Source organism: Methylobacterium sp. ME121 (genome assembly GCF_000974725.1).
GTDB lineage: Bacteria > Pseudomonadota > Alphaproteobacteria > Rhizobiales > Beijerinckiaceae > Methylobacterium > Methylobacterium radiotolerans.
In genome coordinates, this window is sequence record NZ_BBUX01000054.1 from 1 (window position 1) to 43564 (window position 43564).

At 70.7% G+C, this 43564-nt stretch carries 43 protein-coding genes and 1 pseudogene; 17 read left to right on the forward strand and 27 right to left on the reverse strand.

What is annotated here, in order from left to right:
- Positions 1-889 (reverse strand): CHASE3 domain-containing protein (locus ME121_RS24420; RefSeq protein WP_491892883.1); only part of this gene is annotated, 889 nt, incomplete at its 3' end.
- 247 nt (positions 890-1136) lie between these two features.
- Here ME121_RS24420 and ME121_RS24425 point away from each other — a divergent pair.
- Complete coding sequence (locus ME121_RS24425) at positions 1137-3470, forward strand: putative bifunctional diguanylate cyclase/phosphodiesterase (protein WP_012319966.1); 2334 nt, start codon at positions 1137-1139, stop codon at positions 3468-3470.
- Positions 3471-3477: 7 nt separating this feature from the next.
- Here ME121_RS24425 and ME121_RS24430 read toward each other — a convergent pair whose 3' ends face one another.
- Together ME121_RS24430 and ME121_RS24435 are read right to left on the reverse strand one after the other, a co-directional pair.
- Positions 3478-5292 (reverse strand): acyl-CoA thioesterase, encoded by a 1815-nt coding sequence (locus tag ME121_RS24430; protein WP_059409764.1) that lies wholly within the window; start codon positions 5290-5292, stop codon positions 3478-3480.
- Positions 5293-5486: 194 nt separating this feature from the next.
- Positions 5487-6368 carry a LysR family transcriptional regulator gene (locus tag ME121_RS24435; protein ID WP_043073991.1) on the reverse strand — a complete coding sequence of 294 codons (882 nt, stop codon included), beginning with the start codon at positions 6366-6368 and terminating at the stop codon, positions 5487-5489.
- A gap of 207 nt (positions 6369-6575) precedes the next feature.
- Here ME121_RS24435 and ME121_RS24440 point away from each other — a divergent pair, with 207 nt between their 5' ends.
- From ME121_RS24440 to ME121_RS24460, 5 genes are all read left to right on the forward strand, one after another.
- Entirely contained in the window at positions 6576-7886 is a 1311-nt protein-coding gene (locus tag ME121_RS24440) for a dicarboxylate/amino acid:cation symporter (protein ID WP_059409765.1), read from the forward strand.
- Between the two features lie 52 nt (positions 7887-7938).
- Positions 7939-8778: a bifunctional allantoicase/(S)-ureidoglycine aminohydrolase gene (locus ME121_RS24445; protein ID WP_059409766.1), complete on the forward strand. Its 840-nt coding sequence runs from the start codon at positions 7939-7941 to the stop codon at positions 8776-8778.
- Positions 8775-9287: an ureidoglycolate lyase gene (locus ME121_RS24450; RefSeq protein ID WP_053622420.1), complete on the forward strand. Its 513-nt coding sequence runs from the start codon at positions 8775-8777 to the stop codon at positions 9285-9287. Before ME121_RS24445 ends, ME121_RS24450 begins: the two co-directional genes overlap by 4 nt.
- Before the next feature lie 244 nt (positions 9288-9531).
- Complete coding sequence (locus ME121_RS24455; RefSeq protein WP_012319960.1) at positions 9532-10566, forward strand: TRAP transporter substrate-binding protein; 1035 nt, start codon at positions 9532-9534, stop codon at positions 10564-10566.
- Entirely contained in the window at positions 10566-12203 is a 1638-nt protein-coding gene (locus tag ME121_RS24460; RefSeq protein WP_059409767.1) for an acyl-CoA synthetase, read from the forward strand. Before ME121_RS24455 ends, ME121_RS24460 begins: the two co-directional genes overlap by 1 nt.
- Positions 12204-12681: 478 nt before the next feature.
- On the opposite strand, the gene ME121_RS24465 is transcribed toward ME121_RS24460, so the two are convergent.
- The 8 genes from ME121_RS24465 to ME121_RS24500 form a co-directional block, all read right to left on the reverse strand.
- The gene (locus ME121_RS24465; protein WP_012319957.1) at positions 12682-14574 is read right to left on the reverse strand and encodes a TRAP transporter large permease; all 1893 of its coding nucleotides are present in this window, start codon (positions 14572-14574) and stop codon (positions 12682-12684) included.
- Positions 14575-14853: 279 nt separating this feature from the next.
- On the reverse strand, positions 14854-15093 hold the full coding sequence (locus tag ME121_RS24470) for a hypothetical protein (protein ID WP_012319956.1): 240 nt from the start codon (positions 15091-15093) through the stop codon (positions 14854-14856).
- A 13-nt stretch (positions 15094-15106) separates the two neighbouring features.
- A complete protein-coding gene (locus ME121_RS24475; RefSeq protein ID WP_059409768.1) occupies positions 15107-15994 on the reverse strand; it encodes an NAD(P)-dependent oxidoreductase in 888 nt (295 codons plus the stop codon).
- Entirely contained in the window at positions 15985-17007 is a 1023-nt protein-coding gene (locus ME121_RS24480) for a transketolase family protein (protein ID WP_024829596.1), read from the reverse strand. Before ME121_RS24480 ends, ME121_RS24475 begins: the two co-directional genes overlap by 10 nt.
- Entirely contained in the window at positions 17004-17867 is an 864-nt protein-coding gene (locus tag ME121_RS24485) for a transketolase (protein ID WP_179240075.1), read from the reverse strand. The genes ME121_RS24480 and ME121_RS24485 overlap by 4 nt, the downstream gene beginning before the upstream one ends.
- Positions 17868-17877: 10 nt before the next feature.
- Positions 17878-18627, reverse strand: a complete 750-nt coding sequence (locus ME121_RS24490; RefSeq protein WP_012319952.1) for an SDR family NAD(P)-dependent oxidoreductase — start codon at positions 18625-18627, stop codon at positions 17878-17880.
- A 226-nt stretch (positions 18628-18853) separates the two neighbouring features.
- Entirely contained in the window at positions 18854-19750 is an 897-nt protein-coding gene (locus ME121_RS24495; RefSeq protein WP_059409769.1) for a LysR substrate-binding domain-containing protein, read from the reverse strand.
- An 82-nt stretch (positions 19751-19832) separates the two neighbouring features.
- A complete protein-coding gene (locus ME121_RS24500) occupies positions 19833-20120 on the reverse strand; it encodes a hypothetical protein (protein WP_059409770.1) in 288 nt (95 codons plus the stop codon).
- Between the two features lie 567 nt (positions 20121-20687).
- Between ME121_RS24500 and ME121_RS24505 the strand changes: the two genes are divergently transcribed.
- Positions 20688-20918, forward strand: coding sequence for a hypothetical protein (locus ME121_RS24505; protein WP_012319949.1), 231 nt, complete (start codon positions 20688-20690; stop codon positions 20916-20918).
- A 61-nt stretch (positions 20919-20979) separates the two neighbouring features.
- On the opposite strand, the gene ME121_RS34255 is transcribed toward ME121_RS24505, so the two are convergent.
- The 3 genes from ME121_RS34255 to ME121_RS24515 all read right to left on the reverse strand — a co-directional run bounded on the left by ME121_RS34255 (position 20980) and on the right by ME121_RS24515 (position 22843).
- Positions 20980-21120, reverse strand: coding sequence for a hypothetical protein (locus ME121_RS34255; protein WP_012319948.1), 141 nt, complete (start codon positions 21118-21120; stop codon positions 20980-20982).
- Entirely contained in the window at positions 21120-21365 is a 246-nt protein-coding gene (locus tag ME121_RS24510; RefSeq protein WP_012319947.1) for a hypothetical protein, read from the reverse strand. The genes ME121_RS34255 and ME121_RS24510 overlap by 1 nt, the downstream gene beginning before the upstream one ends.
- 260 nt (positions 21366-21625) lie before the next feature.
- Positions 21626-22843, reverse strand: a complete 1218-nt coding sequence (locus ME121_RS24515; RefSeq protein WP_059409771.1) for a flagellin N-terminal helical domain-containing protein — start codon at positions 22841-22843, stop codon at positions 21626-21628.
- A gap of 361 nt (positions 22844-23204) precedes the next feature.
- Here ME121_RS24515 and ME121_RS24520 point away from each other — a divergent pair, with 361 nt between their 5' ends.
- Together ME121_RS24520 and ME121_RS24525 are read left to right on the forward strand one after the other, a co-directional pair.
- Positions 23205-23774 carry a glycosyltransferase family 2 protein gene (locus tag ME121_RS24520; protein ID WP_041372344.1) on the forward strand — a complete coding sequence of 190 codons (570 nt, stop codon included), beginning with the start codon at positions 23205-23207 and terminating at the stop codon, positions 23772-23774.
- A 49-nt stretch (positions 23775-23823) separates the two neighbouring features.
- Positions 23824-24621 (forward strand): glycosyltransferase family 2 protein, encoded by a 798-nt coding sequence (locus ME121_RS24525; RefSeq protein WP_059409772.1) that lies wholly within the window; start codon positions 23824-23826, stop codon positions 24619-24621.
- 54 nt (positions 24622-24675) lie between these two features.
- On the opposite strand, the gene ME121_RS24530 is transcribed toward ME121_RS24525, so the two are convergent.
- The 3 genes from ME121_RS24530 to ME121_RS24540 form a co-directional block, all read right to left on the reverse strand.
- The gene (locus tag ME121_RS24530) at positions 24676-25887 is read right to left on the reverse strand and encodes an ATP-grasp domain-containing protein (protein WP_059409773.1); all 1212 of its coding nucleotides are present in this window, start codon (positions 25885-25887) and stop codon (positions 24676-24678) included.
- Positions 25888-26037: 150 nt separating this feature from the next.
- Positions 26038-28356: a Tex family protein gene (locus ME121_RS24535; protein WP_059409774.1), complete on the reverse strand. Its 2319-nt coding sequence runs from the start codon at positions 28354-28356 to the stop codon at positions 26038-26040.
- 76 nt (positions 28357-28432) lie between these two features.
- Complete coding sequence (locus ME121_RS24540) at positions 28433-28741, reverse strand: hypothetical protein (RefSeq protein WP_012319941.1); 309 nt, start codon at positions 28739-28741, stop codon at positions 28433-28435.
- 359 nt (positions 28742-29100) lie between these two features.
- Here ME121_RS24540 and ME121_RS24545 point away from each other — a divergent pair, with 359 nt between their 5' ends.
- Positions 29101-29301, forward strand: a complete 201-nt coding sequence (locus ME121_RS24545; RefSeq protein WP_012319940.1) for a hypothetical protein — start codon at positions 29101-29103, stop codon at positions 29299-29301.
- Between the two features lie 20 nt (positions 29302-29321).
- Here the strand turns inward: ME121_RS24545 and ME121_RS34260 are convergent, their stop codons facing one another.
- From ME121_RS34260 to ME121_RS24555, 3 genes are all read right to left on the reverse strand, one after another.
- The gene (locus ME121_RS34260) at positions 29322-29489 is read right to left on the reverse strand and encodes a hypothetical protein (RefSeq protein ID WP_012319939.1); all 168 of its coding nucleotides are present in this window, start codon (positions 29487-29489) and stop codon (positions 29322-29324) included.
- A gap of 194 nt (positions 29490-29683) precedes the next feature.
- Positions 29684-31843, reverse strand: a complete 2160-nt coding sequence (gene mdoH / locus ME121_RS24550; protein WP_012319938.1) for a glucans biosynthesis glucosyltransferase MdoH — start codon at positions 31841-31843, stop codon at positions 29684-29686.
- Positions 31844-31896: 53 nt separating this feature from the next.
- The gene (locus tag ME121_RS24555) at positions 31897-33465 is read right to left on the reverse strand and encodes a glucan biosynthesis protein D (RefSeq protein ID WP_059409775.1); all 1569 of its coding nucleotides are present in this window, start codon (positions 33463-33465) and stop codon (positions 31897-31899) included.
- 167 nt (positions 33466-33632) lie between these two features.
- On the opposite strand from ME121_RS24555, the gene ME121_RS24560 reads away from it, so the two are divergent.
- The 3 genes from ME121_RS24560 to ME121_RS24570 all read left to right on the forward strand — a co-directional run bounded on the left by ME121_RS24560 (position 33633) and on the right by ME121_RS24570 (position 35161).
- Positions 33633-34226 carry a ribosome hibernation promotion factor gene (locus tag ME121_RS24560; RefSeq protein WP_012319936.1) on the forward strand — a complete coding sequence of 198 codons (594 nt, stop codon included), beginning with the start codon at positions 33633-33635 and terminating at the stop codon, positions 34224-34226.
- A 144-nt stretch (positions 34227-34370) separates the two neighbouring features.
- A complete protein-coding gene (gene ptsN, locus ME121_RS24565) occupies positions 34371-34838 on the forward strand; it encodes a PTS IIA-like nitrogen regulatory protein PtsN (protein WP_059409776.1) in 468 nt (155 codons plus the stop codon).
- Positions 34838-35161, forward strand: a complete 324-nt coding sequence (locus tag ME121_RS24570; RefSeq protein WP_012319934.1) for a hypothetical protein — start codon at positions 34838-34840, stop codon at positions 35159-35161. The genes ptsN and ME121_RS24570 overlap by 1 nt, the downstream gene beginning before the upstream one ends.
- 27 nt (positions 35162-35188) lie before the next feature.
- On the opposite strand, the gene ME121_RS24575 is transcribed toward ME121_RS24570, so the two are convergent.
- From ME121_RS24575 to ftsE, 3 genes are all read right to left on the reverse strand, one after another.
- Positions 35189-35965 (reverse strand): YdcF family protein, encoded by a 777-nt coding sequence (locus ME121_RS24575; protein ID WP_012319933.1) that lies wholly within the window; start codon positions 35963-35965, stop codon positions 35189-35191.
- 152 nt (positions 35966-36117) lie between these two features.
- Complete coding sequence (locus tag ME121_RS24580) at positions 36118-37086, reverse strand: cell division protein FtsX (protein ID WP_012319932.1); 969 nt, start codon at positions 37084-37086, stop codon at positions 36118-36120.
- The gene (ftsE, locus tag ME121_RS24585) at positions 37083-37775 is read right to left on the reverse strand and encodes a cell division ATP-binding protein FtsE (protein WP_020093599.1); all 693 of its coding nucleotides are present in this window, start codon (positions 37773-37775) and stop codon (positions 37083-37085) included. The genes ME121_RS24580 and ftsE overlap by 4 nt, the downstream gene beginning before the upstream one ends.
- Before the next feature lie 181 nt (positions 37776-37956).
- Between ftsE and ME121_RS24590 the strand changes: the two genes are divergently transcribed.
- Both ME121_RS24590 and ME121_RS24595 read left to right on the forward strand, forming a co-directional pair.
- Positions 37957-38724, forward strand: coding sequence for a zinc-ribbon domain-containing protein (locus ME121_RS24590; protein WP_059409780.1), 768 nt, complete (start codon positions 37957-37959; stop codon positions 38722-38724).
- Between the two features lie 121 nt (positions 38725-38845).
- Positions 38846-39787: a helix-turn-helix domain-containing protein gene (locus tag ME121_RS24595; protein ID WP_029359966.1), complete on the forward strand. Its 942-nt coding sequence runs from the start codon at positions 38846-38848 to the stop codon at positions 39785-39787.
- Between the two features lie 5 nt (positions 39788-39792).
- Here the strand turns inward: ME121_RS24595 and ME121_RS24600 are convergent, their stop codons facing one another.
- From ME121_RS24600 to ME121_RS24610, 3 genes are all read right to left on the reverse strand, one after another.
- Positions 39793-40974, reverse strand: coding sequence for a glycosyltransferase family 2 protein (locus ME121_RS24600; RefSeq protein WP_059409777.1), 1182 nt, complete (start codon positions 40972-40974; stop codon positions 39793-39795).
- A gap of 94 nt (positions 40975-41068) precedes the next feature.
- The gene (locus ME121_RS24605) at positions 41069-41470 is read right to left on the reverse strand and encodes a thioredoxin family protein (RefSeq protein ID WP_053622432.1); all 402 of its coding nucleotides are present in this window, start codon (positions 41468-41470) and stop codon (positions 41069-41071) included.
- A gap of 125 nt (positions 41471-41595) precedes the next feature.
- A complete protein-coding gene (locus ME121_RS24610) occupies positions 41596-41910 on the reverse strand; it encodes a hypothetical protein (RefSeq protein WP_012319926.1) in 315 nt (104 codons plus the stop codon).
- Positions 41911-42133: 223 nt separating this feature from the next.
- On the opposite strand from ME121_RS24610, the gene ME121_RS24615 reads away from it, so the two are divergent.
- On the forward strand, positions 42134-42811 hold the full coding sequence (locus tag ME121_RS24615) for a TetR/AcrR family transcriptional regulator (protein WP_059409778.1): 678 nt from the start codon (positions 42134-42136) through the stop codon (positions 42809-42811).
- Positions 42812-42868: 57 nt separating this feature from the next.
- Positions 42869-43330 carry a DUF2852 domain-containing protein gene (locus ME121_RS24620; protein WP_012319924.1) on the forward strand — a complete coding sequence of 154 codons (462 nt, stop codon included), beginning with the start codon at positions 42869-42871 and terminating at the stop codon, positions 43328-43330.
- Between the two features lie 67 nt (positions 43331-43397).
- On the opposite strand, the pseudogene ME121_RS34265 reads toward ME121_RS24620, so the two are convergent.
- A pseudogene (locus ME121_RS34265) lies at positions 43398-43564 on the reverse strand (methyl-accepting chemotaxis protein); the annotation flags it as partial.

Consider the following 43564-nt stretch of genomic DNA (forward strand, 5'->3'; position numbering starts at 1 on the left):
GAACCGCGGCGAACTGCTGCTCGACCGAGGCGGCCTGCTCCTGCGCCGAGGCCCGGATCTCCGCCGCCGCCGCGTTCAGGTCCGCCGTCGCCGCGCGGTTCGTCCGTGCCAGGTCCGACAGCCCCGCAACCATCGTGTTCAGCGTCGTGCTCAGACGGCCGACTTCGCCGCCAGCGCGGACATCGAGCTTGCTCGACAGGTCCCCCTCGCCGACCCGTCCCACGAAGCCCATCACCCCCACCAGCGGCCGGACGACGACGCGGTTGATGGCGACCCCGATGCCCAGGCAGATCAGCAGCGTGATCAGCGTGCCGCCCCAGAGGGCCAGGCCCTCGTTGCGCTCGCCGCGCGCGACGCGCTCGGCCAGCCCGGCCCGCACCGCCCCTTCGAGGCCCTCGATGGCCGCGAGCTTCTCGCGGAAGGTATCGAACAGCCGCTTGCCCTGACCGTCCGCCTCGATGTGGACAGCCTCGTCCCTCTTCGCCGGATCGGCCGCGATCCGGACGGCGACCTCGCCCACCTCGGTCTGCCAACTGCGCGCCGCCGCCACGGCGTCGGCCAGAAGGCGCGTCCGCTCGGGATCCTCGCCGATCAAAGTTCTGAGCCTGTCGATCGCCTCGTCGAGCGTCTGGCGACCCAGGCGATACGGCTCCAAGCTGCCGTCGCGGCCGGTGATCAGGTAGCCGCGCAGTCCGGTCTCCTGATTGAGCATGGCCGCGCGGAAGCCGTCGAGGGCGCGGATCAGCTGATTCGACCGGCTCCGGGCATCGGTCGCGTCCCGCAGCTGATCGGCCGTGATCAGGACCGCGCCGCTGGTGAGGACCGACACCAGGGCGATGACACCGATCGCACCGCCCAAGATGCGGTTTAGTCCCAGCGTTCGCGGCATGGTCTGCTTCATCCTGCTCGGCCCTGCGGACGGCTCTGGCTGGGCCGCGACCCGTACACGCTCGCCTCTTAGCGCCGCCGACCGGCCGACGCGAGCCGCATCGTCCGGCTCAGCCCCGATATTTACGAGTTATAAACCTACAAGCGACTTGTACTTGTGCAAGCGAGCGATCGTGTATGCATCTAAACAGCCGTAGCCCCAGTTTTCGATCGTAAAGGCTTTTCAGAAGGCGTTTGCGTCGCGCGAGATGTTGATTTCTTTCCTGATCGATACCGATCGCAAGGCGGATCCACTCGACGCGAACCTTCGCGCGCGCGCCCGCGTCGAGCAGCTGGACGTCGCGCTGCGCTTGGTACCCTTCACGATTCTTGTGAGTCTCAGCGTCGTACAGGTCATCGTCTACCTGTTCTGGAACCCGGCCAATCGCGCCTATCTCGCCGGTCTCGAAACGCTCATCCTGCCGCTGGCGGTGGTCTCGCTCCAGCAGTGCTGGCGCTGGCGCTCCCGTCCCAAGCCGCTCCAGGTGCCGTCGTCGTTCGTGCAGGGCGTCGTGCTGGCCGCGCAGGCCTACGGGTTTCTCCTGGCCTCCATCCCGGTCATGCTCTTCTCCGGCGCCGACGCGCACGGGCGGCTGCTGATCGCCTCCAGCATCGCGGGCCTGATCGCGACCGGCATGAGCGCGGCGGTGCTGCCGCGGGTCGCCATCGGCTATTCCGGCCTGATCATCCTCGGCTCGTTCATCGCCCTCGCGACGACCGGGGAGGCCTTCTACATCTACGTCGCGGTCCTGCTGTTCTTCTACGCGATCTTCATCTGCTTCACGATCCTGCATCTGAGCCGGCTCCTGACGATGCGGGTCATCGCGCAGATCGAGCTGGAACGGCAGCAGGAGTTCACCCACCTCCTGCTCAACGAGTTCGAGGAGAGCGCGAGCGACTGGCTCTGGGAGACCGATGCCGACCTGCGCCTCCAGCACGTCTCGCCGCGCCTGATCGAGGTCGCCGGATCCTCCGAGCGCCAGCTGATGGGCCTGCCGCTGGAGCGGCTGCTGCTGCCGCCGGTGGCGCCGCCCAGGAGCCACTCGAGCACCACCCTCTGGAGCTGCATCGCCGAGCGGCGGGCTTTCCGGAACCTGCACCTGCAGCTCGATATCGCCGGCGAGCGGCGGACCTGGTGCCTCAGCGGGAAGCCGACCTTCGACCGGGCCGGCGCCTTCTCGGGTTACCGCGGCGTCGGCTCGGACGTGACGGAGAAGCGGCGCTCCGAGGAGCGCCTGTCCTATCTCGCCCTGCACGATTCCCTGACGGATCTGCCCAACCGGGTCCTGTTCCACCAGCTCCAGGAAGCGGCGCGGGAACGGCTCGCGCAGGGCGATCGGTTCGCCGTGCTGGCCCTCGACCTCGACGAGTTCAAGAGCGTCAACGACACGTTCGGCCACGCGGCCGGCGACAAGCTCCTGAAGTCGGTCGCCGAGCGGCTCCGGAGCTTCGAGGCCTCCGATGTCCAGCTCGCCCGCCTCGCGGGCGACGAGTTCGCGGTCCTCGCCACCGGCCGGAGCGCCCGGGACCTGCACGCGATCGAGGCGCTCGCCAACGGCATCGTGGAGGCGCTCGCGTCGCCGTTCACCATCGACGGCATCCGGCTGACCGTCAGCGTCAGCATCGGGATCGCGATCGCTCCGCAGGACGGTTGCCAGGAGATCATGCGGCGCGCCGATCTCGCGCTCTACCGCATGAAGAGCGAGGGCCGGAACGGCTACCGCTTCTACGAGGCCGAGATGGACGAGCGGATCGAGGCCCGCCGCGCCCTGACGGCCGATCTGCGGGGCGCCCTCGATCGGGACGAGTTCGTCCTCTACTTCCAGCCGATCGTGGCGGCCAAGGAGTGCCGCGTGCGCGGCTTCGAGGCGCTGATCCGGTGGAAGCACCCGGTGCGCGGCTTCGTCTCGCCCGGCGAGTTCATCCCCCTCGCCGAGGAGACCGGGGTGATCATACCGCTGGGCGAGTGGATCCTGCGGGAGGCATGCCGGATCGCGGCCGGCTGGCCGGGGGATGTCCGCATCGCCGTCAACCTGTCCCCGCGGCAGTTCCGGCACTCGGACCTGACCCAGCTCGTCCGGTCCGCCCTGCGCACGAGCGGGCTGGCCGCCGCGCGCCTGGAGCTCGAGGTGACCGAGTCGGTGTTCCTGGAGGCCACGCCGGCGATCAACGCCACGCTCTCGAAGCTGCGCGAGATGGGCGTGCGGCTGTCGCTCGACGATTTCGGAACCGGCTATTCGAGCTTGAGCTACCTGCGCCGGATCGCCTTCGACAAGATCAAGATCGACCAGAGCTTCGTCCGGGACCTGCCGCAGGAGCGCGGCGCGGCGGCGATCGTGAGCGCGATCATCGACATGGCGACGAGCCTCGACATGACCATCACCGCCGAGGGCGTGGAGACGGACGCGCAGCGCGCCTGCCTGCTGGAGCAGGGCTGCCACGAATTCCAGGGCTACCTGTTCAGCAAGCCGCTGCCGGCCGAGCAGGCCGCGGCGCTGGCGCGCAGCCGTCAGCTCCTCCCGGCGGCGGTCCGGGCGGCGTGAGTCGGCCTCAGACGCCGAGGGGCGCGACCTCGGTCGGGCCGCCCCCACCCGCGACGGCGTGCGGAGACGTCTTCGGCCAGTACGGCAGGAAGCCCTCGATGATGGTCCGCGGGATATCGAGGGGCCGATAGTGGACGGTGTCCACGAACATCAGCGACTGTTCACCCCGCCCGAGCAGCCCGTTGACCTCGCTGTGGATCTCGTGCGCCAGGGTCACGAATTTCCGGTTGTGGCTCGCGATCGAGATCCGGACCGTGACAGGCTCGAACTCCATCGCCTCTCGGCGAAAATCGTGATGGAAGGACTTTGTCAGGATGTAGAAGTCCGTCGATTTCAGGTCGAAATTCGGCATGCAGATGTTGAAGAACAGCTCGCGCGCCTTGCCGACCCAGCGGACGTAGTTGGCGAAATAGACGTTCCCGACCGAATTGGTGTCGTCGTAGGTCGGGATCAGGCGCAGGACGAACCAGTGGCCGTCGAACCCGTGTGACGCCACGGCATCCGTCTGGTCCACCGCGACGGGTACCGGCGCCGCCCGCGGCGCCCGCTCCGCCGCCGGGATCAGCTCAGCGACCGGCGGCGCCGCGCGCCAGCCGAGGATCTCCGCGATCATCGGGAGGGCGCCGATCAGGCCGATCAGCGGCGCGATGGCGAGCAGCGCCCAACTCGGCGCCAGGTAGCCCGTCGCGAAGATCAGGCACGCCGTCGCTCCGATCATGGACGCGAGGACCGAGTCGTACCGGCGCGTCGCGCCGAGCGTCTCGCATACGAGACACGCCGCCGCCCCGACGAGGAGCGTGGCGAAGGGCATCATCAGGTAGAGGAGCGAGAGGTTCGCCCAGATCGCCGCCGCCGCGGTGGCGAGCGCGGCACCGAGGATCCAGACCGGCGACGCCACGAGTCCCGCCGGCACGAAAGCGAGGAGCGGCGAGTTGCTGCGCGCCGTGATCGATGTCCCGAGCCAGCGCGTGGCGGTGTAGAAACTGTCGATCGTGGTCGCGGCGGCGATAGCCGTCCAGATGACGAAGGCCGCAACAGCGCCGGCCGCGGGGTCGCGACCGATCGCCTGCGCCACGGCCGCGTAGGCTCCCGAAAGACCGTCCGACGAGATGATCGGCGTGCCGAGTCCCGCCCGCGCGGCGAGCAGCGCGTTGATCGTCAGGAGGCCGAGGAACAGGAGCGCGCCGGTGACGTAGGCCGCGCGCACCGATCCGCCCGACCGCCGGATCTCCACGGCGCGCTGCCACTGCTGGATGTCCATCCAGGGCCCGAGCAGGAAGCCGACGAGCGAGGGGATGACGAGCCCGTAGAAGCGCTCGTCGAAGGCCTGGAGCGGGACCTCCCAGCCGCTCCCGTCCCCGGGCAGCCCTCCGAGCAGGACCGCGCCCGCCGCGAGCCCCACAACCAGCGCCCCGCCGTGGATGACCCGGATGCCGCGCAGCGGGACCGCGTGGCCGATCGAGCAGGCGACGAGGACCAGCGCGACCACGCCGACGGCGGCCTCGTGGCCGAACAGCGGGATCCACGCGTAGGCGGCGAATCCGAAGATCGTGATCGCGACGGCGAAGAACTGTGCCCCCATGAACAGCAGGGCGTACGGCCCCTGAACGGCGGCCACGATCGTGTCGAGGTTCCGGCGGGGCGCGCCGAGGACCCAGCCGAACAGGCCGAGCCCCGTCGCGTTCGGCAGCGCGAAGGCAAGAAACCCGAGCCAGCCGTAGGTGAGCGTCACATGGATCGCGTAGAAGAACCCGAGCCCCCAGAACCACGACAAAGCAATCGTGGGCGCCCAGGCCGCGGAGCGGATGAACTGGGAAGGCATTGTGGCTGCAAGCGCTCCGAACCTAGAGCAGCAATAGCGTATCAGATTCGTTTCGGGAATATGGCGGTCAAAAAGAAGGCGGATATAAGATATCCATAAGCGGAAAAACATGGGGCTGCTGGCCTGCGGTGGGCGCTCCGAGGAGCCCGTATTCCCGCGGCTCTCGGCCTGTGTCGTAGGGTCCGGTGCTCCGCCTAGTCGGCGGTCTCCTGACTGTCGCGGACCAGATCGACGAAGTTGCCGACCAGAGCGGCTTTCGCAGGGGTCCACAGCGCGAAGACGTCTGCGCGGATGCGGGGCCCGTCCAGCGGCCTGTAGACCACGTCGGCGTGCGCCAGCCGGGCGACGTATTCCGGGATGATGGCGATGCCCAGGCCGGACGCGACGAGGCTCGTCAGCGAGGCGGCCTCGACGGCCTGATGGGTGATGGTGGGGACGAACCCGGCCTCGACGCAGCAATCCCAGAGGTATTTGGCGAACAGCGAGTCGGACATGCGCAGGAACACGAACCGCTCGTCGCGCAGGTCAGCGAGCCGCAGCCTGCCCCGCGCGAGGCGGTGCCCGTTCGGCAGGACGGCCTTCACGGTCTCGCTCCACGCGCGGACTCGGACCAGATCGGCATCCTGCGGTGGGGCCCGCAGGAAGCTCACGTCGGTCTGGCCGGCCTTCAGCATCGCGATCTGACGGTCCGGCGACATCTCGTGGATCCGCAGATCCACGGCCGGGTAGGCCTGCGCGAAGCTGCGGATCGCGTGACCGAGCGGCCCGGCCAGCATCGAGCCCGTCAACCCGACATTGATGATGCCGGCGGTGCCCGCGCCGATGGCCCGAGCCCGCTCGACGGCCTCGGCGGCCCGCTCCAACAGGTTGATGGCCTGTATGTGAAAGTCCTGACCGGCCCGTGTCAGCGCCACGCGCCGGGTCGTCCGCTCGAAGAGGGCCGTCCCGATCTCGTCCTCCAGATCGCGGATCTGCTGGCTGAGCGGCGGCTGCGCGACGCCGAGGCTCTCCGCCGCAGCGGTGAAGCTCAGGTGCTTGGCGACGGCGACGAAGTAGCGGAGATGGCGCAGTTCCATCGCGTCATTAGAACTCTCAAAGTTTCAATCTAAACGAAATAGATATTTGACGTCTAGATCGTCGGGCACGATTTTGCCGCCCGGAAGGCCGGCCCGGCACTGCGCCGCCTCAGGCCGCCGCGCGCCGCGATCGCGTCGATCGAACCCGCCCACGAGAGGCGGGGCGTTCGCGGCCGGGTCCGGGCTAGCCGTTCCAGGGAGGTTGCGTTGAAGCGCTTGTTCGGGTCCCTGTTCGGACAGGTTGTCGCCGCCCTGATGATCGGCATCCTCGTCGGCCGGCTCTGGCCCGACTTTGCCGTCACCCTGAAGCCGCTGGGCGACGTCTTCATCAAGCTCATCAAGATGGTTGTCGCGCCGCTGGTCTTCGGCGTCGTCGTGCACGGCATCGTCGGTGCGGGCGACCTTCGGAAAGTCGGCCGCGTCGGCCTCAAATCTCTGATCTATTTCGAGGTGGTGACGACCATCGCGCTCACGCTGGGCCTCGTCCTCGCCTACGTCGTCGCGCCCGGTCACGGGATGAACGTCGATCTGGCGACGCTGGATGCCAAGTCGCTCGCCAGCTACACCGACCGGGTCGGTCAGGTGACGGGCACCGTCGACTTCCTGATGAAGCTGGTGCCGACGACCTTCGTCGACGCCTTCGCCAAGGGCGACATCCTCCAGGTCCTCCTCCTCGCGCTCCTGTTCGGCTCCGGCCTCTCGCTCCTCGGCGAGCGCGGCAAGCCCCTGGCCGACAGCCTGGAGCGCATCACCGAGGTCCTGTTCCGGATCATCGGCTTCATCGTGCGGCTGGCGCCGCTCGGCGTGCTCGGCGCGGTCGCCTTCACGGTCGGCAAATACGGCGTCGGCTCCCTCAAGCAGCTCAGCATGCTGGTGGTGCTGTTCTACGCGGGGGTGGCGCTCTTCGTGGTCCTGGTGCTCGGCGGCATCATGCGGCTCGCCGGCTTCAGCCTGTTCAAGCTGCTCGTCTACCTGCGCGAGGAACTGACCGTCGTGGCCGGAACCGCCTCCTCCGACTGCGTGCTCCCGCAAGTCATGCGCAAGATGGAGCGGCTCGGCATCAAGGAATCGACCGTCGGCCTCGTGATCCCGACCGGCTACTCTTTCAACCTCGATGCCTTCTCCCTTTACCTGACCCTCGCCACGGTGTTCATCGCCCAGGCGACCAACACCGACCTGTCGTTCGGCCGCCTGATGCTGATCCTCGGCATCGCGCTCCTGACCTCGAAGGGCGCCCACGGCGTGCCAGGCTCGGCGATCGTCGTCCTCGCCGCGACGCTCTCGGCGGTTCCCGAGATCCCGGTGATCGGGCTGGTCCTCGTCCTGTCGGTCGACTGGTTCGTCGGCATCGCCCGCGCGCTCGGGAACCTGATCGGCAATTGCGTGGCGACCGTCGTCATCGCCGCCTGGGAAGGCGACATCGACCGGGCGCAGGCCAACCGCGTCCTGAACGGCGAGGACACCACCGACACGGCGGAGATCCTCGACGCACCGGTCGCGGAGCCGCACACCGCGTGACCGATCCCCTGCCCGACGTTTACAGCTTGAAGTCGAATCGCGGAGACCGACCATGAGCGCTGGAGCCTACAATCCCCCCTGCGGAGGCCTGCCCGGCCAGACGCGGCTGATGACGGGCCGGGCGGTGTTCACCGAGGCCTACGCGGTGATCCCCCACGGCGTGATGAGCGACATCGTCACCAGCCGCCTGCCGGGCTGGGACGATGCCCAGGCCTGGATCCTGGCCCGGCCGCTCTCGGGCTTCGCTGAGACCTTCGCCCAGTACCTCATGGAGGTCGCCCCCGGCGGCGGCAGCCGGGCCCCCGAGCCGGAGCCGCAGGCGCAGGGCGTCCTGTTCGTGGTCGCCGGCACGGCCAGCCTCACGCTGGACGGCGCGCGCCACCCCCTGCGGCCGGGCAGCTACGCCTACCTCGCCCCCGGCGCCGCCTGGGCCCTGCGAAACGACGGCCACGAACCCGTGCGCTTCCACTGGGTCCGCAAGGCCTACCAGCCCACCGCCGGCCTGGACGCGCCGAGCTCCTTCGTCACGCACGAGTCGGCGGTCGAGCCGGCCGGCATGGTCGGCACCGACGGCGCCTGGGCGACGACCCGCTTCGTCGCCTCCGACGACCTGCGACACGACATGCACGTCAACATCGTCAGCCTGCGCCCGGGCGCCTCGATCCCCTTCGAGGAGACCCACGTCATGGAGCACGGGCTGTTCGTGCTGGAAGGCAAGGCGGTCTACCGGCTCAACCGCGACTGGGTCGAGGTCGAGGCGGGCGACTTCATGTGGCTGCGCGCCTTCTGCCCGCAGGCCTGCTACGCGGGTGGCCCGGGCCCGTTCCGGTACCTGCTGTACAAGGACGTCAACCGGCACCCGGCGCTGGCGCCGCGCGGGCTCGGCCGGTGAGCGCGGACCCCCGCACGCTCGTCGCCCGGCCGCTCACGGCCGAGGCGTTCGCGCCATTCGGCACGGTGATCGACGCGGCCGCGGTGGCGCCGCGGCCGATGAACGGCGGGATGGCGCGCCGCTTCCACGACCTGGCGGCGGTCGAGGTCGTCGGCGAGGGCTCGCGCGTGGTGATCGGGCTCGTGGAGGCGCAGCCCTACCCGATGCCGCTGCGGCTCGACCTCGTTGAACGGCATCCGCTGGGCGCGCAGGCATTCCTGCCACTGAGCGCGGCGCCGTTCCTGGTGGTGGTCTGCCCGGACGCGAGCGGGCGTCCCGGGCCGCCGCGCGCCTTCGTGACGGCGCCGGGGCAGGGGATCTGCTACGCGCGCAACACGTGGCACGGCGTGCTGACGCCCTACGGCCAGCCGCAGGACTTCGTCGTGGTCGACCGCGGCGGCCCGGGCGCGAACCTCGAGGAACACACCTTCGCCGAGCCCTGGACGGTGCATCTGCCCGGCCAGGACTGAAGGCCGGCGCGGATCGCGCCATCCGCGCCGTCGCCGCGCGACCTCGGTCACGCGCGTGCGGGACCGCCACGCGCGGTGCAGAGCGTGTCAGGGGGCACCCGGATGCAATCATTCCCGGGGGCGAGGCTGCGAAAGTCCGTTGACTGGCACCGGTCAGCGGCTATCGAGGCCGCAACCAGAGAGTCCGCACCAACGCGGACCCGAGGAAACGCCGGGCCGGCAGGCCCGCACCGGAAAGGCCGCCATGTCACTGGACCGCACGCCCCTGTCCCGCCGCCGATTCCTGGTGACCGGCTCGACGGCCCTCGTCGCCGGCACGCTGGCGGCCCCGCACGTGGCGCGGGCGCAGAAGGCAGAGTTCACCTACAAATACGCCAACAACCTGCCCGACACGCACCCGATGAACATCCGCGCCCGCGAGATGGCGGAGGCGCTCCGCACTGAGACCGGCGGCCGGTTCGACCTCAAGATCTTCCCGACGAGTCAGCTCGGCTCCGACACCGACACGCTGAGCCAGCTGCGCTCGGGCAGCGTCGAGTTCTTCACGATGTCGCCGCTGATTCTCTCGACCCTGGTGCCCAACGCGTCGATCAACGGCATCGGCTACGCGTTCCCGAGCTACGATGCCGTCTGGCCGGCCATGGACGGCGAGCTCGGCGCCTGGGTCCGCCAGCAGATCGCCAAGGCCGGTCTCGTCGCCATGGAGAAGATCTGGGACAACGGCTACCGGCAGACCACCTCGTCCACCCGGCCGATCGCCACGCCCGACGACTTCAAGGGCTTCCGGATCCGCGTCCCGGTCTCGCCGCTCTGGACCTCGATGTTCAAGGCCTTCGACGCGGCACCCGCCTCGATCAACCTGAACGAGACCTACTCGGCCCTGCAGACCAAGATCGTCGAAGGCCAGGAGAACCCGCTCGCGGTCATCTCCACGACGAAGTTCTACGAGGTGCAGAAGTACTGCTCGCTCACGAACCACATGTGGGATGGGTACTGGTTCCTGGCGAACCGCCGCGCCTGGGAGCGCCTCCCGCCGGACCTGCGCGAGACGGTCGCCCGCCACATCAACGCCGCCGGGATGAAGGAGCGGGCCGATGTCGCCCAGCTCAACGCCAACCTGCAGGCGGAACTCTCGAAGAACGGCATGGTCTTCAACAAGCCCGACCCTGAGCCCTTCCGCGACAAGCTGCGGAAGGCCGGTTTCTACGCCGAGTGGAAGGGCCGGTACGGCGAGGAGGGCTGGTCGCTGCTCGAGAAGGCCTGCGGGAAGCTCACCTGATGGTCGCCGCGGGGGCGCCGCGCGGCGGGGTCGCGCCGTGCTCCCGGCGGGTGATGAATCTCGCCCATTTCCTGCGGAGGGCCGCGCGCCGGTTTCCGGACGCGATAGGGCTCGCCTGGGGTGCGCGGCACTGGACCTGGGCCGAGCTCGACGCCCGTGTCGACGCGATGGCGGCGGCGCTCGCCGCCCGCGGCGTGACCAAGGGTGACCGCGTGCTGGTCCAGGCGCGCAACAGCAACCAGCTCTTCGAGTCGATGTTCGTCTGCTTCCGGCTGGGGGCGGTCTGGGTGCCGGCCAATTTCCGGCAGACACCCGCGGAGATCGCCTATCTGGCGCGCGCCAGCGGCGCCTCCACGCTGATCTGCGGCGCGGGGTTTCCGGACCACGCCGCCGCCGTGCGCGAGGCCTGCCCCGACCTGGACCGCGTCGTCGAGATCGGGGGCGCAACCTTCGGAGCCGATTACGACACGCTCGTCGCCGACCATCGGGGCGCGGCCGCCCCCGTCGCCGATGTCGAGCACGACGATCCGTGCTGGTTCTTCTTCACCTCGGGGACGACGGGCCGCCCGAAGGCGGCGGTCCTGACGCACGGCCAGATGGCCTTCGTCATCACCAACCACCTCTGCGACCTGATGCCGGGCACGACGGAGGCCGACGCGTCCCTGGTCGTCGCGCCGCTGTCGCACGGGGCCGGCATCCACCAGCTCGCGCAGGTCGCGGCCGGCACCAAGACAGTGCTGACCGCCGGCGAGCGGCTGGACCCCGCGGAGGTCTGGGCCCTCGTCGAGGCGTGGCGCGTCACGAACCTCTTCACCGTGCCGACCATCGTGAAGCTACTGACCGAGCATCCGGCCGTGGCGGCGCACGATCATTCGAGCCTGCGCCACGTCATCTACGCGGGCGCGCCGATGTACCGGGCGGACCAGCAGCACGCGCTGCGGGTGCTCGGCCCGGTGCTGGTGCAGTATTTCGGCCTGGGCGAGGTGACCGGCAACATCACGGTGCTGCCGCCTCGCCTGCACGCGGCCGAGGACGGGCCGGACGTGAAGGTCGGCACCTGCGGGTTCGAGCGCACCGGCATGCAGGTCCAGATCCAGGACACGGAGGGCCGCGAATGTTCGCCCGGCGCCACCGGGGAGATCTGCGTCTGCGGCCCGGCCGTGTTCGCGGGCTACTACGACAATCCGGAGGCCAACGCGGCGGCCTTCCGCGACGGTTGGTTCCGGACCGGCGATCTCGGCCACCTGGACGCGGAAGGCTTCCTGTTCATCACCGGCCGCGCCTCGGACATGTACATCTCCGGCGGCTCGAACGTGTATCCGCGCGAGATCGAGGAGAAGCTCCTGACCCATCCGGCAATCACCGAGGCCGCGATCCTCGGCGTGCCGGATCCCGCCTGGGGCGAGGTCGGCGTCGCGGTCTGCGTCGCGCGTCCCGGAACCGCGGTGGAGGAGGGCGAGCTGATCGCGTGGCTGTCGGCCGACGTCGCCCGCTACAAGCTGCCGCGGCGCGTGTTCTTCTGGGACTCTCTGCCGAAGTCCGGCTACGGCAAGGTGACGAAGCGCGCGATCCGCGAGGGACTGGAAGCGCGGGGCGACCTGCCCCTCGACGGGCGGACGGTCCGACAGAGCCGATGAGGCTCTCGGCGATCCCGTCCGGTCGATGCGGCGCCCTCTGTCCTCGCGCCGCCGAACGGATCTGATCCCCTCGCGAGGCCGGCTGTGTCCAAGCCGGCACCGGCTCGGTACGAGGATCCGAGCACGCGTCGCCGCCGCACTGCTCCGACCGACGGCGGACATACGTCCGAGGCGAACGGCCCGGTCCGCTTCGCTCCGCGCGCATCATGATCCCGCTGCATGACAGCTCGGAGATGCGGAGCCCCTGACATGTCCCTACGGCCCGCGCATATTGCATTGCAGCAATCCGGGCGCGCCGCCCGGCCCTGAGCGGGATCCGAATCCGATGACAGTCCTCGCGAACCTCGTCAGCCGTCTCGAGGATGCAGTGCGACGCGCCGCGGCCGAACGCTACGCCGAGCAGCGCGAGCGGATCGTTCGCACCGGCGGCGCCGGCATGATCTGACCGCACTCGGCGCCTACGCCTTGGTCGCGGTCGTCAGAGGAAGCCGATCGAGAACCAGGGGACAAGGATGATGACGAGGAGGCCGATCAGCAGGGCCACGATGTAGCCGACGATCGGGCGCATCCCGGCATCGGGATGGATCCGGCTGATGGCGCAGGCCGCGTAGTAGCCGACGCCGAAGGGCGGGGCGAACAGGCCGATGCCCATCGCGAGGATCACCACCATCGCGTAGTGGACCTCGTGGACGCCGACCGCCCGCGCGATCGGGAACAGGAGCGGCCCGAACAGCACGATCGCCGGGATGCCCTCCAGCACCGAGCCCAGGATGATGAAGGCGAAGGCCGAGACGAACAGGAAGCCGAGCGCGCCGCCCGGCAGGCTCTTCATCACCTCGGCGAGCGTCTGAGAGAAGCCCGACTGCGTCAGCGCCCACGCCATCCCGGTGGCCGCACCGATGATCAGGAGGATCGCGCCGGACAGGGTCGCTGTGGTCACCAGCATCGGGTAGAGTCGCCGCCACTCGAACTGGCGGTAGATCAGCAGACCTGCCAGAGCCGCGTAGACGATGCCGATGGTCGAGACCTCGGTGGCGGTGGCGATTCCCTCGACCACAGCGAAGCGGATCACGAACGGCAGGGCGAGCGCCGGGATCGCGACCAGGAAGGCGCGGCCGATGACGCGGCCCGACGGACGGGCCACGTGGCTCAGGTCCTCGCGGCGGTAGCGCCACCAGACCAGCGCGCACAGCGTCGCGGCCAGAACGAGGCCCGGGAGCAGGCCGCCGGTGAACAGGGCGGTGATCGAGACGCCGGTGACCGAGCCGATCGTGATCAGCACGATCGAGGGCGGGATTGTTTCGGTTTGCGCACCGGTGGTGGCGAGCAGAGCGACGAGATCGCCCTCCTTGGCGCCCCGGGCCTTCATCTCGGGGAACAGCACCGGTGCCACGGCCGCCATGTCGGCGGCCTTCGAGCCGGAGATGCCCGAGACGAGGTACATCGCCCCGACCAGAACGTAGTGCAGGCCGCCGCGCACGTGGCCCAGCAACGAGGCCAGGAACCCGACCATGGCGCGGGCCATGCCGGTCATCTCGATCAGTAGGCCGAGGAACACGAAGAGCGGCACAGCGAGCAGGATGAGGTGGCTCATGCCCTCGTCCATGCGGCCGACCACCACCATGGAGGGCGCGTCGGTGGTGAGCGCGATGTATGCGAAGGTCGAGAGGCCGAACGCGAAGGCGATCGGCACACCGGAGAAGACCAGCGCGCCGACGCCGACGACGAAGAACAGCAGCAGGTTGAGATTGCCGAGGTTGGCGAGCCACGGCTGCAGCGCCAGCAGGCCCGCGGCAACGCCGCCGCCCAGGACCAGCGCCCCCGCGGTCAGCTTCCAGTCGGCGGTCTCGAGGAGGCGGATGAGGGCCACGATCAGCATGAGGCCGAGGCCGATCGGCAGGGCGGCGGCGCGCCAGGCGTTGTTGAGCTCGAGAGCCGGCGTCTGGACGAAGGTCTCCTCGCTGGCGAACTCGAAGGCCGGCTCCAGCAGCAGGGCCACGAAGATCAGGCCGGCGACCAGAGCAACGGTCTCCAGGAAGGCGCGCAGACGCGGGCCGCTCATGGCCACGAAGGCGGTCATGCGCATGTGCTCGGCGCGCCGGAAGGCGACCACGGCGCCCAGCATGGCGAGCCACAGGAACAGGATCGAGGCGAGTTCGTCCGACCAGATGATGGGGTCACGGAACACGTAACGGCTGACGACACCGCCGAGCAGCACCGCGATCTCGGCCAGGACGAGCAGCGCCGCCGGGATCTCCACGAGGTAGCCGAGCCCGGCATCCAGCCGGCGCAGCCAGCCCCGGGCGCGCAGCGGCGGTCCCGACAACCCAATCCCCGCCGTCGACTCGACGGCCGCAACATCGATCTGCATGGCGCCCCTCCGTCGGAGCCGCTCCCGACGCCGCTGGCGGCGGGATCGGCCCACATGCGTCTTCGCGTGTTTCTCGTGGTGCGTCTCGGCGCGCCTTCGCTCTCCGATACCGTTATCCGGTCCGCCGGCAAACACTTCCGGTCGGTCCGCGCGATCCGTCCTCAGGATGCGGGCGTGCCGCGCCGCCGTACTTCCTTCTCCAGTCCCTACGTGTGGCCGCCCCGGCGCCGCTCGGGATCGCGCCAACGGTTCGGTGTCCGAGCCCTGCCCATGGGCGGGTCACGGCTCCGTCTCCCGGAAGCCGTCGGTCTCCTCGCGAAACGTGTCGAGCGCCGCGAGCGACCGTAAGGTCGGGTCCGGTGCGGCGCCGGGCGAAGATGCGCAGGCCGACAGGGCGAGCGCCGGCGGTAGCAGACGCTGGAGGCCGAGGCGCGTCTCGGGCGTCGGACGGCGCGTCAGGGCTTCGGTCCGCGCGAGTTCCGCCGTCGACTTCCGGCGGATCCGGGCCCGTCGTCGCATGGCCCGTGCCGCGTCAGGCCCCCGCGCCGTTGAGCAGGCGGTAGGCGCGGATCACCTGGCTGTCGTCGGCGGCGCCGTCGCCGCGCCCTGCGGTCGAGACGAAGAGCTGGTGGGCGAGCGCAGCGAGCGGCAGCGCCGCCCCGGCGCCGCGGCCGGCTTCGAGCACGATGCCGAGGTCCTTGACGAAGATGTCGACCGCGCTCGTGACCCGGGGCGCGTCCTCCAGCATCCGGGGACCGCGGTCACGCAGCATCCAGCTTGCGGCCGAGGAACCCGAGAGGATCTCCAGACACACGCCGAGGTCGACGCCGATCCGCCCGGCGAGCGCCAGCGCCTCGGCGGCGGCGGCGATGTGCACGCCGCACAGGAGCTGGTTGACGGCCTTCACGGTGGCGCCCTGTCCGGGTCGCTCGCCGACGTGGAAGATCCGGTCGCCCAAGGCGTCGAGAACCGGCCTCAGCGCGGCGAGGGTCCCCGCGGGCGCCGCCGCCATGACGGTGAGGGTGCCGGCCTGCGCGCCGACGACCCCGCCCGAGACCGGCGCGTCGACGAAGCGGCGGCCGGACGCCGCGACGCGCTCGGCGAGGTGCTCCACCGATCGCGGCGGGCAGGTCGCCATCAGGACCACGATGCCGTCCGGCGCGAGGGCTTCGAGAGTGCCCTGCGCGAACAGCACGTCCTCGACCTGCGCGGCGTTCACCACCATGAGGAGGAGCGCGTCGACGCCCGCGGCGGCGGCGGCCGGCGTGTCGGCCGCGGCCCCGCCGGCCGCCGCGAAGGCACCCCGGCTCTCGGGCCGCAGGTCGTAGCCGCGGACGGCGAATCCCGCCGCGACCAGGTTGGTCGCCATCGGCAGGCCCATGGCGCCGAGGCCGACGACGGCGATCTGGCTCAGAGCCATGCGCGGATGCTCCGTGCCATCGCGGTGGCCGAGATACCGTAGCGGTCGTGGAGCGTCGGCAGGGCGCCGGCGTCGAGGAACTCGTCCGGCAGCCCGATCTGGCGGAAGCCGCGGCCCGGTCCGACGCCCGCGCGCATGAGGAGACCGGCCACCGCCTCGCCGAGCCCGCCGATCACGCTGTGATTCTCGGCGACCACCACGAGCCGGCCGCCGCGCCCGGCCTCGTGGAGGATCGTCGCCGCGTCGAGGGGCTTGATCGTCGGCACGTGCAGCACCGCCACGTCGACCCGGTCGTCGCGCAGGGCCTCGGCGACCTCCAGGGCGCGCATGGTCATGAGGCCCGAAGAGATCACGAGGACGTCGCGGCCGTCGCGGATCGTCTTGGCCTTGCCGAGCTCGAACCGGTAGCCGTACGCGTCGAGCACGAGGGGGACGTTGCCGCGCAGGAGCCGCAGGTAGACCGGCCCCCTGTGGGCCGCCATGGCGGGGACGACCTGCTCGATCTCGTGGGCGTCGCAGGGGTCGATGATCGTGAGATTCGGCATCCCGCGGAAGATCGCGAGATCCTCCGTCGCCTGGTGGCTCGGGCCGTAGCCCGTGGTCAGGCCGGGCAGGGCGCAGGCGATCTTGACGTCGAGATTCTCCTCCGCGATCGCGAGGCAGATGAAGTCGTAGGCGCGCCGCGCCGCGAACACCGCGTAGGTGGTGGCGAAGGGCGTGAACCCCTCCCGGGCGAGGCCCGCGGCCGCGCTCATCAGCAGCTGCTCGGCCATCCCCATCTGGTAGAAGCGCTCGGGATGGGCCTGCGCGAAGATGTGCAGGTCCGTGTATTTCGACAGGTCGGCCGAGAGGCCGACGATGTCGGGGCGCGTCTCGGCGAGCGCGACGAGGGCGTGGCCGAAGGGCGCGGCCTTCGTGCGCTGCCCGGGCGCAGCGAGTGAGGCGATCATCGCCGAGGTCGTGGCGCCGCCGGCCGCGCGGGGGGAGGGCCTCTCGTACTTGGAGCGTCTCACCGCACTCTCCCCTCGTCCAGGATCGCCAGGGCCCGCTGCCACTCGTCCGGCTCGACCCGCAGGAAGTGGTTGCGCTCGCGCGTCTCCAGGAACGGCACGCCCTTCGCCATGCGGGTGTCGCAGATGATGATCCGGGGCCGCGGGCCAGGGTGGTCGCGGGCGGCGTCGAAGGCCCGGACCAGCGCGTCGATGTCGTTGCCGTCGACCCGCTGCACGAACCAGTTGAAGGCCTCGAATTTCGGTGCGAGCGGCTCGAAGTCGAGCACCCCGGTCGAGGCGCCGTCCGCCTGCATGCCGTTCACGTCGACGAGGCCGATCAGGTTGTCGAGCCTGAACGAACCGGCCGACATCGCGGCCTCCCAGGTCGAGCCCTCGTTCAGCTCGCCGTCGGAGAACAGGTTGTAGACGAAGCTCCGGGAGCGCTTCCGCTTCAGCCCGAGCGCCATGCCGACCGCGATGCCGAGCCCGTGGCCCAGCGAGCCGCCGGTGATCTCCATGCCGGGCGTGTAGGCGGCCATGCCGGACATCGGCAGGCGGCTGTCGTCGCCGCCGTAGCTCGCCAGCTCGTCCTCGGGGAGGATCTCGGCCTCGATCAGGGCCGCGTAGAGGGCGATGGCGTAGTGGCCGATCGACAGCAGGAAGCGGTCGCGACCCTCCCATTCGGGATCCGCGGGCCGGTAGGTGAGGGCGTGGAAGTAGCTCACCGCCAGCACGTCGGCGATGCCGAGCGCCTGGGCGATATAGCCCTGGCCCTGAACCTCGCCCATGCGCAGGGCGTGGCGGCGGATGCGATAGGCGCGCTCGGCGAGCGGCACGTTGGAGCCGGCGCGCGGCCGCTCGGTCGGGACGTCGATCGCCACGTCGGCCTCCTCAGTGGATCAGCATGCCGCCGTTCACGTCGATCACCGCGCCGGTGATGTACGTGGACAGGTCGGAGGCGAGGAACAGGCAGGCGTTGGCGACGTCGTCCGCCACACCGAGGCGCCCGAGCGGGATGCCGCTGGCGATCTCGGCTGTCAGCTCGGGCGTGAGCTTGCCGCCCGTGATGTCGGTCTGGATCAGGCCAGGGGTCACGGAATTCACCCGCACCCCGTCGGGCCCCAACTCCCGGGCCATCGCTTTCGCCAAGCCGAGGACGCCACCTTTGGCGGCGCTGTAATGGGGCCCGCCGAAGATGCCGCCGCCCCGCTGGGCCGAGACCGACGACATGCACACGATCGCGCCTGAGCCCCGGCCGCGCATCGTCGGGATCACCGCCTGGCTCATGTAGAGCGTGCCGCGCAGATTCACGTCGGTGACCGCGTCGTAGTCCTCCGGCTCGATCTCCATGATCCTGAGAGGCTGGGTGATGCCGGCGTTGTTGACGAGCACGTCGATGCGCCCGAGGCGGCCGACGATCTCATCCGCCGCCGCAGAGCAGGCCGCCCGGTCGGTGACGTCGCAGGCCAAGCCGACATGGCCCGGCCCGATGTCGCGGGCGGCGGCCTCGGCCTGGCCGACGTCGAGATCGAGGACGGCGACGCGGGCGCCGTGGCGCGCGAAGAGCCGCGCGGTGGCCTTGCCGATGCCGCGGGCGGAGGCTGCGCCGGTGATCACGCACACCCGGTCGTTCAACAGCATGGAAGAGTCCTCCCGCCGATCCGCGACTGCGCGGGATCGAACCTGTCGTCGCGACGGGAGACACCGGGCCGTCAGCCGCGCGTCGAGTCCTGAGGCCGCGGATCGAGCACTCTGCGGCGTCGTCTTCTCGCGCCTGTCTTGTCGGGAGGAGAGTGCCGGCGCGGCGCGCCCGCGACAAACGCGGAATTTGCACCCGCAGGTGAATCCCGGTCATCTTTGTCCGCGTTCAGGCGAGGTCGGGACCCAGCGGAACCCCGAGCTCCTCGGTCAGCCATCGCGCGAAGACCCGGAGCGGCGCCCGCCGGCGCGCGTCGGCCGGACAGACGAAGTGGTGGCCGACGTAGCTGAGGTCCTGCGAGCGCCCGGACAACGGGGTGACGAGGCGCCCGGTCGCCAGTTCCCGCTCGGCGAGGCGGGTGGATTCCAGGGCGACGCCGAGGCCGTCCGCGGCGGCCGCCAGGGCCAGGAAGCTCCGGTCGAAGCGGATGCCCGCGCTCGGCTGCGTCGCGAGTCGGTTCCGCTCGAACCAGTGGGTCCAGCGCACCTGCTTGTTGTCGCTCTGGATCAGGGTCTGCGCCAGCAGATCGGACGGCTCGCGGATCCGGGCCGCCCGCGCCGGGTCGCAGAGCGGCGTGACGGTCTCCGGGCCCAGCGGCAGCCGCACCAGACCTTCGCCGCGGGGCGGTCCGTACACGATGTCGGCATCGAACTCGTCGGTGATGAACCGGGCGTAGTCCATGCCCGCGGCGAGCCGCACTTCGACGCCCGGATGGGCGCTCAGGAACCGGGCCAGCCGCGGCGCCAGCCACTGCGCGGCGAAACTCGGCGCGCAGTGCAGCCTGAGCAATTGCGGCCCGCGATTGGCCACGAGATCGAAGCCGCGGTCCAGTTCCGCGAAGGCGCGGCCGACATGGTCGCGGAGCGCCTCCCCGGCCGGTGTCGGCGCGATGCCCTGGCCCACCCGCTCGAACAGCGCGACGCCCAGGGTCTCTTCCATCTTGCGCAGGGCATGGCTGACCGCGCTCGGGGACAGGTTGAGTTCACCGGCCGCGGCCTTGAACGACCGCCGCCGCGCGGCAGCCTCGAAGATCCGGACGGCGGAGAGGGGTACGGGCGGCCTCATCGCGGGTAGAATGGGCCGCGACCGGCGCTGCTGGCAACGGGGCCGGCCGCAACACCGGTATTGCGGCCGGCGTGCGGCGGGATCAGGCCGACCGGGGACCGCGGACCCGGACCGGTGCGGCGACCGGGACGATCTTGCCCTGTTGCGCGACTTCGCAGAGGACGGCCACCATCGCGTCGGCCTGCGCCTCGAGATCGGGCGGCCCGACATCGTCGCGGGTGTTGCGCCACGCGATGAAGATGCAGGCGAGGATGGCGGACGCGCTGGCCGCGAGGGGCGCGATGATCAGTGCCGCCAGGGCGCTCACCGGCGCCAGGATCGCGGCTGTCGCGAGGCCGCTGACGATGGCTGCGGCAATCAAGACGATCATCGGAACCTCGCCCGATCTGCGTGCCGGGTCCTGTACCCGATCACCGTCTCAGGATCACGTGACAAAAGTTTACGCTTCGTTAACGGGAAGCTTCCGGTCGATAATCTTTCGCCGAACGCCCCCCGATTGCTGCACAATCAGCGATTCCGCCGCTGCGTGAACAGCTCGGCGGCCAGGTTTGTCCCGCCGCCGTCGGTCTTTCGGGTCGTGCGGCGCGTACCGGCCAGGCGTTGACATCCTGATCGACGCCGCGGGCGGCATCCGGATCGACAGGCGATGGTGATCCAGCAGGTCCGGTCGATCGCGGTGACTGATCCGACGCGGCTCACTGCCAGACCCGGGCGGTCGCGGGCCGCGACTACGCCGGTCGTGACGGGACCTTACCGCCCCTGATCACGTCTTCGGCTTTTGCAGAGGCGCACCCGTCGCGGTCGACGTGGAGACCACATACCCCGATCTGTTCGAACTGATACGTTCGGATCAGGTCTGGTACAGACCGATCCCTTGATGCCCCGGGTTCGGCGATGGTAGCCCGAGCGCGAGTGTCGTGTGGGAATTCCGTCTCCGATGGCCATCGATGTTCGAGCAGTCGCGCGCCTGCGCGAGATCGCAGCCGTCGTTGGCTGTCCGGTCGAGGCCTTCTACGCACCGGACGGCGACGCCTGCGAGCTGTGCATGACCTCCGAGCTGTTCCGCCTCTGGCAGGCGATACAGGAGCCCCAAGCCCGGCAGCGCATTCTGAACAGCGCGCGGCGCGAGGCTCTCGGTGAGGCCATCCACGCGGAGGCCGCGGAATAGAGGTCTTGCCGTCGCCGCTCGCTCGGCCGCGCCGAGGGGCGGGAAACGGCTCCCTGTGCCGTCAGCGCCCCTGCGCGATCCAGCCCAGAACCGTCGCGCAGCGCTCGGCCTGCTCGCGGGTCAATCCCGACGCGACGGCCGCGCCGTTGCGGTAGACCACGAAGGTCCCGTCGTCGGTCGCGCGGATCTTCACGGACGCCATCATTCGGCTCCCGACGTCAGAGCCTGAAGCTGCGAGAGGCCGGCCGCGGTGATCTGCCAGACCGCCACGGATCCATCCGGGCCATCGTGCAGGTCGATCCGCTGGAGATGCCCCGTGCTCTCGAGCGCCGTCAGCCGGCTGTGATCGCTGGGCCAGGAGGCGTCGGCTTTCTGGCGGATCGAGATCTGGTAATCCCGTGCCTCTGCAGCCTTGTTGAGAAGGCGGCGCTCGTGATTCACTCGCATCGGCACTCCGGCTCAGCTCGGATCGGTACGCAGTAACTACGGACAGGCTGGCCGATACGGTTAAGCTTTGCAACCCCGGGGCCGGAACGGCCTTTGGATCGTCCCGGCCGCGCACGCCGCCATGAGCGGACGGGAGCTCGCGCCAAGACGCCTTGCCGGGTCGGCCCTGCGCCGTGCTCCTCGCGTTCGTGCGAGCGCGACCAAAGAGAAGGGCCGACCGGGGAGACCCGGCCGGCCCGTCTCTTCGACGTGCGTGGCGCTTACCGCAGGAGCTGGAGGACGCCCTGCTGTGCGGAGTTGGCCAGCGACAGGGCCGAGATGCCCATCGACTGACGGGTCGACAGCGCCTGCGAGTTCGCCGCTTCCTGGTTCAGGTCGGCGTTCGTCAGGTTGGCCGAACCCGTCTGCAGCACGTTGATCAGCTGCTTGGAGAAGTCCTGGCGGTTCTGAACGACCGACAGGTTCGAGCCCAGGGAGCTCGCCGCGGAGGTCAGCGTGTTGCCGGCGCTGGTCAGGGTCGCCAGGGTCTTGTTGACGTCCGAGTTCAGCAGGAAGTTGCCGAGACCGTTCTGGCTCGACGAGTTGTTCGAGCTGGTGATCGACGACAGACCGAGACCGCTCGCCGTGGCGTCGACCGAGGCGACGTTGAGGGTCGAGCTACCGGTGTCGTTGAACTTGATGTTCAAGTCATTGCCCTTGCCGGCAATGAGGTTGACGCCGTTGTAGCTGGCGTCGCCGGCGAGCTGCGTGATCTGGTTGAGCAGGTTGTTGTACTGGTTCGCCAGCGAGGCGCGCTGCGTCACGCCCGAGATCGACAGGTCGCTGGAGACGACGGTGCTGGCGGCGGTGCCGTAGGTCGAGGCGGTGGTCGCCGAGGCGGTGAAGCCGAGCGCCGTCTGGCTGCCGGAGTTCTGGAATTCGACGTCGGCCTGGGCGTTCAGGACGATCTTGGTGCCGGTGCTGTCGACCGAGAAGATCGCGCCGGCGCCGAACGAGCCGCTCGACGCGGTCGAGGCCGAGCTGACCGCAGAGTTCAGGGCCGCAACGGTGGCGCTGATGCTCGAGGAGGCGGCGACCGTGGCGGAGACCGAGGTGCCGTTGATCGTCAGCAGGACCGTCTGGGAGGCGGTGCTGGCGCTGTAGGTGTTGGCGGCGGTGCCGGTGGTGGAGAGCTGGGTCGAGAGCGCCTGGTTGGCGATCGACTTGGCCTGGTCCACGAGCTTCTGGATCGAGGTGATGCCCTGGTTGGCGGCCTGGATCGACTGGATGCCGTTGGAGACGCCGTCGAGGAGCGAGTTCAGGCTCGAGGAGCGGCCGTCGAGGGCCTGAGAGGTGAAGAAGTTGGTCGGGTTGTCGAGGGCGGAGTTGACCGTCTTGCCGGTGGCGAGGCGGTTCTGCGTGGTCGCCATCAGCTGGGCGGTGTCCTGCAGCGAGAGCAGGTTCTGACGCGTGGCGGCCGACAGGGTGATCGAGGACATGGGTCTTATCTTTCTGATTTGATGCACCCGTTTCTCGGGTACGGCAGTAATCGTCCGCCAAACGTTTCGCAGGGGTTAAATCAATTGCCGACTCCCGGTGCGTCCGAAGTGATCGTTAATGAATCGATCCTTGAGAGGCTCAGTATTTATGGATCCCGGGCCGTCTTCAAGATCCATTAACCATCCGCAGCCATAAGCTGTGACGCAGACCAATTCTGTCGCGCCTGCCCGACCGGGGCCGATCCGGTTCGGCCGGCGCGGAGAGGACGGGGCGAACCTTGCAGGGAGCTCAGATGTGATCGCTCAAGCGTCCAGTGATGTTGGCGCCGCGACCCCTTCCGCGTCGCCGAAGTTACCCCATGTGGCGATCGCGATCCCCTGTGGGACCATGGTCCACGCGGACTTCGCCGTGAGCCTCGGATCGATGATGCACTCGCTCGGCGAGATGCCGATGTCGATCGTCGTCGGGAAGTCGTCGATCGTCGCCGACGCCCGCAACCTCGGCCTCGAATACGCGCAGAAGTACGGGGCGGAGTACGTCCTGTTCATCGACAGCGACATGACGTTCCCGAAGGACGCGCTGCTCAAGCTCCTCGTGCGGCAAGTCGACATCATCGGCGCGACCTATTCGCGCCGCACCGCCCCGTTCCACTTCCTGGGCGACATTCTGCCGGAGCAGCCGGCCGACGCGCCGAAGGGTCTGCTGGAGATGTCCCGGATCCCGACCGGCTTCCTGCTGATCAAGGCCACGGTCTTCGACAAGCTGAGGAAGCCCTATTTCCGCTTCCGCGTCGACGAGGAAGCCGGCGTGAACATCGGCGAGGACTTCGACTTCAGCGATCGGGTCCGCGCCGCCGGCTTCCGGATCTGGTGTGATCCGTATCTCAGCAAGGAGCTCGGCCACATCGGCGAGCAGTCCTTCAAGCTCTGACAGCGACGCGTGCCGAGGCGCGCGTCGCCCGACACGGTGAGGCCTGGGAATGAGGATCGCGATCATCACGCCGTCGAGGCTCAAGCCCTCGACCCTGGCCGGAAAGGCCGGTCAGTACTTCCTGGAACACGCGATCGAGAGCGCCAACGCCCAGGAGCTCGACCGGCCGGCGACGATCCACTTCTTCGTCGGGACCGATCCGGAGACCGAGATCCCGGCGCGGCTCGCCGCGCACCCGCAGGTCACCTTCGCGCGCGGCGCGCGCAAGGGGCAGATCCCCGCGCTGAACGCGGCCATCGGCGCCGTCGACGACAGCTGGGACCTCGTCGGCTTCCTCGAGGACGACGATCACTGGCTGCCGCCCTATCTGGGCTTCGCGTTGAGGGCTCTCGAGAGCTTCGATTTCGTGTCCTCCACGCAACTGGAGACCGACGAGGCCGGCGAGGTGGTCCGGATCAACGACTTCGCGACGCCGTCGGGCTGGCTGATGCGGCGGGCCACCTTCGCGCAGGTCGGCGCGATCAGCCCGGCCTCGAAGTGGCACTACGACAACGAGTGGCTCGGCCGCCTCGCCGAGACCGGCCTGCGCCGCGCCCACCTCGTCGAGGCGACGGCGCCGGTCACGCTGCAGGACGCGATCCAAGTCCGTCCGTGGCTCGCCAACGTCCTGCGCAACGGCGGGCCCAACGTGCGGCTCGTGCGCCACGGCTTCGTCCTGCCGCTGGTGTGCCGCCTCGTGCATCCGGGCTCCGGGACCTCGGATGTCGGCCAGGGCGGCACGTCCAAGGCCGAGAGCAACGCCGAGTACCAGCGGCTGGTCGACCGCTTCGGCCGCATCCCCTGGTGAGGCGCCGGGCGGATCACCCGGCGCCGGCACCCTGATGCCCCGGAGGCGCGCGCCCTAGGCGGCCCGCCCGCGAGCGCGCCCGCGCAAGGCGTCCTGGAACGCCGCGAAGACCCGGCGCATCTGCGGCGCCTTGTAGGGAAACAGGTCCACCGGATCCATGTCGTGGACGACCATTCCGGTATCCGCCTCGAAGATCAGCAGCCGGCCGTCCGCGCTCTCGGCGCAGTCGATGACCAGGTAATCGAGACCGATCCTGCGGTGGATCTCGGCGAACGCGGCGCGGTGGCGCTCGGCGAAGTCGGTGTCGAACGCGGCCATGGCCGCGGCCTCGACCTGCCGCTTCACCGGATCCTCCAGCATGCCGGCGTTGAGGTAGTGGATCATCCAGTGATCGCGGATGGCCATGTGGCAGAGGTAAGGCACACCGTCGATCAGGACGACGCGGAGCTTCCGGAAGAGGCCGTCGGGACCGCGATAGTCGCAGTACTGCGTGACGTAGAACGCCTCGGCGGCCGTGTGCGCGAGGTAGAGTTGCAGGTCCTCCGCCCGATCGACCTTCTGGAGCTCGTTGCCGGCATGCGTGTCGAGGGGGCGCACCAGCAGCGGGTAGGTCGGGCCCTCCGTCTGGCGGGACGCGGCCGCGCTCAGAACGGACCGGCTCACGCGGACGACGTCGGGTGCCAGGATCCCCTCCGCACCGCGCAGCGCGTCCGCGATGCCGTGCCGAGAGGTCTTGAGCACGTGGCGCGGGTGATTGACGATCGGCCGCGTCCAGTGGTCGGCCGCCGCCGCGAGGGCTTCCAGCAGCGGCTCGGCGGTCCGCGCGTAGGCGATGCCGGTGACGATCACGTCGTGCGCGGGCAGATCGCGCGGCACCGGCTCACCGGGCCGAAGATAGAGGTAGGTGAGGCCGAAATCGCCGTCGTTGAGCAGGAAGTCGATCGGCGTGTTGGCCATCAGATCGCCGGCGGTCACCAGGACGAGGACGCGGACCCGCGCCTGATCCGGGTTCGAGCGCAGCGAGAAGAGCCGCTGCCCGTCCAAGACCTCGTTCTGGAGCGCGAGGCCTTCCGTGAAGCGGTGCTTCAGCAGCAGGATCGTCGCCATGTCCAGCGCCGTTCCCGCGTCGAGAGCGGAGTCGCCGCCTTCCGCGAGGATCTCGGCGGCCAGGGCGGCCATGTCGGCCCCCTCGAAGGCGGCCCGGATGAGGCGTGCCGGGCCGATCATCGGGTTCGGGTTGTCGATCCCCGCAACGTGCGCTTGCATCAGAGCCTCCGAGCCGTGGGGCCGCCGCGGCGATCCCGGAATCGCGATCAGGTGTTTGGAATCGCGCACCGCGGCACGACGCCCACACTCTGACGGCACGGAGGTTTACGAAGCGCTAACCATGTTCCCGGTCCGCGGGGCGGTCGCCGCTCAGTCGCGCCGCGGCGCCGCGCCCGCGCGCCGGAGCGCCTCGGCCAGCGCCCCGCCCGGAGCGGGATCCGGCACCGGGCTCGGTCGGCTCCGCGGCGCGTCCTGCTTCGGCTCGCCCGTCCGCCGCGCCGGCTGGCCCGGCTCGACGGGATCGTCGAGCCGCATCGACAGCGCGATGCGCTTGCGCGGGACGTCGACGTTGAGGACCAGCACCCGGACGACCTCGCCGATCCGGACCACCTCGGTGGGCGAGGCGATCCGTCGCCGGGCCATCGCCGAGATGTGGACGAGGCCGTCCTGATGGACGCCGATATCCACGAAAGCCCCGAAGGCGGCGACGTTGGTGACGACACCCTCCAGCTGCATGCCGGGCTTGAGGTCGCCGATCGTCTCGACGCCTTCTTGGAAGCGCGCCGTCTTGAACTCCGGCCGCGGGTCCCGCCCCGGCTTCTCGAGCTCGGCGATGATGTCGCGCACGGTCGGCAGGCCGAAGCGCGCGTCGACGAACGGCTCCGGCACGAGGCGGCCGAGCAGGGCGGCGTTGCCGAGCAGGACGTGGATGTCGCTCTTCGTCGCCTGGAGGATGCGGCGGACCACCGGATAGGCTTCCGGGTGGACTCCCGACCCGTCGAGCGGGTCGTCGCCGCCCTGGATGCGGAGGAAGCCCGCGGCCAGCTCGAAAGTCTTCGGGCCGAGCCCCGGGACCTTCTTGAGCGCCGCGCGCGTCCGGAACGGGCCCTGGGCGTCGCGATGGGCGACGATCCGCGCCGCCATCGCGCCGCCGAGACCCGAGACCTGCGCGAGGAGGGCCGGGGAGGCCGTGTTGACGTCCACCCCCACGGCGTTGACCGCGTCCTCCACCACCGCCGCGAGCGACCGCGACAGCTTCGCCTCGCTCACGTCGTGCTGGTACTGCCCGACGCCGATCGACTTGGGGTCGATCTTGACCAGTTCCGCCAGGGGATCCTGGAGACGGCGGGCGATCGACGCCGCGCCGCGATGGGACACGTCGAGGTCGGGCAATTCCTTGGCGGCGATCTCAGAGGCCGAGTAGACCGAGGCGCCGGCCTCGGAGACCATCACCTTCGCGAGCGGCAGGTCCGGGTTGGCTGCGATGATCTCCGCGGCGAGGCGCTCGGTCTCGCGGGAAGCGGTGCCGTTGCCGACGGCGAGAAGCTCCACGCCGTGCAGCCGGCACAGCCGGCCGAGCGTCGCGACGGCCTCGCGCCAGCGCCGTTGCGGCTCGTGCGGGTAGGTCGTCTCCACCGCGACGACCCGCCCGGTTCGATCCGCCACGGCGACCTTCACGCCGTTCCGGTAGCCCGGATCGAGCCCCATCGTCGCCCGCCCGCCCGCCGGGGCAGCGAGCAGCAGGTCCTTCAGGTTCCCGGCGAAGACTGTCACGGCCTCGTCCTCGGCCCGCTCGAACAGACGGCCGCGCAGGTCCTGCTTGATTCCGGTCCGGATCTTCATCCGCCACGCCGTGCGGACCGTGTCGAGGAGCCAGGCATCGCCGGGGCGCCCCCGCGACGCGATCTCGAAGCGGCGGCAGATCGCCGTCTCGAACGGCCCGGGTAGACCCGGCGGCGAATCCTCGCCCTCCGCGTCGAAGCCGACGTCGAGCACCTCTTCCCGCTCACCGCGAAAGATTGCCAGGATCCGGTGCGAGGGCATCCGCTCCAGCCGCTCGCTCCAGTCGAAGTAGTCCGAGAACTTCACCCCCTCGCTCGCCTTGCCCTTGCGCACCCGCGAGACAAGCTGCCCAGACCGCCAGTAATCCGCCCGCAATCGTCCCACGAGGTCGGCGTCCTCAGCGAAGCGTTCGATCAGGATGGCGCGGGCGCCGTCGAGCGCGGCCTCGACGTCCGGCACGCCGCGCGCGTCCGACACGTAATCGGCCGCGACCGACGCGGGCGCGCGGTCGGGCCGGCTCAGCAGGGTCTGGGCGAGCGGTTCGAGGCCGGCTTCGCGGGCGGATTGCGCCTTCGAGCGCCGCTTGGGCCGGAAGGGCAGGTACAGGTCTTCCAGCCGCGCCTTGGTGTCGGCGGCGTCGAGGGCCGCCGCCAGGGATGGGGACATGTTGCCCTGCGCCGTGATGCTCGCGACGATCGCGGCGCGCCGCTCGTTGAGATCGCGCAGGTAGGACAGCCGCTCCTCCAGCCTGCGCAGCTGCGTGTCGTCGAGGCCGCCAGTATTCTCCTTCCGGTAGCGCGCGATGAACGGCACGGTCGAGCCGCCGTCGAGGAGCGCGACGGTGGCGGCAACCTGCGCCTCCCCGACACCGAGCTCCTCGGCGATCAGAGCGTTCACGGCTTTCATGGCTTCTCCGACTGGGGTCGCGGCGACGGACGGGCTACCTGCGTGGAGCGCCAAGCCGCCGGAAACAAGGCACCAGTCAGGCGTGCGGCTGAGCCTCCGCCTTCTGGGCCCGGGCACAGTCCAGGATGCGGTGACGGGCCGCTGGATCCTCGATGGAGAACCACAGGTTCAGCAGCTCTTCGGTCATCGACAAGTCGTCGTTCTGGCTCGGATCGAAGAAGACGTCGACCGAACATCCGAGTGTCTCGGCCAGATCGCCGAGGATGCGGCGCGACCGCGCGTTCGGGACTCTGCTGTGATCTGTCATCACGTCGATCCGCGTCGCAGCGCCACCGGGTGCTGGCGCCAGAATGCCCTCGACCCCGCCCGCAACGGGCCAGAGCATCGAGATCCAGACAATCCAGTCAAGTCCGCGCGCCGCAATCCTGTTGCAGTCCCGATGCAGCTTGGGGTCGGCGGAGCTGAGCCGGACCCAGCGGGACCAGCACAGATTCTCGGGATAGCTGGCCGGCCGCTGGGTTATCCTGGCACGGGATTCGCAGATGCCTGGGTCGATCAGATCACGATGGATAGCTGGCGCGATGCCGAACTATCGATCTCCCGGCGATCCGTTCACGGAAACAGAAGTCTTCGCACGGATTCCTGGACGGTCGGCACGTCTCGATGATCGAGACGCACCGTCATCGGGATGTCACCCGTCGATGCAAAACTTTCGCTTCGCATGTCCCGCAAAGGGAGGCGCTCGTGCAATTCGAGATCCGAGAGCGTAGCCGGTCGCTCTGGTCCTGGGTCCTCGTCAACGAGACTGACGAGCCCGTTGTCGAGTCGCGGCGCAGCTTCCCGTCCCGCGCCCAGGCCACGGCGGCGGCCCTGGCCTTCTCCCAGCTCGTCGCCCGCGCTGGGCGGAGCCTCGGCGGCGGCCCGCGGCAGGTCGGGTTTCTCTGACGCCGCTCGCCGAGCCGGCGTCAGGTCGTCCGGATCCGGTGGCGCACGAGGCTGACCACGCTCGTGGCGGCGATAACGCAGCCCACACCCATCGCGCCGAGGCAGCTGATGGTGCGGATCGGCTCGCCGCGGGCGAGCACGATGGCGACCGCGAGCGGCAGGAGCAGGAACACGAACAGCAGGGTCATGACCGGATCCGAGTGACGATGATCGAGACTAGGATCCGAATGGTTAATCACTTGTCACGATCCAACCCTGTCCGCGGCCTCGGTGCGCCCTCCTGTCGGACCGGGACGGCACGTCTCCGTGAGCCGCTCGGAGCGATCCCGGGCTCGGCGCCCGGCGCGGGCGCGCCGTCACCCGGCAGGCTGCCGGACCGCGATTACCGTCCGCTCGCGTCGAGGCGGACGAGGCGATCGACGAGCGCGCGATCGTGCAGGAGCGCCATCCGCTCCTTCGGCGACAGCCAAGCCTGGGCCTCCGCGACGGTCTCGGCCTCGCAGATCTTGGCGGTGGCCAGCGTGTGGTCCGGGTCGATCGCGCCCCTTGGGCGGCGATGTCCCGGGGGGAGCATCTGGCCGTGGGCGCGCGCGAGGTCGGGGTCGGCGTGGACGGCCGCGAGGGCTTCCGCATCGTCGAACCCGCGCTCCGCGTTGCGCGCCGCGAGGGCGGCGGCGCGGACGGCGATCTCAGGCGGCGCCGCCTCTTCGGGAGTGGCGAGGAGCAGGCGGCGCTTGAGCGCCAGGCCGAGCCCGAGCTGGCCGCTCGCCCAGGAGATCGGGATCGCGAGCACCAGACCCAGGATCGTCGGGCTCATCCAGAGGAACAGCGAGGTGGCGATCGCGAAGGCGGCGACGCCCGCCACCAGCCCCAGCAGCGTGTGCCACCGATGGCGGACGACGATGTCGCGCAGCGGTATCGAGCCGTCGTCCCGCCGCTGCGGATTCCAACCCGTGTCCCGTCCGAGCAGGATGCCCATCACGGAGCCCGACTGGATCACCATCGCCACCGGCGCCACGAGGGCGGACAGCAGGATCTCGACGAGGCTGGACAGGACCAGCCGCCCGGCGCCCCCGCAGGCGCGCCGCACCGGGCCGTCCAGCAGGGCCAGGATCAGGCCGAGGAGCTTGGGTGCCAGCAGGACCGCCATGGTGAGGCCGAACAGCTGGAGCGCGCGGACCGGATCGAAGCGCGGGAAGACCGGCGAGAAGCCGGCGCCGCCGAAATAGTCCGGCCGCTCCGTGGCCGTCTGCAGAACCAGCAGGATACCGACCACCAGCTGCAGCAGCCAGAGCGGCGAGGCCAGGTAGCCGGCGATGCCGGTGGCGAAGTGCTGCCGGGTGGCCGGATGCAGCCCCGCGGCGCCGATGACGCGCGCGTGCTGGAGATTGCCCTGCGCCCAGCGCCGGTCGCGCACCGCCACGTCGATCAGCGACGGCGGGCTCTCCTCGTACGAGCCCGGCAGGCGATGGAGCATGTACACCGCCCAGCCGGCGCGACGGATCAGGGCCGCCTCGACGAAGTCGTGGGACAGGATGTGTCCACCGAAGGGCGGCTTCCCGGGCAGGTCGGGCAGGCCGCAGGAATCCGCGAAGGCGCGGGTCCGGATGATCGCGTTGTGCCCCCAGTAGTTGCCGTCCCGACCGGACCACGCGGCGAGGCCGGCCGCGATCACCGGACCGTAGATCCGGGCGGCGAATTGCTGGAGGCGGGCGAACAGGGTGTTGCGGTTGATGATCAGCGGCAGCGTCTGGATGATGCCGGCATCCGGGTCCGCCTCCATGGCGGCGGCGAGCGCCACGACCGCCGATCCGCTCATCAGACTGTCGGCGTCCAGGACGAGCATGTGGTCGTAGCGGCCGCCCCAGCGGGTGACGAAATCGCCGATGTTGCCTGCTTTGCGGTGATGATTCTTCGGCCGGTGCCGGTAGTAGAGCCGGGCCTCGGGACCGAGCCGGCCGCGCAGGTCGAGATAGGCGCGCTCCTCGGCGATCCAGGCGTCGGGCTGGGTCGAATCCGACAGCACGAACCAGTCGAAATGGTCTCCGAGCCCGGTGGCCTCGACCGCCTCGCGCATGGCCTCGATCCCCGCGAAGGTGCGGGCCGTGGCCTCGTTGTAGACCGGCATCAGGACCGCGGTCCGCGTGCGCAGCGCCGTCGGGTCCGGCGTCGGCCGCGGTCGGCGCAGGAGCGTCCCGAAACCCAGCACCGCGCTGGTGAAGGCGAGCGCGATCCACGAGAAGGTCAGGCAGAACAGGACGACCAAGACGAGCTGGAGCGCGGTCGGGCTGCCGGAGACCGACACGGTCTCGACCATCTGCCAGCCGCCGTAGGCCGTCAGGGCCACGGCGCCACCGAACACCAGGAGCCGCTCCGGCCAGGGCGTCCGGGCCCGGCGCACCCATCGGTGCCCGAGCCCCGGATCCCAGCGCGCCAGGTCCTGAACCGGCATGGACAGGGGCGCCTCGGGCGGCAGGTGGCGGCCGCCGTCGGTCGCGGTGTCGCGCCCGGACCCGGCGTCCGTCGCTGGCGGCAGGGTCATCGTCTCGTCCAATCGCACGGGGCAGGCCGGTCCTCAGCTGTCGTGATGACGGGTCAGGGCGTCCAGCGAAACAGCCATGTCTCGCTCGCCCGGGCCTGACCGCGCCGGAGCGCGAGGCGCAACTCGCTCGCGCGCTCGCTCCCCGGATCGAGTTCGAACAGGATCCGCAGGGTCTTACGATCGGAATACCGAAACCGTTCCTGGCGCGTGATCGTCCCGGCCGAGGCCGCGAGGTCGACGTCGATGTCGCCGGGCTGGAACAGCGCGTCGCCCTCGAAATCCACCGCGAAGAGCCGGCGATTGCCCGAGCTGCCGCGGCCGCAGCGGCTGTCGCGCACCCGGGCGATCTCCGGCGGCAGCGGGTCCGGCCAGCCCTTCGACCAGTGCTGACGGCACTGGAATCGCATCTCCGCGCCCTTCGCCAGCTTCGCCTTGGGCCGCCAATAGGCGAAGACGTTCTCGTTCAGCTCGGAATCGCTCGGGATCTCCAGCAAGGTGACCGCGCCCTCGTTCCAGTCGTCGAGCGGCTCCAGCCAGAGGGACGGGCGCTGCTCCCAGTGGCGGCGGTCGTCCTCGAAATCGTCGTAGGCGCGGGCCCGCTGCATGAGGCCGAAGCCCTTGGGCCCGCGATCCACGAAGGCCGAGACCTGCAGCGCCTCGGGATTGTGAACGGGGCGCCAGATCGGCTCGCCGTAGCCGTTGTGGATCGCCAAGCCCTCCACCGAGAAGGCCGCGGCGCGCAGGTCGTCCACGCGATTCCGGTCGAGGGCGCCGAACAGGTAGCTGCCCTGCATGCCGCCGAGCCCGATATGGTCCAGCTCGGTGCGGGCGAAGACCGTTCCGTCGATCTGCGCCGTGGAGACGTCGCGGCCCGGCGTCAGCGTGATCCTGAACGCCGCGGTCGCGGATTCCGATTCCGCGAGGGCGTGGACGACGACCGGCTGACCCGCGCGCGGCGTCTCGATGAACAGGGCCCGGAACAGCGGGAACTCCTCGCCGCGGGAATCGGCCGGACGCAGGGCGAGGGCCCGGGCGTTGATGCCGAAATCCTGGCCCTCGGCGACGAGGCGGAAAAACGAGCCGCCCTGGAACAGGGCGAAGTTCGAGAGCCCGTCGGCGCCGTCGAACCGGGCGCGCAGGCGGAAGCCCGAGAAGGCCGTGTCGGCGGCCAGGTCGGGCAGGTCGAGGCCAGGCGCCGCGATGGCGGACTTGTCGTACCCGACCGGCTGAACGAGGCCGTTCTCCACGACGAACAGCGAGACCGGCGTCTCGAAGATCGAGCCCCGCAGCAGCGGCTCCAGGACGTAGCCGGCGTTCCGGTCGGCCCAGACCGCGCGGCCCTCCGCGGGCCGGATGGCCTCGTAGGCCTCGCGGGAGAGGTTCTTGAGAACGGCCGGCACGTCGCCGGTCTTCGGCGCCGCGTAGGGGGCGGCGGCGCGGGCGCGAGCGAGGTCGGTCAGCGTGTTCGCCTCGAACGCCTCACCGCTTCCGGGCAGAGCCGGGACCTTCTCCGGGTCGGCTGCCCGCGCGGCCGCCGGGAGCAGTCCCGCGGCAGCACCGAGTGCGCCGCCCAGGACGGCGCGGCGTGTCGCGGTGGCGGAGAATCCGGAGTCGATCGTCATGCAGGCGGTGGTCTCACGTCGCGGGCTGGGGTTCGGGCGGCCCCGTCTATACGGACACGCCGGCTGAACCCAGGGTTAAGCAACTGCTTGAACCGCAAGGGGCTCCGTTGACTTAACCCGAGCCGGCTCTCTAATTCGGCCGACTGCATCAGAACGGGGGAGGCAGCATGGGATCGTTGCGGGTGACTGGCCACGGCGTGGATCTCGGCGAGAGTCTGCGCGGCCGCGTCGAGGAGCGGATGTCCGCGATCCAGGCCAAGTATCTCGACTCGCACATGCACGATTCCTGCAACGGCCACGTCACGCTCCGGCGCGACGGCACCGCCTTCCGGACGGATTGCGTGCTGCATCTCGTCTCCGGTCTGACCATCGAGGCGAACGGCTTCGCGCACGACGCGCGCTCGAGCTTCGAGCAGACCGCCGAGCGCCTGGAGACCCGACTGCGGCGCTACAAGCACAAGCTGAAGCAGCACGCGACCGGCCCGGGCGACGCCGCGGCCATCGAGGCTGCCTACGCGGTGTTCGCCGCCCCGGAGGTGGAGGAGGACGACGCCGCCGAGGGCGACGCCCACCCGCCGATCGTCGCCGAGAGCACCAAGACCCTCCAGCGCCGCACCATCGGCGAGGCGGTGACCGCCCTCGATATGACGGGATCCCCAGTGGTTGTGTTCGTCCACGCTGGCACCGGCCGCGTCAACGTCGTATACCGGCGGAGCGACGGAGCGATCGGCTGGGTGGACCCGCCGAACGCCACCGAGTGACGCTGCGGGTCGGGTGGAACGGAGCCGGAACCGGCTGGTTTCCCCGCCCATTGAATCCAGCGGGGGCGCGGCCGGAACGGTCGTCGACGCCCCTGCGACGAGGCCCGCTTCCTCGCGAGCGGGCGACGGGGCAACGGTCGTTCGATGCCAGTTCTGGAATTCCTCGACCCCGAGTCGGTCGTGCCGGCCCTGCGCGCCCGCGCCAAGAAGCAGGTGCTGCAGGATCTCGCCGCGCAGGCGGCGCGGCGCCTGCCCGCCCTCGGCGAGCGCCCCATCTTCGACACCCTTCTCCAGCGCGAGCGGCTCGGCTCGACCGGCATCGGCGACGGGGTGGCGATCCCGCACGGCAAGCTGCCCGGCCTGGACCGTCTCTTCGGGCTGTTCGCGCGCTTCGACCGCCCGGTGGATTTCGAGGCCCTGGATGGCCAGCCCGTGGACATCGCCTTCCTGCTGCTCGCGCCCGAGGGTGCCGGCGCCGACCACCTGAAGGCCCTGGCGCAGGTGGCCCGTATCCTGCGCGAGCCGGGCATGCTCGCGCATATCCGCGCCGCCCGGGACGCCGGGGCGCTCTACGCGCTCCTGACGCGCTCGACGGCACCGCAGGCCGCCTGATGATCCCGAGCTTCCGCATCGCCGCCCTGATCCTCGCGGCCGGCGTCTCCGGCGCCGCCGCCCAGGGCGAGACCACCTGCGCCCGCGACGTCCTGGTGGCGCAGTCGATGCAGCGCCAGGCCCTCGAGCAGCTGGAGCAGGCCGACGGCGACGATGCCAAGAACTGCCGCGTCTGGCGGCGACACGTGGAGACGATGAGGCGCGTGGCGAGCGTCTACGGGCGCTGCCTGTCCGGCTCGGAGCGCAGCGAGCGCCTCGCCCAGGTCCAGGGATCGGACCGCGAGTTCTCGGCGGCGATCAAGGCCCGCTGCAAGGGGCAGTAGGGCGAGGGCGGAGGGCGCGCCGCGCCCTCAATCGACGCCGCGCAGCATCAGCGGCTCGGCCACCATCTTCACGGGCTTGCCGCGGCCGATCAGGATCGCGGCGCGGGAGCGCTCGGGATCGGCCTCGAAGCGCGTGCGCACCCAGCTGACCAGGAACTTCATGTACTCGGAGGCCAGGAGTCGCGCGGCCGGCGGGTTCTGCCACCAGCGGTCGGCGTCGAACGCCTCGGTCACGACGGGATGCGGCAGCACGCGGTCGCTGTCCTGCAGGGCGTGGTCGAGTTCCACCAGCGTCCGCGGCATGTGGTAGTTCGAGGTCACGACCGCGACCGTGCTGAACCGGTGCGCGCGCATCCAGCGGCGCGTCTCGATGGCGTTGCCGATCGTGTTGCGCGCGCGGTAGTCGAGGTCCACGCAGCAGGCGATCAGGGCGCGCTGGGTCGGGTTCAGCCGGGCGATCTCGTCGCGGCTGGTCCGCTCGTTGACGCCGGTGATGAGCAGGCGCCGGCCGTAGCCGCCCGCGAGGAGGTCGATCGCGTCACCGATCCGCTGGGCGCCGCCGGTCAGCGCGACGATCCCGTCGGCCCGGTCGGTGGGCGTCCGCTCGTGGCGGGCGAGGGCGCTCACGAACACCAGAAACCCGGCGAACAGGGCCAGCATCCCGAGTCCGGCGCCGAGGCTGCAGGTCCAGAGAGCGATCCGCCGCCGTTCGCGCGGGCGCACGACGGCGCGGCGCGGGAGACCCCACTCGTGCCAGGCCCAGCCGACGGCGTCGGTCGAGGGCGGATCCGATGCGCGCAGCATACGCGTGGTCATCCTCCGGAGAATCAGCGCCGATTGCGGCGGCTCGGAGGCCGGCGCTGTCGGCTGTTTCCACACCGCAACCATAAAGTTTCCAGATGGTAAACGTGCCGGCTAGACCCCCTATTTCCACGTCTTCGTGACGCAGCCGGGCGTTAAGCCAGGAAGCGCCGCACGGTCACGCGCGAGACGACGCCCGTGACGAGGGACGCGATCACGCCGATCAGGATCACGCTGGCGTAGCCGCGCAGGCCGATCTGGAACGCGCCGAACAGCGCTTCGACCTCCTGACCGGCCGGTCCGGAGCGCGCGGCCCGCGCGAGGACACCGGCGATCACGAAGGCGACGAGCGCCAGACCGGCCCCGATCGCGCCGCCGCGGAGACCCAGGCCGAAGAAGCGCCGCTGGAACGCCCGGGCGATGTAGTCGTCGTCGGCGCCGACGAAATGCAGCACCTCCACGACCTCGCGGTTGCTCGCCATGGCGCCACGGGTCGCGAAGGTCACGGCGAGGCCGGTGGCGATCAGGACGAGCAGCACCAGCCCGATCCCGATCCCCACGAAGGCGTTGGCGGCGGTCGAGAGCCGCTGGAGCCAGAGGGCGTGGTCGTCGAGACTGGCGACGCCCGGCAGCGCCTCGACGAGGCGTGATCGCAGACGCTTCAGGTCCGCCGCCTGGCCGCTGGAGAGCTTGAGGGCGATCAGGCGCGGCACCGGGAGGTCGGAGAGGTCGAGCCCGGTGCCGAGCCACGGCTCGAGCAGGCGCTCGGCCTCGGCCTTACTGAACACCCGCGTCTCCGCGATCCCCGGTTCGGCCTTGGCGATGGCGTCGGCGCGGCCGACGTCGGCGTCGACGTCCCGGCCGGGTCCGGGCCGGACCTGGATCGTGACCTCGCGGGCCACGTCGCCCTGCCACTGAGCGGCGTTCGTCGCGACCATCTCGGCCGCGCCCGCGCAGAGGCCGGCGAGGAAGGTCAGGATCGCGATGACCGCGGCCAGGGAGCGGCCGGCGGCCGTGTCGGTGGGCACCAGCGGCGCGTTGCGGCGCAGGTTGGCCGGCACCGACGGGTCGGGCGGCACGGCCGGTCCACCGGCCTTCGTCCGCGGCATCGCCTGAGTGCTCATTCCTCGATCCGCAGCCGGCCTTCGCCCAGGACCATCCGGCGGGCATCGACGGCGTCCATGATGCCGAAATCGTGGGTGGCGATGATGACCGAGGTCCCGAGTTTGTTCAGCTCCAGGAACAGGCGGAGCAGCCGCCGCCCCAGGCCCGGATCGACGTTGCCGGTGGGCTCGTCCGCGAGCAGCAGGTCGGGCCGCGCGATCAGGGCGCGGGCGATGGCGGCGCGCTGCTTCTCGCCGCCCGAGAGCAGCGGGGGCAGGGCGTGCATGCGCTCGCCGAGGCCGACCCAGCGCAGCAGCTCCACCACCTCGGCCCGGTAGCTCGCCTCGGCCCGGCCCTGGACGCGCAGGGGCAGGGCGACGTTCTCGTAGGTGGTCAGGTGGTCGAGGAGCCGGAAGTCCTGGAACACCACGCCCATCCGGCGCCGGAGCCCGGTCAGCGCCTTCGCGGAGATGTCGCTCACCTCCTCGCCGAAGATCGAGACGAGCCCGCGGGTCGGCCGCACCGACAGCAGGATCAGGCGCAGCAGCGTCGTCTTCCCGGCCCCGGACGGGCCGGTCAGGAACTGGAAGGAGCGCGGCGCGATGCGGAAGCTCACGTCGGACAGCACCTCCGGCCCGAGGCCGTAGCGCATGCCGACATTCTCGAACTGCACCACCGGCCGCTCCGCGCCGGGCAGCAGGCTCTTCATGCTCGCCTGTAGGTTCAAGGCCGTGCCGTATCTCGTCTGTCCATCCCTCGGGAATCGCCGGAGCGGCGGGCGTTTTCAAGGCCTCGGGGATTTCACGGCCCCTTAACCCTGTTCGGCGACACTTCTTCAAGCAATTCACTGTCCGGCCCGGTCGCGGCCGATCGATGCGAGTATGGCGCGGATGCTGATCGCCTGCCCGAGCTGCGCGAGCGAATATCGCATCGACGCCAGCAAGGTCGGCATGGAGGGCCGCTCGGTCCGCTGTGCCGCCTGCCGCGAGACGTGGTTCATCTCGCCGGCCGACGTCCTCGCCGGCCACGAGGCCGAACTCGCCGCGCAGACCGAGACCGATCCCGTCGCGGACGCGGCCTGGGAGGAGGCGACCGCCTCGGTGCGGAACGCGACCGACGTCCCGGCTCCCAAAGTCCGACGGTCTGCCAAGCCCAGGAAGGCCGCCGGAAAGCCCCGCCGCGCGATCCCGGGCCTGACACCCTCGCTGGCGTTCGGCCTGACGCTCCTGGCGGCGATCCCGCTGGTCTGCCTCGCCCGCACCGCCGTGGTCCGGGCCGTCCCGCAGACCGCCTCCCTGTTCGCCCGCATCGGCCTGCCGGTGAACGTGCGCGGCATCGAGATCCGCGACGTCGTCGCCTTCAACAACCCGGCGGAGGACGACAGTCCCGCCGAACTCGTCATCGAGGGCGACCTGGTCTGCGTCGCCCGCTCCGACGCGCCCGTGGGGCCGCTGAGCGTCGAGATCCGCGACGCCGGCGGTCGGACGATCAAGACAGTGTCGGTCCCGCCGCCCCGGACGGTCCTCGCCGCGACCGAGACCGCGCGGTTCCGCGCGAGCCTGCTCGCGCCGCCGGCCGCAGGGCGCGCCGTGATCGTGCATTTCGCCGACGCGGCCGCGACCCGCCCCGAGCCGCGGGTTGCGGCCGCGGAGCGTTGAGGCGAGGCCGCCTCAGCACTTCGTTCAGGTTGCGGCTGATGGTCGGATCTGCAACCTTCCCAAGAGGCCCGCGGCGCGGATGTGAGCGGCGCCCGTCGTCGGCGCCCAGGACCGCCATGCTGTGAGTGTTCGCGAGACCGTTCCCATCCTCGTCGAGACGACCGACGCGGTCGAGCAGAAGCACGCCTTCGACTACTGGCGCAGTACGGTGCTGGCGCGCGTCGACGCGACGCCGCTGGCGCCGGACGTGCCGTTCGCGGCGGGCCGCCGCCTCGCGATCACCCGTCACGGCGCGGTCCTCCACACCCTCAGCAACCCGATCGGCGTGGAGCGCACGGCGCTGCACGTGCGGCGCGACGGGCGGGACGACATCGCGATCGTGCTCCTTCTGCAGGGCAGCGGCTACGTCGAGCAGGGCAATGGCGGTGCCTTACTGAGCGCCGGCGACGTCACCGTCCACGCCATGGACCAGCCCTTCGCGATCGGGAGCCGCGATTCCTACGAGGAGATCCGCCTCCAGGTGCCGCGTGCCGCCTTCCTGAGCCAAGTCGGCAGCGTGCAGGCCTTCGCCGGGCGCAGGCTCCGCGCGACGCCGCTCAGCGGCCTGTTCGCGACCTATCTCCGCTCCTTCTCCGAGACGATCGGCGGCCTGTCGGAGGCGGAGGCCGGCATCGCTCTCGAGGGCGTCCTGCATCTGCTGCGGGCTCTCGCGGACGGGCAGGGCGAGAAGGCCGGCGATGACCTGTCCGGCGACGCCGTGCGGGCCCTGGCGCTCGCCCATATCGAGCGCCGGCTGCACGATCCCGCCTTCGGGCCGGAATCGCTGCCGGCCGCCCTGCGGGTCTCGCGGAGCCGGCTCTACGCGGCCTTCACGGGCGACGAGGGGGTGGCGGCGAAGATCCGCGACGCCCGGCTCGACCGGGCCTACCGGCGGCTCCGCGGCGGTACCCGCATCGCGTCGGTGATGACCAGCTGCGGATTCACCGACGCGGCCACCTTCAGCCGCGCCTTCCGCCGCCGGTTCGGCGTGGCGCCCCGGGACGTGCTGGAACGCCGCCCCTGACGAGATCAGACCCGGCTGCCGCGCGGGTCGGTGACCGGCCGCTCGGGCGCGGCCGCACCCGCGATCCGCTGCGCCGCGCCGGCGAGCCCCAGGCCGAGGCGGATCGCGACCACGCCTACTCGCGCGATCCGGATCTGCGCCGGGAGCTGGCGCGGGCCGATCGGGCGGTAGGCCAGGCGCGGGCTGGCGCGCTCCGCCTCCGCGATGGCCTGCCCGAGGGGGAGGGCCGCGATGCGCCGCGCCTCCGTCGGGGCGATCCCGATCGCCCGCGCCCAACCGTCGCCCCGCGCGAGCGCCCCGCGCCTGTGCATCTGGCGGAAGCGCCGGCGCCAGAGGTAGCGCCGCACGGCGCGCGGGAAGGTCTCCATGCGGGCGTCGCAGAGCGCGTCGGGCTCCTCGCAGCGAGAGCGGATCGTGTCGGCCACGCCGCCCGGAGCGCGCCCGGCGAGGCGGGCCGAGATGGTCACGCACACGTCGGTGGCGTGCCGGACCCGCAGACCGTGCTCCAGCAGCCGCGCGACGAAGGCGCCGTCCTCGCCCAGCGGGATCTCGGGCATGCCGCCGACCGCGAGGTAGGCGCGGCGGGTCACCGCGAGGGTCGCGCCGATCGCGGTCCGGTGGCAGGGCCAGGGGTCGTTCGGATCGGGGTCGATCCGCGCCTCGGCCTCGGTGATCAGGGCGTCGTAGGCGTCCTCCAGACGGCCGCGGGCGGGGAGCGAGGGCGGCAGCAGCGCCGCCTCGGCCGCGTCGAGCTCGACCCGGCCGGCCACCGCGTCGGCGCCCGCCTCGATCGCCGCGCGGTTGCGCGCCACCCAGTCGGGCGGGACGCGGCTGTCGGCGTCGGTCGACAGGATGATCCCCGCATTCCCCGCATCACCCAGCCACGCGGCGGCGGCGTCCATCGCCCGCCGGCGGGCCCATCCGGCATGGGCGCCGGAGAAATTCTCGACCAGCACGCGGACCGGGATCGACAGCGTCGGCACCAGCGCGGCCACGAGCGCCTCGGTGCCGTCCGTGCAGTTATTCAGGAACAGCACGAGCCCGACCCGCCCCGGTTCGGCACCGGCCTGGGCGTCGATCGCCCGCAGGCAGGCGGCGATCCGCTCCTCCTCGTTGCGCACGGGCACGGCCACGATCGCGTCGGGACCCGGGACGTCTGACAAAGGGGTGCTCGACACCGGTGACATTCTCCGCCGGACCCGTCGCGCGGGCCTGGTCCGGGCTTATGCCGGAGCTTCCCTGAACGGGACCGGACAGGGGGAACGGGCGAAGCGCCCCCGGTCAGAGCGTCTTCTCGACGAGCCCCTCGATCCATTCCGGCTGCGTCTCACCGACCGAGCGGCCGACCTCGGTCGCGCCCTTGTAGGCGATCAGCGTGCTCTGCATCCGCACGTTCAGGCGCCGCAGCAGGTCCTTCTGGCTGTCGAAATCGATATCGAAGATCTGGAGGTCCTTGAAGCGCGGCTCGGCCGAGAGCCTCGCGAGGATCGGCTTCTGCGTCCGGCAGATCGGGCACCAGGGTGCGCTGACCGCGATCAGCACGGGCTTCCCGCTCCTCTGCGCGGCCTCGAAGGCGGCGTCCGAGAACGGTCGGGTCTCGCCCGCCCGGGCAGAAGCCTCGAGCAGGCTCGAACCGGCGAGGGCGAGGCCGACGAGCGCGAGGACGTGGCGGCGGCTCTTCATGGCGTGCGTTCCTCCCGCGGCCCCGTCCGAGCGGGGCGCGCTGCTGTTGGACGGATGCTACGTCGCGCGCGCGGGCCCGTCCCTGTGACCTGAGCGCCGCGGAGACCGATTGCCCCCGCGCGGGATCACATTGTCGAGACGTCGCCCGGCCGCGCCTCGGACGACCGGTCTTCCGCCACGACCGCCGCGATGTCGTCGGGATCCACGGCGTCGATCGGGCGCCTGATCCGCAGGGCGCGCGTGGGCGCGCCGGCGCGCATCACCAGCACGATGGTCTCCATGTCGGGGCAGCCCGGATCGGCGCAGGCGATCTCGTTGACCGCCAGCGTGTCGGCCTCGCCGAGGCCGAGGGCCGCCCGCAGGTCCTGCTTCAGGCGCGCCGCGATCGCGGCGCGCTCCGCCGAGCGGGCCCGCCACGCCTTGAGGCTCACGAAGGCCATGCGCGATGCTCGTCGTCCTGCGATGGAAGCCCCAGCGGCCCGCGTGTAATAGTGTTACGCCTGCCCGGGGGCGGTCAAGCGTCGCCCCATGCGCCTGAAACAACCGTCGTCTTCGGCTGTCATGTAGAGGCCGACCTCGAAAATCCGCGGTCGTTGGTCTTCGGACTCGACAGCGGTGCAGAGGTTCGGTGAGGTGTAATAGGCGCGTGAAGGATATGAGATCTTGCGACCCTGGCGGGACGGGCCGGACGACCGGCGGAGCTACCATCACGGCAATCTGAAGGAGGCCCTCCTGGAGGCCGCGCGCCGGTTCATCGCCGAGCGCGGGATCGGCGGCTTCACCCTTGTCGACGCTGCGCGCCTCGTGGGCGTGACGCCGGCCGCGCTGTACCGCCATTTCCGGGGCCGCGAGGCGCTTCTGGAGGAACTCGCCGGGCGCGGCTTCGCCGAGCTCGCCGCGCGCCTGGCGCGGGCCCTGACGTCGCGCGGGACGCCCCTGGAGCGGTTCACCCGGATGGGTGAGACCTATCTCGCCTTCGCCGAGGAGGAGCCGGCCTACTACGCGGCGATCTTCGAGACCCGCGGCGCGCCCGCGGGCGGGGCCGAACCGGATACGCCCGCCGGCGCCGCCGGCGCGGATGCGCGGCCGAGCCCCTTCGATCTCCTGGTGGAAGCGCTGCAGTCGACCTTCGCGGACGGATTCGGTGGCGTGGCGCCGCGCTTCATCGCCCTGGAAGTCTGGGCCCTGGCCCACGGCCTCGCGACCCTCTCGGCCGCCGGACATCTGCCGCGCGGCCCCGGCTTCCCCGACAAGTACGAGCTCCTGCGGGCCGGAGTGCTCGCCCTCGTCCACGGAGCTGGGCGCCCCGGCGAGCGCGACGACGGCGCCGGTCGGCCTTGAAAGGCCCGCGCCGGACCCGCATGTTAACCGCGTTCACATGAACAGCGGAGCACAGCCGTGACCTCTCAATCCTCCTCTCCCTGGGCGACCGGCAGGCTCTGCCGGTCCGGCCCGTTCCCGCGTCGGTCGCTCGAGATCGGCGCGATCGTGGTCGGCTTCATCTACTGGTGGCCGATCGGCCTCGCGCTGGTCGCCTGGAAGTTCGCCGGCTACCCGGCCTTCGCCGAGCTGCGGGACGCCGCGCGCCGGACGGTCTCCGAGTTCGACGGTGGGCGTCCCGCGTCCCGCTTCGCCCGCGCCTTCGAGGCCGCCAACCGCCGCGGCGGCACCGGGAACGCCGCGTTCGACGAGTATCGCCGGGCCGAGCTCGACCGCCTGGAAGCGCAGCGCCGCGCTCTCGAGGAAGAGAGCCGCGCCTTCTCGGACTTCGTCGAGGAGCTGAAGCGCGCCCGGGATCGCGAGCAGTTCGACGCGTTCATGGCCAAGCGCCGGAACGAGGGCGGCAGCCGCTCCGTCTAGGTCCTCGAGACGACGGCGTCCGGGCGGATCGGCCCGGACGCCGTCGGGAGCGCGTCGGGGGCCCGCGTCAGGCCGCGCGAACCCGGTCCAGGAAGCGCGCCACTTCGGCGTTCAGGTGCTCGGACTGCTCCGAGAGCCGCGACGCCTCGGCCAGGACCAGCCCGGCGGCGCCCCCGGTCTTCTCGGCGGCGCTCGCGACGCTGACGATGTTGCTGGTGACCTCGCCGGTGCCGG

Bases quoted from the DNA above. Each gene is read 5' to 3' on its own strand.
- ME121_RS24425 (WP_012319966.1), top strand. From the start codon at position 1,137: ATGTTGATTTCTTTCCTGATCGATACCGATCGCAAGGCGGATCCACTC.
- ME121_RS24430 (WP_059409764.1), bottom strand. From the start codon at position 5,292: ATGCCTTCCCAGTTCATCCGCTCCGCGGCCTGGGCGCCCACGATTGCT.
- ME121_RS24435 (WP_043073991.1), bottom strand. From the start codon at position 6,368: ATGGAACTGCGCCATCTCCGCTACTTCGTCGCCGTCGCCAAGCACCTG.
- ME121_RS24445 (WP_059409766.1), top strand. From the start codon at position 7,939: ATGAGCGCTGGAGCCTACAATCCCCCCTGCGGAGGCCTGCCCGGCCAG.
- ME121_RS24455 (WP_012319960.1), top strand. From the start codon at position 9,532: ATGTCACTGGACCGCACGCCCCTGTCCCGCCGCCGATTCCTGGTGACC.
- ME121_RS24460 (WP_059409767.1), top strand. From the start codon at position 10,566: ATGGTCGCCGCGGGGGCGCCGCGCGGCGGGGTCGCGCCGTGCTCCCGG.
- ME121_RS24465 (WP_012319957.1), bottom strand. From the start codon at position 14,574: ATGCAGATCGATGTTGCGGCCGTCGAGTCGACGGCGGGGATTGGGTTG.
- ME121_RS24470 (WP_012319956.1), bottom strand. From the start codon at position 15,093: ATGCGACGACGGGCCCGGATCCGCCGGAAGTCGACGGCGGAACTCGCG.
- ME121_RS24475 (WP_059409768.1), bottom strand. From the start codon at position 15,994: ATGGCTCTGAGCCAGATCGCCGTCGTCGGCCTCGGCGCCATGGGCCTG.
- ME121_RS24490 (WP_012319952.1), bottom strand. From the start codon at position 18,627: ATGCTGTTGAACGACCGGGTGTGCGTGATCACCGGCGCAGCCTCCGCC.
- ME121_RS24495 (WP_059409769.1), bottom strand. From the start codon at position 19,750: ATGAGGCCGCCCGTACCCCTCTCCGCCGTCCGGATCTTCGAGGCTGCC.
- ME121_RS24500 (WP_059409770.1), bottom strand. From the start codon at position 20,120: ATGATCGTCTTGATTGCCGCAGCCATCGTCAGCGGCCTCGCGACAGCC.
- ME121_RS24505 (WP_012319949.1), top strand. From the start codon at position 20,688: ATGGCCATCGATGTTCGAGCAGTCGCGCGCCTGCGCGAGATCGCAGCC.
- ME121_RS34255 (WP_012319948.1), bottom strand. From the start codon at position 21,120: ATGGCGTCCGTGAAGATCCGCGCGACCGACGACGGGACCTTCGTGGTC.
- ME121_RS24510 (WP_012319947.1), bottom strand. From the start codon at position 21,365: ATGCGAGTGAATCACGAGCGCCGCCTTCTCAACAAGGCTGCAGAGGCA.
- ME121_RS24515 (WP_059409771.1), bottom strand. From the start codon at position 22,843: ATGTCCTCGATCACCCTGTCGGCCGCCACGCGTCAGAACCTGCTCTCG.
- ME121_RS24525 (WP_059409772.1), top strand. From the start codon at position 23,824: ATGAGGATCGCGATCATCACGCCGTCGAGGCTCAAGCCCTCGACCCTG.
- ME121_RS24530 (WP_059409773.1), bottom strand. From the start codon at position 25,887: ATGCAAGCGCACGTTGCGGGGATCGACAACCCGAACCCGATGATCGGC.
- ME121_RS24535 (WP_059409774.1), bottom strand. From the start codon at position 28,356: ATGAAAGCCGTGAACGCTCTGATCGCCGAGGAGCTCGGTGTCGGGGAG.
- ME121_RS24540 (WP_012319941.1), bottom strand. From the start codon at position 28,741: ATGCTCTGGCCCGTTGCGGGCGGGGTCGAGGGCATTCTGGCGCCAGCA.
- ME121_RS34260 (WP_012319939.1), bottom strand. From the start codon at position 29,489: ATGACCCTGCTGTTCGTGTTCCTGCTCCTGCCGCTCGCGGTCGCCATC.
- mdoH (WP_012319938.1), bottom strand. From the start codon at position 31,843: ATGACCCTGCCGCCAGCGACGGACGCCGGGTCCGGGCGCGACACCGCG.
- ME121_RS24555 (WP_059409775.1), bottom strand. From the start codon at position 33,465: ATGACGATCGACTCCGGATTCTCCGCCACCGCGACACGCCGCGCCGTC.
- ME121_RS24560 (WP_012319936.1), top strand. From the start codon at position 33,633: ATGGGATCGTTGCGGGTGACTGGCCACGGCGTGGATCTCGGCGAGAGT.
- ptsN (WP_059409776.1), top strand. From the start codon at position 34,371: ATGCCAGTTCTGGAATTCCTCGACCCCGAGTCGGTCGTGCCGGCCCTG.
- ME121_RS24570 (WP_012319934.1), top strand. From the start codon at position 34,838: ATGATCCCGAGCTTCCGCATCGCCGCCCTGATCCTCGCGGCCGGCGTC.
- ME121_RS24575 (WP_012319933.1), bottom strand. From the start codon at position 35,965: ATGCTGCGCGCATCGGATCCGCCCTCGACCGACGCCGTCGGCTGGGCC.
- ME121_RS24580 (WP_012319932.1), bottom strand. From the start codon at position 37,086: ATGAGCACTCAGGCGATGCCGCGGACGAAGGCCGGTGGACCGGCCGTG.
- ftsE (WP_020093599.1), bottom strand. From the start codon at position 37,775: ATGAAGAGCCTGCTGCCCGGCGCGGAGCGGCCGGTGGTGCAGTTCGAG.
- ME121_RS24590 (WP_059409780.1), top strand. From the start codon at position 37,957: ATGCTGATCGCCTGCCCGAGCTGCGCGAGCGAATATCGCATCGACGCC.
- ME121_RS24600 (WP_059409777.1), bottom strand. From the start codon at position 40,974: ATGTCACCGGTGTCGAGCACCCCTTTGTCAGACGTCCCGGGTCCCGAC.
- ME121_RS24605 (WP_053622432.1), bottom strand. From the start codon at position 41,470: ATGAAGAGCCGCCGCCACGTCCTCGCGCTCGTCGGCCTCGCCCTCGCC.
- ME121_RS24610 (WP_012319926.1), bottom strand. From the start codon at position 41,910: ATGGCCTTCGTGAGCCTCAAGGCGTGGCGGGCCCGCTCGGCGGAGCGC.